General features: G+C 65.4%; 54 protein-coding genes and 1 pseudogene (2 of these 55 cut by a window edge). 27 read left to right on the forward strand and 28 right to left on the reverse strand.

Annotation, left to right across the window (positions count from 1 at the left end; all coding sequences use genetic code 11):
- The 4 genes in view from AC5QAH_RS05505 to AC5QAH_RS05520 are tightly spaced (at most 9 nt apart) and all read left to right on the forward strand, a layout consistent with a single transcriptional unit that may run on beyond the window.
- Positions 1 to 399 carry the 3' end of an FAD binding domain-containing protein gene (locus AC5QAH_RS05505; RefSeq protein WP_143994503.1) on the forward strand. It extends 552 nt beyond the left edge of the window, so only the last 399 of its 951 coding nucleotides appear in the window; its start codon lies beyond the left edge, outside the window; it ends in the stop codon at positions 397 to 399.
- Entirely contained in the window at positions 399 to 2603 is a 2205-nt protein-coding gene (gene paoC / locus AC5QAH_RS05510; protein WP_495232160.1) for an aldehyde oxidoreductase molybdenum-binding subunit PaoC, read from the forward strand. Before AC5QAH_RS05505 ends, paoC begins: the two co-directional genes overlap by 1 nt.
- A gap of 9 nt (positions 2604 to 2612) precedes the next feature.
- Complete coding sequence (locus AC5QAH_RS05515) at positions 2613 to 3674, forward strand: XdhC family protein (RefSeq protein ID WP_495232161.1); 1062 nt, start codon at positions 2613 to 2615, stop codon at positions 3672 to 3674.
- Positions 3650 to 4318 (forward strand): nucleotidyltransferase family protein, encoded by a 669-nt coding sequence (locus tag AC5QAH_RS05520; protein WP_495232162.1) that lies wholly within the window; start codon positions 3650 to 3652, stop codon positions 4316 to 4318. Before AC5QAH_RS05515 ends, AC5QAH_RS05520 begins: the two co-directional genes overlap by 25 nt.
- A gap of 61 nt (positions 4319 to 4379) precedes the next feature.
- Here AC5QAH_RS05520 and AC5QAH_RS05525 read toward each other — a convergent pair whose 3' ends face one another.
- From AC5QAH_RS05525 to AC5QAH_RS05535, 3 genes are all read right to left on the reverse strand, one after another.
- The gene (locus AC5QAH_RS05525; protein WP_495232163.1) at positions 4380 to 4850 is read right to left on the reverse strand and encodes a hypothetical protein; all 471 of its coding nucleotides are present in this window, start codon (positions 4848 to 4850) and stop codon (positions 4380 to 4382) included.
- Complete coding sequence (locus AC5QAH_RS05530; protein WP_053496619.1) at positions 4851 to 5207, reverse strand: hypothetical protein; 357 nt, start codon at positions 5205 to 5207, stop codon at positions 4851 to 4853.
- Between the two features lie 455 nt (positions 5208 to 5662).
- Entirely contained in the window at positions 5663 to 6418 is a 756-nt protein-coding gene (locus tag AC5QAH_RS05535; RefSeq protein WP_495232164.1) for a tetratricopeptide repeat protein, read from the reverse strand.
- 169 nt (positions 6419 to 6587) lie between these two features.
- On the opposite strand from AC5QAH_RS05535, the gene AC5QAH_RS05540 reads away from it, so the two are divergent.
- Both AC5QAH_RS05540 and AC5QAH_RS05545 read left to right on the forward strand, forming a co-directional pair.
- Positions 6588 to 7298, forward strand: a complete 711-nt coding sequence (locus tag AC5QAH_RS05540; RefSeq protein WP_495232165.1) for a hypothetical protein — start codon at positions 6588 to 6590, stop codon at positions 7296 to 7298.
- A gap of 287 nt (positions 7299 to 7585) precedes the next feature.
- Positions 7586 to 8842, forward strand: a complete 1257-nt coding sequence (locus tag AC5QAH_RS05545) for a hypothetical protein (RefSeq protein WP_495232166.1) — start codon at positions 7586 to 7588, stop codon at positions 8840 to 8842.
- Here AC5QAH_RS05545 and AC5QAH_RS05550 read toward each other — a convergent pair.
- A complete protein-coding gene (locus tag AC5QAH_RS05550) occupies positions 8815 to 8973 on the reverse strand; it encodes a hypothetical protein (RefSeq protein WP_495232197.1) in 159 nt (52 codons plus the stop codon). The genes AC5QAH_RS05545 and AC5QAH_RS05550 overlap by 28 nt on opposite strands.
- A 186-nt stretch (positions 8974 to 9159) precedes the next feature.
- On the opposite strand from AC5QAH_RS05550, the gene AC5QAH_RS05555 reads away from it, so the two are divergent.
- Both AC5QAH_RS05555 and AC5QAH_RS05560 read left to right on the forward strand, forming a co-directional pair.
- Positions 9160 to 9465, forward strand: coding sequence for a LysR substrate-binding domain-containing protein (locus AC5QAH_RS05555; protein WP_495232194.1), 306 nt, complete (start codon positions 9160 to 9162; stop codon positions 9463 to 9465).
- Positions 9383 to 9634 (forward strand): LysR substrate-binding domain-containing protein, encoded by a 252-nt coding sequence (locus AC5QAH_RS05560; protein WP_495232167.1) that lies wholly within the window; start codon positions 9383 to 9385, stop codon positions 9632 to 9634. The genes AC5QAH_RS05555 and AC5QAH_RS05560 overlap by 83 nt, the downstream gene beginning before the upstream one ends.
- 236 nt (positions 9635 to 9870) lie before the next feature.
- On the opposite strand, the gene AC5QAH_RS05565 is transcribed toward AC5QAH_RS05560, so the two are convergent.
- From AC5QAH_RS05565 to AC5QAH_RS05590, 6 genes and pseudogenes are all read right to left on the reverse strand, one after another.
- Positions 9871 to 10722, reverse strand: coding sequence for an abortive infection family protein (locus AC5QAH_RS05565; protein ID WP_495232168.1), 852 nt, complete (start codon positions 10720 to 10722; stop codon positions 9871 to 9873).
- Positions 10723 to 10790: 68 nt separating this feature from the next.
- Positions 10791 to 11411: an MAE_28990/MAE_18760 family HEPN-like nuclease gene (locus tag AC5QAH_RS05570; protein WP_495232169.1), complete on the reverse strand. Its 621-nt coding sequence runs from the start codon at positions 11409 to 11411 to the stop codon at positions 10791 to 10793.
- Positions 11412 to 11434: 23 nt separating this feature from the next.
- A complete protein-coding gene (locus AC5QAH_RS05575) occupies positions 11435 to 12553 on the reverse strand; it encodes a GmrSD restriction endonuclease domain-containing protein (protein ID WP_495232170.1) in 1119 nt (372 codons plus the stop codon).
- Positions 12554 to 12634: 81 nt separating this feature from the next.
- Positions 12635 to 12889 (reverse strand): annotated as a pseudogene (locus AC5QAH_RS05580) (tyrosine-type recombinase/integrase); the annotation flags it as partial.
- Positions 12890 to 13563: 674 nt separating this feature from the next.
- Positions 13564 to 13884 (reverse strand): hypothetical protein, encoded by a 321-nt coding sequence (locus tag AC5QAH_RS05585; RefSeq protein ID WP_495232171.1) that lies wholly within the window; start codon positions 13882 to 13884, stop codon positions 13564 to 13566.
- 71 nt (positions 13885 to 13955) lie between these two features.
- Positions 13956 to 14435: a GNAT family N-acetyltransferase gene (locus AC5QAH_RS05590; protein ID WP_495232172.1), complete on the reverse strand. Its 480-nt coding sequence runs from the start codon at positions 14433 to 14435 to the stop codon at positions 13956 to 13958.
- 133 nt (positions 14436 to 14568) lie between these two features.
- Between AC5QAH_RS05590 and AC5QAH_RS05595 the strand changes: the two genes are divergently transcribed.
- Both AC5QAH_RS05595 and AC5QAH_RS05600 read left to right on the forward strand, forming a co-directional pair.
- Positions 14569 to 16764 (forward strand): translocation/assembly module TamB domain-containing protein, encoded by a 2196-nt coding sequence (locus AC5QAH_RS05595; protein WP_495232173.1) that lies wholly within the window; start codon positions 14569 to 14571, stop codon positions 16762 to 16764.
- Positions 16765 to 16836: 72 nt separating this feature from the next.
- Positions 16837 to 17322, forward strand: a complete 486-nt coding sequence (locus AC5QAH_RS05600; protein ID WP_495232174.1) for a TspO/MBR family protein — start codon at positions 16837 to 16839, stop codon at positions 17320 to 17322.
- A 16-nt stretch (positions 17323 to 17338) separates the two neighbouring features.
- On the opposite strand, the gene AC5QAH_RS05605 is transcribed toward AC5QAH_RS05600, so the two are convergent.
- Entirely contained in the window at positions 17339 to 17632 is a 294-nt protein-coding gene (locus AC5QAH_RS05605; protein WP_227199407.1) for a hypothetical protein, read from the reverse strand.
- Between the two features lie 251 nt (positions 17633 to 17883).
- Here AC5QAH_RS05605 and AC5QAH_RS05610 point away from each other — a divergent pair, with 251 nt between their 5' ends.
- The 3 genes from AC5QAH_RS05610 to AC5QAH_RS05620 are packed head-to-tail and all read left to right on the forward strand — an operon-like array spanning position 17884 to position 22977.
- Positions 17884 to 20121, forward strand: coding sequence for an ATP-binding protein (locus AC5QAH_RS05610; RefSeq protein ID WP_312383589.1), 2238 nt, complete (start codon positions 17884 to 17886; stop codon positions 20119 to 20121).
- The gene (locus AC5QAH_RS05615) at positions 20118 to 20585 is read left to right on the forward strand and encodes a response regulator (protein ID WP_010485778.1); all 468 of its coding nucleotides are present in this window, start codon (positions 20118 to 20120) and stop codon (positions 20583 to 20585) included. The genes AC5QAH_RS05610 and AC5QAH_RS05615 overlap by 4 nt, the downstream gene beginning before the upstream one ends.
- Positions 20578 to 22977: a response regulator gene (locus tag AC5QAH_RS05620; protein WP_478413669.1), complete on the forward strand. Its 2400-nt coding sequence runs from the start codon at positions 20578 to 20580 to the stop codon at positions 22975 to 22977. The genes AC5QAH_RS05615 and AC5QAH_RS05620 overlap by 8 nt, the downstream gene beginning before the upstream one ends.
- Positions 22978 to 22979: 2 nt before the next feature.
- On the opposite strand, the gene AC5QAH_RS05625 is transcribed toward AC5QAH_RS05620, so the two are convergent.
- The 3 genes from AC5QAH_RS05625 to AC5QAH_RS05635 are packed head-to-tail and all read right to left on the reverse strand — an operon-like array spanning position 22980 to position 24981.
- Positions 22980 to 23672, reverse strand: a complete 693-nt coding sequence (locus AC5QAH_RS05625) for a Rossmann-fold NAD(P)-binding domain-containing protein (protein ID WP_197638493.1) — start codon at positions 23670 to 23672, stop codon at positions 22980 to 22982.
- Between the two features lie 17 nt (positions 23673 to 23689).
- Complete coding sequence (locus tag AC5QAH_RS05630; RefSeq protein ID WP_049436408.1) at positions 23690 to 24361, reverse strand: ChrR family anti-sigma-E factor; 672 nt, start codon at positions 24359 to 24361, stop codon at positions 23690 to 23692.
- Positions 24358 to 24981, reverse strand: a complete 624-nt coding sequence (locus tag AC5QAH_RS05635) for a sigma-70 family RNA polymerase sigma factor (protein WP_054171738.1) — start codon at positions 24979 to 24981, stop codon at positions 24358 to 24360. The genes AC5QAH_RS05630 and AC5QAH_RS05635 overlap by 4 nt, the downstream gene beginning before the upstream one ends.
- A gap of 132 nt (positions 24982 to 25113) precedes the next feature.
- On the opposite strand from AC5QAH_RS05635, the gene AC5QAH_RS05640 reads away from it, so the two are divergent.
- The 12 genes from AC5QAH_RS05640 (at position 25114) to AC5QAH_RS05695 (ending at position 36932) form a co-directional block, all read left to right on the forward strand.
- Positions 25114 to 25881, forward strand: coding sequence for a hypothetical protein (locus tag AC5QAH_RS05640; protein ID WP_329921251.1), 768 nt, complete (start codon positions 25114 to 25116; stop codon positions 25879 to 25881).
- Positions 25882 to 25962: 81 nt separating this feature from the next.
- On the forward strand, positions 25963 to 26913 hold the full coding sequence (locus AC5QAH_RS05645; RefSeq protein WP_197643348.1) for an acyl-CoA desaturase: 951 nt from the start codon (positions 25963 to 25965) through the stop codon (positions 26911 to 26913).
- Between the two features lies 1 nt (position 26914).
- On the forward strand, positions 26915 to 28192 hold the full coding sequence (locus tag AC5QAH_RS05650; protein WP_478410977.1) for an NAD(P)/FAD-dependent oxidoreductase: 1278 nt from the start codon (positions 26915 to 26917) through the stop codon (positions 28190 to 28192).
- Positions 28189 to 28956: a DUF1365 domain-containing protein gene (locus tag AC5QAH_RS05655; RefSeq protein ID WP_329921246.1), complete on the forward strand. Its 768-nt coding sequence runs from the start codon at positions 28189 to 28191 to the stop codon at positions 28954 to 28956. Before AC5QAH_RS05650 ends, AC5QAH_RS05655 begins: the two co-directional genes overlap by 4 nt.
- The gene (locus tag AC5QAH_RS05660; RefSeq protein WP_197643354.1) at positions 28953 to 30212 is read left to right on the forward strand and encodes a class I SAM-dependent methyltransferase; all 1260 of its coding nucleotides are present in this window, start codon (positions 28953 to 28955) and stop codon (positions 30210 to 30212) included. Before AC5QAH_RS05655 ends, AC5QAH_RS05660 begins: the two co-directional genes overlap by 4 nt.
- 1 nt (position 30213) lies before the next feature.
- Complete coding sequence (locus AC5QAH_RS05665; protein ID WP_495232175.1) at positions 30214 to 30762, forward strand: DUF2878 domain-containing protein; 549 nt, start codon at positions 30214 to 30216, stop codon at positions 30760 to 30762.
- Positions 30759 to 31544: a DUF1295 domain-containing protein gene (locus AC5QAH_RS05670; protein WP_010485798.1), complete on the forward strand. Its 786-nt coding sequence runs from the start codon at positions 30759 to 30761 to the stop codon at positions 31542 to 31544. The genes AC5QAH_RS05665 and AC5QAH_RS05670 overlap by 4 nt, the downstream gene beginning before the upstream one ends.
- Positions 31541 to 32614: an SAM-dependent methyltransferase gene (locus tag AC5QAH_RS05675; protein WP_495232176.1), complete on the forward strand. Its 1074-nt coding sequence runs from the start codon at positions 31541 to 31543 to the stop codon at positions 32612 to 32614. The genes AC5QAH_RS05670 and AC5QAH_RS05675 overlap by 4 nt, the downstream gene beginning before the upstream one ends.
- 8 nt (positions 32615 to 32622) lie before the next feature.
- Complete coding sequence (locus AC5QAH_RS05680) at positions 32623 to 33156, forward strand: lipocalin family protein (protein WP_019337464.1); 534 nt, start codon at positions 32623 to 32625, stop codon at positions 33154 to 33156.
- A gap of 136 nt (positions 33157 to 33292) precedes the next feature.
- Positions 33293 to 33811 carry a GNAT family N-acetyltransferase gene (locus AC5QAH_RS05685; RefSeq protein WP_019337463.1) on the forward strand — a complete coding sequence of 173 codons (519 nt, stop codon included), beginning with the start codon at positions 33293 to 33295 and terminating at the stop codon, positions 33809 to 33811.
- A 53-nt stretch (positions 33812 to 33864) separates the two neighbouring features.
- On the forward strand, positions 33865 to 34611 hold the full coding sequence (locus tag AC5QAH_RS05690) for a LuxR C-terminal-related transcriptional regulator (protein WP_237707010.1): 747 nt from the start codon (positions 33865 to 33867) through the stop codon (positions 34609 to 34611).
- Positions 34608 to 36932, forward strand: a complete 2325-nt coding sequence (locus AC5QAH_RS05695) for an ATP-binding protein (RefSeq protein ID WP_495232177.1) — start codon at positions 34608 to 34610, stop codon at positions 36930 to 36932. Before AC5QAH_RS05690 ends, AC5QAH_RS05695 begins: the two co-directional genes overlap by 4 nt.
- Here the strand turns inward: AC5QAH_RS05695 and AC5QAH_RS05700 are convergent, their stop codons facing one another.
- The 9 genes from AC5QAH_RS05700 to AC5QAH_RS05740 form a co-directional block, all read right to left on the reverse strand.
- Positions 36933 to 37688 (reverse strand): SapC family protein, encoded by a 756-nt coding sequence (locus AC5QAH_RS05700; RefSeq protein WP_010485810.1) that lies wholly within the window; start codon positions 37686 to 37688, stop codon positions 36933 to 36935.
- A gap of 110 nt (positions 37689 to 37798) precedes the next feature.
- Positions 37799 to 38071: a hypothetical protein gene (locus AC5QAH_RS05705; RefSeq protein WP_005409616.1), complete on the reverse strand. Its 273-nt coding sequence runs from the start codon at positions 38069 to 38071 to the stop codon at positions 37799 to 37801.
- 273 nt (positions 38072 to 38344) lie between these two features.
- Positions 38345 to 40381, reverse strand: coding sequence for an elongation factor G (gene fusA / locus AC5QAH_RS05710; protein ID WP_495232178.1), 2037 nt, complete (start codon positions 40379 to 40381; stop codon positions 38345 to 38347).
- Positions 40382 to 40795: 414 nt separating this feature from the next.
- Positions 40796 to 41545 carry a hypothetical protein gene (locus AC5QAH_RS05715; protein ID WP_495232179.1) on the reverse strand — a complete coding sequence of 250 codons (750 nt, stop codon included), beginning with the start codon at positions 41543 to 41545 and terminating at the stop codon, positions 40796 to 40798.
- Positions 41546 to 41609: 64 nt separating this feature from the next.
- Positions 41610 to 42371: a heme ABC transporter ATP-binding protein gene (locus AC5QAH_RS05720; RefSeq protein ID WP_049409838.1), complete on the reverse strand. Its 762-nt coding sequence runs from the start codon at positions 42369 to 42371 to the stop codon at positions 41610 to 41612.
- Positions 42368 to 43411: a FecCD family ABC transporter permease gene (locus AC5QAH_RS05725; protein WP_019337457.1), complete on the reverse strand. Its 1044-nt coding sequence runs from the start codon at positions 43409 to 43411 to the stop codon at positions 42368 to 42370. Before AC5QAH_RS05725 ends, AC5QAH_RS05720 begins: the two co-directional genes overlap by 4 nt.
- On the reverse strand, positions 43408 to 44454 hold the full coding sequence (locus AC5QAH_RS05730) for a heme/hemin ABC transporter substrate-binding protein (protein WP_495232180.1): 1047 nt from the start codon (positions 44452 to 44454) through the stop codon (positions 43408 to 43410). The genes AC5QAH_RS05725 and AC5QAH_RS05730 overlap by 4 nt, the downstream gene beginning before the upstream one ends.
- A 51-nt stretch (positions 44455 to 44505) precedes the next feature.
- On the reverse strand, positions 44506 to 45882 hold the full coding sequence (locus AC5QAH_RS05735; RefSeq protein WP_241888265.1) for a YncE family protein: 1377 nt from the start codon (positions 45880 to 45882) through the stop codon (positions 44506 to 44508).
- 122 nt (positions 45883 to 46004) lie between these two features.
- Positions 46005 to 47033, reverse strand: a complete 1029-nt coding sequence (locus AC5QAH_RS05740; RefSeq protein WP_312659876.1) for an alpha/beta hydrolase — start codon at positions 47031 to 47033, stop codon at positions 46005 to 46007.
- 280 nt (positions 47034 to 47313) lie between these two features.
- Here AC5QAH_RS05740 and AC5QAH_RS05745 point away from each other — a divergent pair, with 280 nt between their 5' ends.
- Positions 47314 to 47688 carry a hypothetical protein gene (locus AC5QAH_RS05745; protein ID WP_049455053.1) on the forward strand — a complete coding sequence of 125 codons (375 nt, stop codon included), beginning with the start codon at positions 47314 to 47316 and terminating at the stop codon, positions 47686 to 47688.
- A 73-nt stretch (positions 47689 to 47761) separates the two neighbouring features.
- Here the strand turns inward: AC5QAH_RS05745 and AC5QAH_RS05750 are convergent, their stop codons facing one another.
- The 5 genes from AC5QAH_RS05750 to AC5QAH_RS05770 form a co-directional block, all read right to left on the reverse strand.
- Entirely contained in the window at positions 47762 to 48151 is a 390-nt protein-coding gene (locus tag AC5QAH_RS05750; protein ID WP_191851319.1) for a DUF805 domain-containing protein, read from the reverse strand.
- 190 nt (positions 48152 to 48341) lie between these two features.
- Positions 48342 to 49640 (reverse strand): replication-associated recombination protein A, encoded by a 1299-nt coding sequence (locus AC5QAH_RS05755; protein ID WP_312717468.1) that lies wholly within the window; start codon positions 49638 to 49640, stop codon positions 48342 to 48344.
- A 219-nt stretch (positions 49641 to 49859) separates the two neighbouring features.
- A complete protein-coding gene (gene lolA / locus AC5QAH_RS05760) occupies positions 49860 to 50498 on the reverse strand; it encodes an outer membrane lipoprotein periplasmic chaperone LolA (protein ID WP_049448152.1) in 639 nt (212 codons plus the stop codon).
- A 111-nt stretch (positions 50499 to 50609) separates the two neighbouring features.
- Positions 50610 to 52553, reverse strand: a complete 1944-nt coding sequence (locus AC5QAH_RS05765) for a DUF3857 domain-containing protein (RefSeq protein ID WP_049409854.1) — start codon at positions 52551 to 52553, stop codon at positions 50610 to 50612.
- A gap of 39 nt (positions 52554 to 52592) precedes the next feature.
- Complete coding sequence (locus AC5QAH_RS05770) at positions 52593 to 54953, reverse strand: DNA translocase FtsK (protein ID WP_010485837.1); 2361 nt, start codon at positions 54951 to 54953, stop codon at positions 52593 to 52595.
- 233 nt (positions 54954 to 55186) lie between these two features.
- On the opposite strand from AC5QAH_RS05770, the gene trxB reads away from it, so the two are divergent.
- Positions 55187 to 56145: the 5' portion of a thioredoxin-disulfide reductase gene (gene trxB, locus AC5QAH_RS05775; protein WP_014037154.1), read on the forward strand. It continues 13 nt past the right edge of the window; only the first 959 of its 972 coding nucleotides appear in the window; its start codon is at positions 55187 to 55189; the stop codon falls past the right edge of the window.

Below are 56145 nucleotides of genomic sequence, written 5' to 3' on the forward strand. Positions count from 1 at the left end.
ACGCGCAGCATCCCGATTGCCGATTTCCATCGTTCCCCCGGCGACAGGCCGCAGCAGGACAACGTGCTGCAGCGCGGTGAGCTGATCACCCACGTCACGCTGCCGAAGCCCCTGGGCGGTCGGCACGTGTACCACAAGGTACGGGACCGCGCGTCCTATGCGTTCGCACTGGTGTCGGTCGCCGCGGTCGTGCAGCGTGACGGCTCGGCGCGGTTCGCCTTCGGTGGGGTCGCGCCGAAGCCGTGGCGCGTCGAGGCAGCCGAACCCCTGCTGCGCGACGGCGTGAAGGCCGCGACCCGGCAGGTGTTCGCCGGTGCCCGTCCGACGCCGGAGAACGCGTTCAAGATCGCGCTCGCCGAGCGCACCCTCGCAGCGGTGCTGGTGGAAGGAGAGCGCTGATGCCCCTTGAATTCAACGCCCCCGCCGGCGACAACCTGTTCGACAAGGCCAAGGTCGTCGGCAAGTCGACGCCGCGCATCGACGGTCCACGCAAGACCACCGGCACCGCCCCCTATGCCTACGAGCGCCATGACGTGGCGCCGAACCAGGCCTACGGCTACATCGTCGGCGCGGGCATCGGCAAAGGGCGCATCATTTCGATGGATGCCTCCCGCGCGCGTGCCGCGCCCGGCGTACTGGCGGTCATCACCGCACCGGAAACCAAGCCGGTTGGCACATCGAACTGGAACAATGCACCGCTGTTCGGCGGACCCGACGTGGCCCACTACCACCAGGCCATCGCCTGCGTGGTGGCAGAGACCTTCGAGCAGGCCCGCGCCGCCGCAGCGCTGATCCGCACCCGCTACGAGCGTAGCAAGGGCCGCTTCGATTTCCCGGCCCTGGCACCGTCCGCGCCGCTGGCAAAGGGGCGTGACGGCAAGCCCGACCGGCAGGCGTTGGGCGATTTCGACACCGCCTACGCGAGCGCCGCGGTCAAGCTCGACGAGACTTATCACACCTCCGACGAAAGTCATTCGATGATGGAGCCGCACGCCACCATCGCCGCCTGGGAGGGTGACACGCTCACGTTGTGGACGGCGAACCAGATGATCGACTGGGCCAGGCAGGGCATGGCGGCGATCCTCGGCATCGATCCTGCCAAGGTGCGCGTGGACTCGCCCTATATCGGCGGCGGCTTCGGCGGCAAGCTGTTCATCCGGGCCGACGCGGTGCTGGCCGCGTTGGCGGCCAAGCAGGTCGGGCGACCGGTGAAGATCGCGCTGCAACGCCCGTTGATGCCCAACAACACCACGCACCGGCACGCCACCCTCCAGCGCGTGCGGATCGGCTGCGGAAAGGATGGCCGGATCTCCGCCATCGCCCACGAGAACTGGTCGGGCAACATCAACGGCGAGGATGGCGAAAACGGCACCCTGCAGACGCCCAAGCTCTATGCGGGCGCCAACCGCCTGGTGGCCAACTACATCGCCACGCTCGACATGCCCGAAGGCAATGCGATGCGCGCACCGGGCGAAGCACCGGGCCACATGGCGCTGGAAGTGGCGATGGATGAAATGGCCGAGAAGCTGGGCCTCGACCCGATCGCGTTCCGCATCCTCAACGAGCCCGAGGTGGTACCCGGCGATCCGTCCAAGAAGTTCTCCGACCGCAACCTGGTGCGCTGCCTGCGCGAAGGCGCGGAGCGCTTCAACTGGAACAAGCGCAACCCCAGGCCGGCGCAGGTCAGGGAAGGACACTGGCTGGTCGGCATGGGCGTGTCTGCGGGCTATCGCGGCGCACCGACGATGAAGTCGGCGGCGCGGGTGCGGCTTGACGGTCAGGGCGGAGTGATTGTCGAGACCGACATGACCGACATCGGCACCGGCTCCTACACGATCATCGCGCAGACGGCGGCCGAGACCATGGGCGTGCCGCTGGAGCGGGTCCAGGTGACCCTCGGCGACTCCCGTCATCCGGCCTCCGCCGGTTCCGGCGGCCAGTGGGGCGCGGCAAGCTCGACCGCAGGCGTGTACGCGGCGTGCGTCAGCCTGCGCCGCAAGGTGGGTGAGAAACTGGGTTTCGACGGCGACACCGCAGACTTCGCCAATGGCCGCATCCAGGCGGGTGGGCGGACCATCAAGCTGGCGGAGGCGGGCACACTGTCGGCGGAGGACGGCATTGCCTTCGGCGACTTCAAGCAAGGCTACGACGTCGGCACCTATGCAGGGCATTTCTGCGAGGTCGCCGTGCATGCCTACACGGGAGAGACGCGCATCCGCCGCATGCTTGCCGTATGCGATGGCGGCCGGATCCTCAATCCGCTGTCTGCACGCAGCCAGGTCATCGGCGGGATGGTGATGGGTGCGGGCGCGACCCTGATGGAGGAGCTGGTGGTCGACAAACGGCTGGGCTTGTTCATCAACCACGACCTGGCCGGCTACGAGGTTCCCGTGCATGCCGACATCCCGTACCAGGAAGTGGTCTTCCTCGACACGCTGGATCCGGTGATCTCGCCGATGAAGGCCAAGGGTGTGGGTGAACTGGGCATCTGTGGGGTCGGCGCCGCGATCGCCAATGCGGTCTACAACGCAACCGGCGTGCGCGTGCGCAACTATCCCATTACCCTGGACAAGCTGCTACACGGCTTGCCCGACGTGGGCTGACCCTTGCGCATGGACCGTCCCGCAGCCTCGACCACTCTGGAGGCCTCCGTCGCGGGCGGAGGGGAGCCCGGCGATCTTGCCGAGGACCTGTCCGCAGCGCCGGGCTTCCTCGCCGAAGGTAGCCCGCGCGGCGTACTCGAGACGGCCTTGACGCGCGTGCGCGCGGGGGAGCACGCCGTGCTCGCGCTGGTGCTGGAAACCGATGGCTCCACCTACGCCGGTGCCGGCGACATGGTGCTGTTCTGCAACGGCAGCCAGGTCGGCTGGCTGAGCGGCGGATGCCTGGAGCCCGAGCTCGCGCGACGCGCGGAGCAGGTGAGCGCGGCAGGGCGGGTCGACTGGATCGAGATCGACACCCGCAGTGACGACGACCTGTTGAGCGGGTCCGCGCTCGGCTGCCGCGGCCGGCTTCGGATTGCGCTCCTGCCATTGCGTGCCATGTCCGGCATCGACGCCGTCATCGAGGCTTGGCTGCGCGAGGGCGTGTCACTCCGGCGCGACCTTCGCACGTCGGGCCAGGTCGTTTTCCGTGCCGGCCATCGCGAGCAGGCGTGGCAGCTGGATCCGATGCATGGTGCGCAGCCCTTTGGCGAGGGCGCATGGCATTTGCCGTTGCCCCGTCTTCCGCGGGCTCTGGTGTTGGGGGGCGGTCCCGAAACGCCCTTCCTGGTTCCGTTGCTGCGGAGCCTGGGGTGGCGGGTCAGCGTGGCCGAACGGAGAGCGCGCTGGGCCTCAGCCGGGCAGTGCGCGGATGCGCATCTTCAGACCAGCCCGGCCGAGGCCCTTCATGGCGACCCGTGCGACGCGGCACTGGTGATGCATCACGATTTCGAACTGGACCGGGAGGCGCTGGTGGCCCTGGCTGATACCAAAGTTGCGTTCATTGGACTGCTGGGTCCGCGGCGAAGGCGCGAGGACCTGTTCAAGCTGCTGACACCGGATCAGCGCCACCGCCTGTCCCCGAGACTTCGATCACCGGTCGGCCTGAACATCGGCGGGCGAGGGCCAGAGGCGATTTCGCTCAGCATCGCCGCGCAGCTGCAGCAATGGCGAAGCGCGCACGGCACGTGACTGACGCGCATGCGGTCGTCGTGCTGGCTGCCGGCGGGAGCACCCGGCTTGGCCAGCCCAAGCAGCTTCTCACCCGGCAGGGCGAGACCCTGGTACATCGCGTGGTGCGGTTGGCGCGCGAGCTCGCGCCAGCGCAGGTGCTGGTCGTGGTGGGCGCAAACGCACAGGCCGTGACATCCAGCATTGCCGGGCTGGACGCCACTCCGGTAACCAACCACCACTGGGAACGCGGCCTGGCGAGCAGTCTGCAGGTTGCCGGCGCACACCTGCTGCCCACGGTGACCGCGGTGATGGTCGTGGCATGCGACCAGCCCGCGATCGAGCACTCCCATCTGCAGGCGTTGCTTTCGGGTGCCCGCGCCTCGGCGTCAGGGTGCGCTGGCACCCGTCATGGACACGCGCTTGGCATTCCTGCAGTAGTGCCGCGCGCCTGGTTCGCCCACGTCGGTGCAACCGGTGACCGCGGCTTCGGAGCGCGCTTGAAGCAGCTTCCCAGCGATACCGTGCATGCCCTTCAAGCGCCGGAGCTGGGCCTGGATATCGATACCCCAGAAGATCTTGCGCTTGCGCGCGATGCGGGCTGGATCGATGCCGAGGTTGAGTCGCACGATCACGGTGCCAACGCCCGTCGCGCAGGTGACTAGCGGTAGAGCCGGAGCCCGAACCCTCGCTGCCCGCAGCCCTGTAGAGTCGAGCCATGCTCGACTACGGCACGCCACATCGCGCCCCGTCAGGCACATCACTGGCAATAATCTTCAGCACCCGATCGAACAGAACAGGCTCCGGCACGCCAGCCAGTACCTGCTCCAGGTAATCCAACGGCTCCACCTGCCATTGGAGGAGCGCCCGCAACCGCACAACGGCGGGCGCCCGCTGCCTCGCGTCCAGCGAGGTCCACAACAGCAGATGTTGCGGGCGCCTCTCCAGCAAGAGCACCGGAACGCCGTTGCAGCGAATCTGGAAAGCGACATCCCGTTGCCGTTCAACGAACTGGAAGCCCTGTCGTGGCCGAGCCTCCACGAACTGCACGGCTTGGCGGCGCAGTTGTGAGAATCGATCATCGTTGATGCTTTGGAACGCGACAGGCGAGGGCACCGGCGGCGCCGGCCACAGCGCCTGTGCCGCAACCACCACCACAAGACAGAGCGCGTTGGCCGCCCAGCGGCACCACCCCACTCAGCCCTCCGGATGCAGTCGGGTACTGGCGTGTGCGGTAAGGCCGATTCCGGCCATGATCAGCCCCTCCATCACGCGCGGGCCAACGTACTGCTCCAACTCGCCATTTTCGCGGGCGCGCTGCGCGGCCAGCAGAATCTCCAGGACCACGCGAAGCCCGGCCAGCGAGCAGTCGGTGTCCGCCAAGGCGATGCGCCGGCCCGGCATCTGATGGCGTTCAGGCCACGGCTGGCCATCGGAGGCGGCGCCGGCGCCGATGCTGTGCAGCAGGGCGATGAGGGTGTTCGGGTCCAACGCGGGGCCGTTGGCGGGCGCGTCGTGGATCGGGTGCGGGGCAGGGGAGTGGGGCTGGGTCATGGCGGGGCTCCTTGCGTGCATGCAGAAGCCGCCACCGATAAAGGTGGCGGACGATGCGTGGTTCGAAACCCGGTGTTCGCTGAACCGGCAGGCACAAGGCCTCCACGCACCGCCCGCCATAGCCGGCCGACGGATTGCCAGCCGGCACCACACAGGGTGATGCCGGCTGGCAAGCGTTTACTTCAGCGAACTACCGGGGTTTCGAATCCCGGCCACCTGTTTTCGGTGGCGAGGAAAGGAATACGCCCCGCTGTGCGCGATGCCAATGCAGTAAGGCTGATGCCGTCACCACATTCAACATTTTCAGAATCGTTGTATACGGCTCAATGGGGCCGGAGCCTTGCACTGCAATGCTATCGGCGATGTCGGCGGGGCAAGCCTGGCGAGTGTCGGCATCCGACCGGCGAGGCTGTAAGCGAGGCGAATACGACAGGATCGCCAAAGCCTGCCAGACGTCAGTAGCCCTTCAACGCGGATCTGGTCCGCTCCAACCATGCGGCATTGTGGCTGCGCGCGTGGCGCGACCAGTGCTGCGCATCGTCGATGATGCTGGCGAACAGGCTGCGGGCTTGCTCACGATCGTCGGGCTGCGGCTGTGCCATCAGCCATTCGGCGTACAGGCAGCGGGCGGCCGCATCGTTTCCGCATTCGACGGCGCGCTCGAATGCAGCGCGGGCTCCGGGCGCGTGGGCGGCAGCCAATGCCTGCGCGTAAAGCAGAGTCTGTTCCGGCTTGCGTCGCATATCCGGATGACAGGCGAACAGGCCGTCCAGCGTCTCGACCGCAAGCGCGGGCTGCCCGGACTCGAGGCGGGCACGGGCAAGGCCGGTGAGGATGTAGGGATCGTCGCCCAGTGGTGAACTGGCCGCCTGCTCGAGCAGGGTCCTGGCTTCGTCTGCCTGGCCGGCATCCAGCAGCGCCATGCCGAGGCGAACGCGGTTCTGCACGGTGGGCGTTCGCGCCAGTTCGGCACGGGCGTTGCGAAGGTCCTGGCCCGGGTCCATGAGCTGCTTGGCGGAACGGACGACCTGTCGGGCGCCGCGCGAATGGCGGACTTCCGGAAAGTAGATCGCCAGGAAGTAGACGACGCTGCCGAGTAGCGGGAACGAGAAGAGCAGGATGAGCCAGTAGAGGCTCTGGCCCGAGCGGATGGCGTGCACCGCGAAGTAGATGGCCGCCAGTACGTGGAGTCCGATTCCGATATAGGGCATGTGTGCCGCCTCGTCCTTGTGAGGGGTGGAACTATAGTAGGGGAGGTGTGGGGCGCCAATGGGCGGGGTGATTTGGCGTGACGCGTCACGTTAATGAGGGGGAGGGATTCTGCAGGACTGGGCGCTGCATGCCACTATGTGGCGGGGCTGCATCGATGGAAGGGGATACATGGAACGTACGCAGAAGACGCTAACGATGGCTGATGTTGCTGGATGGGGTTCGGCGCTCGTCACGTTCGGATTGATTCAAGGGGCCTTCTATCTGAAGGCGTATTGGGGGCACTTCGGCCTGGATCCCTTTCAGTTTGTTGCGGTGAGTGAGCTTGCGCTGGCAGGGCTTGCTGGGATCGGCATGGTGTTATTTCTCATGCTGCTGGCCTCGCTGTTTGGCGGCTGGGTGGAGATGAAGGTCAAGAGCGGCAGCTCCAAAAGCAAGCTGTTCGCATGGCTGTTTCCAGTGCTTTTCTTCACTGTCCTGGGGCTGCTGCTTTGGTGGTCAAACACGTGGCCTCTTCTGATAGGGGTTCTTCTAACGGTCATCTGTGCGTTGATCGTGCATCTTTCGCCGGTGGTGCCCACCGCAGTGAAAGATTCCCCTTGGCTGATCTACGCCTTGGTGATGCTGGTCTACGTCTCGATAGCGTCAAGCATGCTTGGCTCCCAGCGTGCCGAGAAGATTTCCTCTGGTGGCGGCAAGCACGTGACGGCTGTGACTGTTGATGGAAAGGTGCAGGGCGACCTAAACCTGATTGGTCGTCTTGGTGACAGCTATGCACTGTGGGACCCGGCGCGGAAGGCCACAGTGCTTGTGCCTGTTCGCGATGTTGGGAGGTTGGAGATCCTGCGAAAGGGTGTGATTCCTGTTCCGGCAGCCCAATAGGGCTGGATCTCGGCAAACGCCAAGCTGGGAGTGGCAGTGCACTTCAGTACGGGGAGTAGCGATAAGGGATGTTTATCGGGGGTAGGACGGATTGCTACTCCCGACCCAAAGGGGACATCCAGGTCAAAGCCAACACACTCGAATCAACCTAAGTCAGCCGATCTCCGCCTCTGGCTAGGGTGCAATAGTGCTTCGCCACGACCAAGATGACCGCCAAGTAGCTTCTGACGTGAGGCGCAAAGGAGGATATCGCTTACAATTACCCCTAAAACCAAGGACAAAAATGTATGAAGGTATTTTGGTCGTGGCAAAGTGACCTTCCGATGGCTGTCACGAAGGCGTTTATCCAAGAAGCCCTGGAGGAAGCGCTGCATAAGATCGCCGATGACCTAGCGCTGTCGCCAGCCGAGCGCCCCGAGCTCGATCACGACACCAAAGGCGAGGCCGGTCTTGTCGAGATCGTAAAAACCATTTTCGAGAAGATCGAACGATCGGATGCCTTTGTCGCAGACGTGACACCAATTGCTACAACGGGGCAAGGAAAGAAGGTTCCGAACCCGAACGTCATGATCGAGCTGGGCCACGCAATGAAAGTCTTAGGTCATGAACCCATCGTTCTGATCGCCAATGCCGCCTACGGTGGAAAGCCGCAAGACTTGCCGTTTGATCTGCGACATCGGCGCGGTGCAATTACCTATCATCTTCGGAGCACTGATGACGAAGATAAGATACGCGAGGCGAAAGACAAACTCGTGGAAGAGCTTACGTCCGCGCTACAGGTAAATTTAAAGAGTGCGCTCTCGCGGCACGACGTGAAAATCGAATTCGCGCAGTACCCGTCTCGAGATGGAGATCCCTCGACGTGGCTGCGACCGGATGAACGCATTGAACACGGTGACTTTTTTGGGGGATCTGGAGAGCACACACTTGAAGTGAAAGGCACGACCCGTAGCTACTTCCGGATGGTTCCCGCGGGATGGACGACCAAGAAGCCAAACCGGCAGCAGGTCCGTGATGCGCGCGGCCAAGGCAGCTTGTCGCCGCTGGCACGCCGAGGCAGCGGCGATGGCGGAGCCAACGCTCTTGGCGCTGTCGCTGTTGGGCTGTGGCGGGGCACTGCGGGCGCGACCCATACTGTCACGCAGTGGTTTGACAAGACGGGCGAGCTCTGGGCATTCGATGGCAACGTTGTTACATCTGAGAACGGGCTTACCTACCTTGGCTATGCACGCCTTCTTAAGGACTGGTCCACCATGCTGGAACGCAGCCTGGCGTTCTATGACCACTTTGGCGCAACACCGCCCTACCGCGTGGAAGTGGGGGTGAGTGGCTTAGAGAACGTGTACTGGTTGGATCAGCTTCAGTCAGATCAGACGCGCGCCCTGGATCCATATGTACGTCATTCGCGTGAGTCACGCGAGTGGGATCCGGCTGCACGCCTGGCCTTCCTCACGACCGCGTTCAACGAACTGACCAATGCCTTTGGGCGGCCTGCAGTGACCGAACAAGACGTTGCTCAGATCTTGGCCCAAGTACCCGGATAGACCTCGGCACGATTCAACCCGAATGCGCGGACCCTGACGAGTATCTCATCGTTGTTGCTCTCGGGTGCGCCAATGTCGCGCAGCTGCAGAACCTCGGGGCCACCGGCCTGTTCAATCGCATATGCCTTCATGACAGATTCCCCTGGAGCGCGACTGATTGGTGGCGAACAAGTAGCGATGGATCTTCCACTTACCGTCCTCCAGACGGAACACGAACAACTCGTTGTTGCCCTCAGTCACCTCTACGCCGGCGGCCAGGATTCGGGTGCGGCCGGCCGAGCGAGGCGCAGCAATCCGTCGTCAGTGACCAGGCGCGCCTGAGGGGGCGCCTGAGGTTGTCACTTCCACCGGCGTTCGAGCCTTGGTGGGAGCAGCTGTCTCGGTTCCAGCTGCAATACCCGGACATTCAATTGCAGGTGTGCACCACCGAAAGGTGCATCGATCTGATTGAAGACGGAATCGATGTTGCGCTCCGTGTCGGTACCATTACACATGAAGCCATGGTGGTGAGACGGGCTCTGGAAGATCGCCATTTGCTGGTTGCGTCAGCGCAGCCGCGCTCTCGCCGGAGACGTCGTGACAGCGCCCCCCTTCCTGGCGGCAGATGCAATTCGCGCGGGTGACCTCGTGGAACTGTTGCCTCAGTTTCCATTGCCCCAGCAGCAGATTCACCTACTGTATCCCTCGCATCGGCATCCTTCGCCAATCATCAGAACCTATCTGGCCTTCTGCCTGGCCGAGATCTTATTGATCAGCAAGGACTGGCTGCAGCAAGGAGAGGTACGTGCCTGATCTCTCCCATGTGAGTAGGGGTTGCAGCAACTACCTGTCTAACGGCCAAAGGTGGGTGGGCACACTAGTAGCTCTGAGGATGCACGACTTGAGGCCGATCCGTTCGTCGGGTCTGCTTTTGGCCAGAAGCGGACATCAGCGGGGTAGGGGGTTAGGGATATTTATCGAGGGTACGAAGAGGATCTACGCAGAAAAAAGGCGCGATCACAAGCGGTTTCATGATCGCCACCCGATCGTCAGAGCACTGCAGGGCGACGCTCGCGCCTTTGTAGTCTCGCAAGCAAATAGGCTGAAACCGTCCCCATAACTTCAACCGCTGCCTTAGCCTGCTCGTCAGAGAGCGCAGGCACCCATGGTCGACCATGCCCAGTTCCCTCCTTGTTCCGGACCCGATTTGCTCCCATGGCAGCCTGAAAGAGACCACGTTCCATCAGTCTAATTGCTGGCTCGCCAGGCTGCTCAGGCAGTTCGGGCACTGCAAGCTCAAGCGCGACAAAAGCCATGCCAAGCAACGCTTGGAAATTCGCGCCACTTGGATATCCCCCTTGGAGCGTTGTAAGAACATGCGCCGCTGTAGCCTCAGTCAAGTCTTTGCCGGTGCCAGTGACAAGGGCTGCATCTTCCGCGCCTTTCTGGGCACGCCTAGCGTAGGCGGCTAACGCATCGGTTAGTTGCAAGCCGGTCAGTGAGGAAAGGAGTTTGGGTTCGAGTGAACCTTGATCGGTCAGCACAAATCCTTCCGCATCGAACGCAGCCTTGGCATTCTCGACCGCCTCGCGACCCACGTAGTTCGTGGATTCGGTTCGGAAGCCGCCACATGCGCGGACCTTTGCAAGCAAGCCGGAAGCAAATCGACTTGCAGCTTGTGGGTTAGTGTCCATAGCGGCATAAAGCACGGCGCGAACTCTTTTGGCCTTGCCTATAAGCTGCCCCTGCTGTTTCGGGTCAAACTCTCCCAATCCGGCTTGATTTACGTGAAATTCGATGTCGGCGTGAGAAGGCTCTCTATATGCGCCACCATTGTTTGAATCATCCACAAGTTGCATCAGGGCGTGGGCGATCGTATCGGTGACTGGCAGGCTAGACATCCTGTTCTCCTGATGCAAGGGAAGTCGAAGCGAGCACCATGGGTCGCGAGATACTGGTGCTACCGCAACTATGCTGCCAAGAATGATTGATTGACCACTGCGTTCTCAATGTCAGTTTTGAACCAGCGGAGCATCTCCAGCACCTCGTCGATCAAATTCTGGAACGACAGAGGTGTAATGGTTAGATACTGACCATGCGCGATACTATTTCTGCTTTTCAGAAGAACATTGTCGATCAATGGAAATCGAGTTGAGTACTGAGCATGATCAATACCAATCCAACCAGAAATATTCACAAAAACTTTAGAGCTTAGGTTGCTTTCCGCGCTGATGACATCTTCACGAGGAAGTCGCACAGGGCGGTCTAGCTCGCCCAGTAGATAGGAAACGGCCTCGACCGCGACGTCGGCCTTGGCTGATTCGCCTACGGACGCAAGCCGAGCCTTCATTGCCAGTGCAATGAAGCAGGGCTTTAGGGATCGATTGTGGTCTGAGCGGTATGACAGATAGTTGACGTATGCATTGGCAGATCCCTTAATGAAGCCTTCCCAGTGCGCATATAGCATGGAAACGCCGGCGCGAATGTGCGCTTCGACATTGCGTCCTCTTGCTTGGTCCACCGCAGATTTGAACTGATGAATTTCCTTGATCCTCCAGGCCATGTCTTGGTCAAGATGGTCAAGCAGCATGGCAACGGTCCGAAGTCCCAAAGTCATGGCTGAAAATACTGAGCCGCATACGGGAGGAGATTTGTCATGCGCGTGGTCCCTCGCACGCCAGAACCAGAATTTGCCTGGAAGGTCTGGTCGCTCCAAAGGCCGCGAACACGGTTAACAAACCAGTCGCGGCGATCTTTGGCAGGAATTGCTTCAATTGCGTCACGATTAACCGCCACGCCGTACGCGATGGCATCGAACGCAGATATCGAGAACCCTCCCAAGTGACGCTGACCATCCCAGCGCTTGAATACTTCAGTGCCGCACAACTCCAGGAGACTATTGAACGTCCACTCGAACATATTGAGCTCCTCGTTCAAAGCGCGGTCATCGAGCTTCGCCAGCTGACGAGCGGCGACGTCCAAGTACTCGTTCACATCCAGCCCCCTCTTATAAGGGTGGCGGCGATATGCCAAAAAGCGCAGAGCGATCTCAACTGCCTGCTGCTCCTCGTGCTGCTTCGGAGTGAGCTGGACAGTTTGCGAAAAGGCATGCAGCGTTGTACGTTGGACCAGCCAATCGTAGAATTGCGAATTGAGCATGACGAGTACGCTGTTTCTTACTTCCTGCTCGCTCAAATGTGAGCCTCCCGTATTTAGCCTCTGGAAGAGCTCATACTTGGCATCTTCATCACTCTCCTTCCGGAGAATTTCGACTCGCATGCGAGCGCGTTTCAACTCGAGCTGCATAGGGATGTCGAACGCTAGGTCCGCCGCAGCGACGTTCTCCTGGCTCCACTTCATTCCCGCCAAGCCGGGGAGCAAGTTCGTCCCTTCGAGGGTCAGAGGCGGGTAGAGCCCTTCGTCGGGATGACGCAATTCTCCCATCAGCTGCAACACTGTAGAAAGGCGCTGCAGTCCGTCAATAAGCTCCCACACGCCTGACTCGCGTTGGAAGACGAAGATTGGTGGAACAGGGATTCCGAGAAGCAGGGATTCGATAAAACGAGTGCGTTGTGATGGATGCCATCGAAAGAGCCGCTGATAGTTTGGGTCAATTACTAATTCTCGCGCCCTATACATTGAGGCAAGCTCACCCAAAGACATATCGTAGCCATCAGTGACTACCTGCCTGCGCGCATCCTTCAGCTCTGTGGCCAATTCTTGCACTGTCATAAATTTCTCTTAGGAACTAATGTTCATCATTCCGCCTGCAATTTGAACACACAAAGGCGGCGTCTAGATCGGGCGATGCGCCTACCTCTGCAGCCGCGCTGCGGGATTGTCTTCCGCTGCTCCGGCTTGGAAGTACCCGATCACGCTCGCCACCGACCGGTGTTCGGTCATCGCCATTACAGCCGGCAGAGGCACACCTTGCCTGCCTGCCTCGGTCACGAAGCCGGAACGCAGGCTGTGTGCCCCAAAGTCCCCCTCTAGACCTGCCAAACTAGCCCTCCGCTTAACTATCGAAGCTATGGAACCTGGGAGCAGGGGAGGGCCGACCCGTCCCTTTACCATGGCAACCAGCATGATCTCTCGATCAGTGTCGTTCATTGAGGGAGTCTCGGAAGTTGAGCCTTAGCGTCTATGCCATGGTACCTGACGCTTCGGAGTGCAAGTGCGGGCGCGATGGCTGCATTTGAAGTTCTTTCGAAAGAATCCTTAGCTTGAGCCCGCCCAAGCGCGGGCAGCATGGCTGCATCTTGGCTTGAAGCACTCGGCATGCCAGGCCGGAATAGGATCGTAGGATGATGAGCAAAGGCTCATGTTCTAAAGGCGCTGTGTTCGAACACGTAACACTTTTACCTGGCGCTTGGTAACAGATTTACCTGCTTCGTCACTCGGCATGCGGAGCCCACGAACCGGATCAGGCCAGATACAGCATTTCGCATAATGTATATTATGTTCATTACGCCATTGCCCGATCCAGGCTTCACCAGTCACGCCCCTGATCCACTCCAGGCGCCGGCCTGATTGTCAGTGATTCGATCACTGCCAACCGCCCTTTGGGCTTCCCTCAACCTCTGCAGGAATGGCAAAGGATCTTGCGGATCTGACAGTTTCGCCGATTCGGCACCAACGACCGAGGCCTCAGGAGCGCGTTCTGGCACCCCAGCCGTAGCCACTCACTGGTCGTGACGCGTCACGCTATTCGGCTCGTTCCATGCCGGCGAGCTCCATGCCATCTAGGCGCGGGCCCGCGTCGATGCGCTGAGGATGAGCGTCACATACGCAATCAACGTGCCGGCCGCCAAACCCCAAACCTCCATCTCCCAGTTCCTCCGGTACGGGGATGGGCCTGTCACCGCCCAGACCAACAGCAAGGCGGCCGTCACCAGCACCGTCCTGTTGGCGATGGAAATGAGCTTGTCTGCAGATTCATGGCCCAGATTGGGATCCCATCCGAAGAGCCAACGCAGGCGCTTCCAGTAGTCGTGCCCCACAGCCAACAGAAAGAGGAACGCGCCCGCCAGCAGACTCAGCAAAAACTGTACCGATGGATTCAAGGGACATCCTCAGGAATTGTGCAGCCAGCCTCGGCTGGATATCGCCGACCACGTGCGACCAACGCATCGCATCACAGGAACGTGTGCATCACAAAGACATCCACCAAGCCCAGCGTCCCATGCCGGAACGCCTTCGGTAGCGTTCCCACCACATCGAACCCCAGCTTCCGGTACAGCGCCACGGCCGGGGCATTGGTACTGACCACGTAATTGAACTGCATGGCCAGGAATCCTTCCGCCCTCGCCCGCTCCAGGCTGTGTTCCACCAGGGCCCGGCCCACACCTTGCCCTTGTGCCGGCGCATCCACCACATACGTGGCGCTGGCCACATGCGCCCCAAGGTCAGGGAAATTCGGGCCCATCTTGTACATGCCCACAACCCGGCCCTCCAGCACAGCTACATGAGGTGCCTGGGCCTGGAACCAATTCGTGCGAAACGTCTCGACAGCGAAAGAGCCAGCAAAGGGCAGCGCATCCTGCGCCGCAATGGCCGTCTTGAACATGCCCCACATCGCGTCGAAATCGCCTGCACGGGCGGGCCGGATCTCCATGCGTCTCCTGCAGATCTGTGGTCGTGACCAGGCCGGACACTACCAGAATCCAGCGCCTGCCCCGTAGCTGCTTCACGCGCCACCGCCATCGGCTCCGCAATAGTTGTGGAAATTCCGGCCCTCAGAGCAGTAGATGTCTCCTGTTTCCGTGCACATCCCGCACCGGCTTCGACGGTGGCGCGTTCCCGCCTGCGTCCTGCTGGGCATCTACCTGCTGTACCTGCTGGCCGGCAACATCTTCCTCAATACGCCACTGTTCGATCAGGTCACCAACCGCAAGCCGCACAAGTTCGTGATGACCACCGGCCCGGCCATCACGCTGCTGCCCGGCCATGTCATCGCCTGGAACGTGCACATGCGCGGCCACGTGAACCACACGGTCTACGTGCTGCATGCCGAGCGCGCCAGCGCCCAGTTGGCGGTGCTGCCCCTGTTCCAGCGCGAGGTGCGGGTTCCGCGCTTGCAGGCGACGGGGGTTTCCGCCGAGATCAGCCGCGTCGAAGAAGCCATCCCGCCACCACCGCGCAGCGACCGCGGCTGGACGCTCCGTTTCGACGCCATCCACAGCGACAGCATCCGCAGCGCACGCTTTGGCAAGTTGCTCATCATTGGCAAGGGCCGGGGTACGGTGGGCTTCCTCAAGCAGCTGCGCGGCGGGCCGTCGGAGCTCTTCGAATCCGAGGTGGCGTTCAGCGATGCGGACACCAGTTTTGACGGCGTGCAGCTGTTGGGCGACATGGATCTCACCGCGCGCTTCAGCTATCCGCGCCACTATCGGGACCAGGCGCCCGGTCTGGCCAAGTTGAAGTTGCTGCATGCCCAGCTCGATGTCGACGCCCGCAGCCAGGGCCTGCGCATGGACACGGATGCCATAACGCCGAAGATCTCCAGCGCGCCCGTGCCCGGACGCCTGCAGCTGGCGCTGCACCTGATTGACGGCCAGCTGCAGCCCGGGGACCGCGCCATCTGGCAGGTGCCGCTCTACCTGGGTGATGGTGCCCCCAATCGCGGCGTGCTGGCCCTGCAGCTCAATGTGTCCAACGACCTGCGCCTGCAGGCCCGCCTGCCGCCCAAGCCCGGCTCAGGCAGTGAAGTGGATGCGGATCTGCGCGTCCGTGGCCGGGACGTCCCCTTCCAGCAGCCCGCCCAGCTGCTGGAACGCAGCTCTGGTACCGTGCGCGGCGAATGGACGTTCACTTCGCTCAACTGGATCCCTGCCCTGTTCGTCCGCAAGCCGTGGCTGCAGCTGGACGGCGGCGGCACGCTGAAGGCGGACCTGCGCGTGCGCAACGGCGAACTGATCGAAGGCAGCACCGTGGACATTCCGGCCGCCGAAGCCGTGGCCGAAGTCGCCGGCGTACGCCTGGCCGGCACGGCCAGCGCCCATGGCGAACTGAAGGCCGGCAGCCCCAGCCAGGCACAGCTGTCCGTCCGGCTGCCGCGATTCACTGCGCGGCCGACCGATGCCAAGGACGTTCGGCTGTTCGATGGTCGTGATCTGGCGCTGGATCTGACCGGCGACGGTCGCCTGCAGGAGCTGCGCAAGGGCGTGCGCGCGCACCTGAGCTTCAGCGAAGCCACCATTCCAGATCTGTCGGCCTACAACCGTTATCTCGGTTCAAAACAGGTGCGCCTGCTGCGCGGCACCGGCTCACTCAGCGGTGATGCCACCCTCGATACCGATGGCCGCGTTGGCCATGGCACCGCCCGCCTGCTGGGGCGCAACGCGAGTGCCAAGTTGGCAGGGCTGGACATGGGTGGCGATATCGACGTGAATGCAACACTGCGCCGCGGTGACTTCAACCAGCGTCATTTCGACCTGTCCGGCACCACGGTCGAGCTACGCAACGTGCAGGTGGCGGGTACGGAGCGCGCAACCGCCTGGAAAGGCCGCGCGGCCTTCAAACGCGGCCGTATCGATGCGCAGTCGCCATTCCAGGTGGATGCCACCACGGATCTGGATCTCAGCGATGCCCGTCCGTTGCTCGCGCTGTTCGCAGAGCGCACCGACTACCCACGCTGGACGCTGTCCCTCCTCGATTCCGGTCAGGTGCAGGCACAGGCGACGCTGCGCTGGCGCCCTGGCCATCTGGTCATCGATGGATTGCAGGCCGAGAATGATCGCCTGTCGGTACGCGCGCGGCTGAATCTTCTGGAACAGCGCAAACGCGGTGATCTCTATCTCCGGTGGGGGCTGCTGGGTGCGGGCATCGAGCTGGACGGCGATCAGCGCCAATGGCATCTGGCCAAGGCGCGCGAGTGGTTTGATCAACGGCCTTCCCTGCTGCCAGCAAGCCAGGGATCGGCTGCCGCCGGATCTTCAGACTGAAGGCCCGCGACCTGCATCCATTCGCGGCCTCTGCGCGTATACGCGATCATGCGCATCAGGGAGCTGGACGATATGAAGCGGAGTTCGCAGGTTTTCGGGCTGCTGGGATGGGTGGCGATCACCTTCGTCGCGGCCGCCCTGGGCGCGTGGGCGTCCACATCGGCGGCCAGCTTCTACGCCACCCTCGATCTTCCCCCGTGGGCACCACCAGCCAGTGTCTTTGGTCCGGTGTGGACCTTGCTCTACGCCATGATGGCGATTGCCGCGTGGCTGGTGTGGCGCGAACGCGGCTGGCGCGGGGCACGACCGGCGCTGATGCTCTACCTGGTGCAGCTTGCCGTCAATGCGCTGTGGAGCTGGCTGTTCTTCGGCTGGAAGCTGGGCGTCCTGGCCTTCGTTGACATTCTTGTATTGATTGCGCTGGTTTGCGCGACGATCGTCACGTTCGCGCGCACCCGCCCGATTGCGGGGGTGCTGCTGCTTCCTTACCTGGCCTGGATTTCGTTCGCCTCGGCGCTCAACTTTGCGGTATGGCGAGCCAATCCCGGACTGCTGTGACAAGGTCGCCCGCCGCTCACGCCTGGGCAATGGCCTGCGGGCGCCAGGTCCGCAGCAGGGCCGGCTTGAACGCCTGCTGGCCGCAGCCGGTGGGGCACCGCACCACCCGTGCCGAAGTATGGCTGACCAGGCCCTGCCCTTCTTCGGCCTTGAAGATCGTCTCGCAGGACAGGCAGCGGGCAACCAGCGAATACAGGTGCAGCAGCCGGCCACTGGCCGGGTCCTGCAGCGCATCCACATCCAGCAGTTCAAACTGGCAGCTGTCAGCCAGCATGCGGTACGGGGACAGGGGCGCGGGCTGCAGGTTCACGGGGCGGTCGCTCAGGGAAGTGGATCCACTCTAGGCAATGACCTGTCGAGCTGATGTGCAGCGGAGATGTATTCTTCGCGAAAACTGCAAGTGCTCGACCTCGTCCCCACATGAAGAATTCAGCTTGGACAGAAGCACGCTTCACACGCATACACTGGTAGGCGAATGCATGATTTTGCTTCACCATTGAGGGGTACCGGATGTACCACTGGGCCTTTCCAGCCATCCACGAATGATGAGTCCCGCCCTTGATGCCTTCTGCTGAGTCCGCGCACGCCCCTGCCCTGTCCAGTTGCGCGCGCGAACCGATCCACACCCCCGGCGCGATCCAGCCCTATGGTGTGCTCCTGGTCGTTGAACCGCAGTCCCTGCAGGTGCGCGAGCGCGCCATCAGCCATCCCGGCCTGCTGCAGCAGTTCGGCGAACCGTTGACGCAGCATGTCAGCGAGGTGTTTGGCGGCGTGCTGGCGCCGTTCCAGGGCCTGTTCCAGCAGGCCGTGATCGGCAGCAGTGCCCATGTCGGTGCCGTGCATCTGGATGGCCACGGCCGGCATCAGTTGCTGGTGCACCGTTCCGCCAACGATCTGCTGGTCGAACTGGAAGCACCGGTTCCCGGCCAACCGGGCTCGCTGGAGGAACTGTATCCGGCCATCCGCGAGCTGATGACCGGCATTGAATCGGCGGCGACCGTGGAAGACCTGTGCAGGCTTGCGGCCGCGCACATGCGGCGGCTTACCGGCTTTGACCGCACCCTGGTCTATCAGTTCGATGCCGGCTGGAACGGCATCGTGGTAGCTGAGGATGGCAACGGCCTGTTGCCGTCCTACCTGGACCTGCGCTTCCCTGAGTCGGACATTCCCGCGCAGGCCCGCGAACTGTATCGGCGCAACCGGGTCCGCCTGATTGCGGACAACAACTACACCCCTGCCCCGCTGATGCGGGCCGAGGACCATCGCGACGCGCCGCCCACCGACCTGAGCCTGGCCGTGCTGCGCAGCGTCTCGCCGGTACACCTGCACTACATGCGCAACATGGGAACCGGTGCGTCGATGTCGGTATCGTTGGTGCATGAAGGCCGGCTGTGGGGCCTGGTGTCCTGTCACACCGTGCAGCCGCGCCGCCTGCCGTACCACGTGCGTACTGCCTGCGAGTTCATGGGCCAGATCCTGTCGCTGCAGATTGCGTTGAAGGAGCGTGCGCGTGCGATCGAAGAGCGCGTGGCCCGGCGTTCTGTGCTGGTCAAGCTGCTGGCACGCATGGCCGGTGATGAGGACTTCATGGCCGCACTGCGCGACGACGAGGCCAGCCTGCTGTCGCTGACTGGCGCGGCCGGCGCGGTGATCGTGCACAAGGGCGATTGCCTGCGTGTCGGCCAGTGCCCTTCTGCCAGCGACGTGCTGGCCCTGGCGAATTGGCTGGCCACGCAGCAGGCCGGCCAGGAAACCTACTGCACCGATCACCTGGCAGCCGACTGGTCACCTGCCGCGCACCTGGCCGACGTAGCCAGCGGCGTGCTGGCGGTGTCCATTTCGCAGTTGCATGACAGTTACCTGATGTGGTTCCGGCCGGAAGTGGTGCGCACCGTGCGCTGGGGTGGCGATCCCCGCAAGGAAGCAGCGCCGGGCGTGGCGCTGTCTCCGCGCAACTCGTTCGAGGCCTGGAAGGAGACCGTGCAGCAGCGCAGCCTGCCGTGGAGCGATGCTGACTGCGACGCGGCACACGAGATGCGCACGGCCATCGTCGATATCGTGTTGCGCAAGGCCGAGGAAATGGCCGAACTGAACGAGCAGCTGCTCCGCAGCAACAAGGAACTGGAAGCCTTCTCCTACTCGGTCAGCCACGACCTGCGCGCTCCGTTCCGTCACATTGTCGGCTATTCCGAACTGCTGGGCAGCTCGGCGGGCGAGCGCCTGAACGATACCGAGCGCCGCTTCCTGGACACGATCGTGGAATCGGCCAAGTCCGCCGGAACACTGGTGGATGACCTGCTCAGCTTCTCGCAGATGGGGCGCTCCACCCTGGGGCGTGTGCGGATGGACATGACCGCGCTGGCCGAGGATGTGCGCCGGAGCCTGGCCCTGGACTACGCCGGCCGCGACGTGCAGTGGACGCTCGCACCGCTGCCGGAGGTCGAAGCCGATCCGACGATGCTGCGCCTGGTCTGGCAGAACCTGCTGGCCAACGCGATCAAGTTCACCCGCGAGCGCGACCAGGCTGTTATCGAGGTTGGCCACGAGCGCAGTGACGACGAAGATCACTTCTTCGTGCGCGACAACGGCTGCGGCTTCGACATGCGCTATGTGGACAAACTGTTCGGCGTGTTCCAGCGCCTGCATCACGTCGAGGAATTCGAAGGCACCGGCATCGGCCTGGCCAACGTACGCCGCATCATCAGCCGCCATGGCGGCCGTACCTGGGCCGAGGGCGAGCCCGGCAAGGGCGCCACCATTCACTTCACCCTACCCCGTTCCACAGGAGATCACCCATGAGGGACCTGCGGCCGATCCTCCTGGTTGAGGACAGCCCCAAGGATGCAGAGCTGACTCTGGCCGCATTGTCGCGCTGCCAGTTGCTGAACGATGTCATCCATGTACGCGACGGCGCCGAAGCGCTGGACTACCTGCGCTGCGAAGGCAAGTTTGCCGGCGCCATGCACGGCGGCCCGGTGGTGGTGCTGCTGGACCTGAAGCTGCCCAAGGTCAACGGCCTGGAGGTGCTGGAACAGGTGCGTAGCGACCCGGATCTGAGCAGCACGCCGGTGGTGATGCTGACCTCTTCGCGTGAAGAGCAGGACCTGGTTCGCAGTTACGAACTGGGCGTCAACGCATTCGTGGTCAAGCCGGTCGACTTCAAGGAGTTCTTCGACGCCATCCAGGGGCTGGGCATGTTCTGGGGCATCACCAACCAGCCGCCGCCGCATCGGCCCAACGGCTCGGGGCAGCACAATGCGTGATGGATCGCGCCGCAGCGAGCGCCTGCGCATCCTCATGCTGGAGGACAGCGCGCTTGATGCGGAGCTGATCAGCGCACAGTTGCAGCGCGCCGGCCTCGACTTCGAGGCCGAGCGCCTGTGGACCCGCAATGCGTTCATCGAGGCCATCGACAACCGTGCGTTTGACGTGATCCTCGCCGATCATGTCCTGCCAGGCTTCGATGGTGACGCAGCACTTGCCCTGGCACGCGAACGCGTGCCACAGACGCCTTTCATCTTTGTTTCCGGCACGCTGACCGAGGAACTGGCGGTACAGGCACTCACGCGCGGCGCGCGCGACTACGTGGTGAAGCAACGCCTGCAACGCTTGCCCGATGCGATCCGCCGCGCCCGCCAGGAGGCGCACGAGCGCACCCAGCTGGCCAATGCGCAGGCCGCACTGAACGACAGCCAGGCCCAGTTGCAGCAGGTGACCGACGCCGTTCCTGCGTTGATCGCCCAGCTGGACAAGGACCATCGCTACCGGTTTGCCAACAAGGCGTTTCTGGACTGGCATGGCTTCAGCCTTGCAGAACTGCTGGGCCGCACGGCACGGGAAGTCAGTGGGATTTCTGCGTTTGAACACGCATTACCTGCCCTGGAGCGCGTGCTGCAGGGCGAGCGCACCAGCTTCCAGGTGGAAATGACCCATCGCAGTGGGCAGTCACGATTCGTGCAGATGGACTGCGTGCCGCAGCGTGGCGGCGACGGCGCGGTGGTCGGCTATATCTGCCTGGGCAGCGATGTTTCCGGGCTGAAGCAGGCCGAGCTGGCGCTGCGCGAGGACAACCAGGCCCTGGAGCGCCAGGTCCAGGCGCGCACGGCCGAGTTGAGGGCCAGCAAGCGCCGCCTGCAGGCCATTTTCGAATCCAGCTTCCAGCACCAGGTGCTGCTCGATCTTTCCGGCGGCGTGGTCGATGCCAACGTCGCCTCGCTGGCCGCCGTGCTGGCCGACAAGAAGGATGTAGTGGGCCAACGTTATGCGCGGTCTCCGTGGTTCGCCATGACTGAGGAGGTCGCCGCGACCGTTGATAGGGCCGTCGCCGATGCCGTGCACGGCCGAAGCTCGTTGCATGCGCTGGATATCGAGCTGCCTACCGGACGGCGCAGCTTCGACTTCTCGTTCCGTCCACTGGTGGATGCCGAAGGTGTAGTCACGGCCGTGGTCTCCGAAGCGGTGGAAACCACCGCCCGGCTGCAGGCCGAGCACGCGCTGCGCCAGTCGCAGAAGATCGAGGCCGTGGGCCAGCTGACCGGTGGCATCGCCCACGACTTCAACAACATCCTGACGGTCATCTCCGGCAACGTCGAGCACGCCATGCTGCTCAGCGAGCGCGCCGGTGAGCCGGCCGCGCTGGTCGGCCGCGCCCTGGACAATGCCCTGAAAGGCGTGGGTCGTGCCGCCAGCCTCACCCAGCGGTTGCTGGCATTTGCCCGCCGCCAACCGTTGCACAGCCAGGCGGCCAACCTCAACGACCGGCTGCTGGACATGCACGACATGCTGCAGCGTGCGCTGGGCGAGCTGGTACAGCTGGAGATCCGCAGCGCCCAGGACATCTGGTGCGTGGAGATCGACGTCAGCCAGCTGGAGGCCTCGGTGCTCAACCTGGCGGTCAATGCCCGTGATGCAATGCCCCACGGTGGCCGGCTGGTGATCGAGGTCGACAACAGCCATCTGGACCTCGACTACGCCGCGCTGTTCCCCGACGCCGAACCCGGCGAGTACGTGATGCTGCGGGTACGCGACAATGGGCACGGCATGGATGCGCCCACGCTGGCACGCGTGTTCGAGCCGTTCTTCACCACCAAGCAGGTCGGCCGCGGCACCGGGCTAGGCCTGTCAATGGTGCACGGCTTCGTCAAGCAATCCGGCGGCCACGTCCTGATCGATTCGGTGGAGGGTGCCGGCACCAGCATCACCATGATGTTCCCGCGTTCGGCGCTGGCCCTGCCCTGCGAAGCGCGTGCGCAGCAGTCTGGCCTGGCCGGTTACGCGCCGCGCGAGGAAACCATCCTTGTGGCCGAGGACAACGACGATGTGCGCGCGCACACGGTTGATTCACTGCGCCTGCTGGGCTACCGCGTACTGGAAGCGCACGACGGACCGTCGGCGCTGCGCCTGCTGGAGCGACCGGACACCAAGGTCGACCTGCTGTTCTCCGACGTGGTGATGCCCGGCATGTCGGGCTGGGAACTGGTCCGCGAGGTTCGCGAGCGCTGGCCCGACGTGGCCATCCTGTTCACGTCAGGCTATCCGCGCGACCACGATGCGGTGGGCAGCCAAGGGCGGGCTGCTGCTCTCTTGCCGAAGCCATTTACCCGAAGTGACCTGGCACAGGCGGTGCGAACCGTGCTGGACGCCGCAGCGCACTAAGCTCAACGCGCCGGATCAGGTGTTCCCGCTGCGATCCGGTTGATGTCCGCGCACTCCACCGTCGCAGGTGGATGCTCCCGTCCGGCCAGTGCGATCATCGCCTGGCCCACCGCCAGATTGCTGGTGACCAGTGAAGGGACGAGTGCGCCAGCCAGTTTCATCAGCGGTGCGCCACCCCAGTACAAGGGCTTGAGCACCACGTGGCGCGTGCCGGTTCCCGATACCGGCCGCACGCCGCCCGGGCGCAGCATCACGGTACGCACCGGCATCGTGCGGAGCGCCAGTTCGATTTCGCCCTTGATCCGCAGCGGCATCACCCGGCTCTGCGGGTCCGCGCCGGCGCCGGACACATACAGGAAGCATCCGTCGGGATTCACTGCGGCCCACGCGCGGGCCACGGCCAGTGTGGTGTCCAGCGTCACCCGCCGGTACTCGGCTTCGGCGGTGCCCACCGGAGGTGCGCCCGCGCAATAGAAGCACGCGTTGAAGCCAGCCAGATCGTCACGCTGCTCATCGATGCGCAGGAAATCCGGCACGACCCGCTCGCTGCCCGCACCGTTGAGGCTGCCCGGACGCCGTACCAGCGCGGTCAGATGGCCGACATGCGGTGAGCGCTGGCAGGCCAGCGCCACGCCCTGCCCCACCAGCCCGGCGGCGCCGGTCAACAGAACACGCAATGCTTCTACCCTGGCCATCACCGTCTCCTGCCCCGCTAGAGCTTCACGAAGCGCTGGATCTTCCGCGCCAACCAGCCACTGAATACCAGCGGCGCATCCAGCGCCGAAACGCAGATGCACGGCACCCCCGGCGCGGTCACCGGCTGGTGCTCCACGTCCTCATCCAGGTCCGCCACGTCGCCGGGCGCGAACAACCCCAGCGCATCGTTGTACGAGCCCCGCAGGATCTGGGTCAGCTCGCTGCGGCCGTGGCTGTGCATCGGCAGGCACTTGCCCGGGGCGATCTTCAGCATGATCAGCGAAGGCATCTGCTCTGCACGGATGCAGTGCACGCCCGGCGCCATCCAGCGCCAGCGCAGGCCGCTGAGCGACGCGCCGAAATACGGGTGAAGCGAAGCAGGAAGATGGTCCGGATCGGCTTCGGGCCGCTCTCTCGAAGCGGGCCGCGACGCCACTGCCACGGCAGGCGCGTCCGTCGCCAGCCGCATCAACATCGCGTCGCGCAACTGCTCGCGGCGTAGATCGCCCGTGGATGGCTGGGTCTGTTCCAGCAAGACCGATCCGATCGCCTCGGCCTCGCGGAGGCGCTGGCGACAGTGCGGGCACTGCTCCAGATGCGCGCCCGCCACGATGCTCAACGGCGCCGGAAGCGCGCCCGCGGCGTAGCTCATCAGCGTGGATTCGTGTAGATGGTGGTGCGGATTCACAGCGCACCTCCCACTTTCGACTGCAATTGCAGGAACGCACGCCGCAGGTGCGATTTCACCGTGCCCAGCGGCATGCCCAGCGCCTCGGCGATCTCGCTGTGGCTCTTGGCCTCGAAGTAGGACATGCGCACAAGCCGCGCCTGCACCGCAGGCAGCTCGTTGATGCGCTGGCGCAACCGGGCCTGGTCGGCGAACTGTTCGGCGCTGCTGCGCTCGACCACGTCCATCATCGCGGCGTGCTCCACCGCCACCTGCACCTGCATCCAGCTGCGCTCGCGGCGCACGCGGTCGATATGCAGGTTGCGGGCGATACGGTACAGCCAGGTGCTCAGCGCACCCTGCGCGGCATCATAGTCGGCCGCCCGCAGCCACAGGCGCAGCAGGCATTCCTGCGCCAACTCCTCGGCCACCGCGTCGGGTGCGCCCAGCCCGCGCAGATAGACGCACAGGCGCGGCATGAAATGGTCATAGATCCGCATGAAACAGTCGCGGTCGCGCAGCCGCGCGACACCGTCCATGTCACCGGCCCAGTTTTTCGGCTCGCTGCTGGGCTGCTGGGAGCTGGACACGGTGCGTGCGCTGTTGAAGTTGGCGAGGGTGCTGGCGGCGTCAGGGTACATCTGCGTTCGCGGCGGGCGGGTGAAGGTCTGTTCCCTGTACGGGCGGGAATGGCAATTGGATGCAGCCCGCATTGCGCATCCAACCCGCCCCGCCTGCCGTACGACCTCGACCCGCCCTTACGGATGAAGTCCATGCGCATCGCCTGGCTGTTGTTGTGCCTGCCCCATGCCGCGCTGGCGGCCCCCTGGCTGCGAAGCGAGGGCGTGGCAACGTCCTCGCAGGGCCGGATCCTCTACCGGGAAGTGCACTGGCGCCGCGATGCAAGCGAGGGTGCCGAGCGCTGGGTGCTGTACCAGTGCCCGGGTGGCCAGCCGTTCGCCCGCAAGCACCTGCCGGCCAGCCCCTTTGCGCAGGCTCGCGGCTATTCGCTGCAGGACCGACGCAGCGGCCAGACGGCCGAGATCGAGACCGCCAGCGGTGCCGTGTCGGTCGCCTGGAAGGAGGATGCCGCCAGCCCGCCCCGGCAGCGCAGGCTCGATCTGCCGCCGGACGCAGTGATCGATGCGGGATTCGACGCGGCGGTCCGCCTGCACTGGACAGCGCTGATGCAGGGCGAACGCATTTCGCTGCCCTTCCTGGTGCCCGGGCGGCAGCGCTACTTCCCGGTGCAGGTCCGGCATACCGGCACCCTGCGCTGGCAAGGCATCGACGCCCAGTCGATCGAGGTCAGCCTCGACACCTGGTATGGCGGCATCGCGCCCCGCCTGTCGCTGGTCTATGCCAGCGCCGACCGGCGCCTGCTGGAATTCAACGGCACCAGCAACCTGCGCGATGCGCGCGGCACCTATCCGCAGGTGACGGTGCGCTTTGGCTCGCCACCTGCGCAACGCCCCACGTCGGAGTGGCAGCAGGCATGGGCGCAGCCACTGGTCGACCGCTGCACCGTCACGAACACGTGAAGCCGACATTCACTGCAACACGTCGCATCCATTACGCATTCTGCTGCGTACAGGAAGACACGACACCCGCCGAGATCCGCCATGGCCTCTGTATCGCCCCTCCCCCGTCGACGCTGGCGCCTGGTGCACACCCTGCAGCGTTGGGTTGATACCAGCAACGCTGCGGATGCCAACTCGGAACAGCCCGGCCGCATCGACTGGCTGCGAGCGGTGCCGTTCGCGCTCATGCACCTAGCGTGCATCGCGGTGATCTGGGTGGGCGTGTCGTGGACGGCGGTGGTCGTGGCCGCGGCGCTTTACGCGGTGCGCATGTTCGCCATCACCGCGTTCTATCACCGCTACTTTTCGCACCGCACCTTCCAGGCACCGCGCGCCGTGCAGTTCGTGTTCGCGGTGATCGGCGCGTCCAGCGTACAGCGCGGGCCGTTGTGGTGGGCTGCCCACCATCGCCACCACCATCGGCACGCTGACCAGCCACTGGACCCGCATTCCCCGCGCGAAGGCGGCTTCTGGCGCAGCCACATGGGATGGTTCCTGACCCGCGAAGCCTTCGCCACCGACCTGTCGCGGGTGCCGGACCTGGCGCGCTTCCCGGAACTGCGCTGGCTGGACCGTTTCGACACCGCCATTCCCGTGCTGCTGGCCATCGGCCTGTATGCATTGGGTGCAGCACTGGAACACTGGGCGCCGGGCCTGCAAACCTCCGGCCCCCAGTTGCTGGTGTGGGGATTCTTCATTTCCACCATCGTGCTGTTCCATGCCACGGTCACCATCAACTCGCTGGCTCATCGCTTCGGTCGTCGCCGCTTTGAGACCCGAGACGACAGCCGCAACAATCTCTGGCTGGCTCTGCTGACGTTCGGTGAAGGCTGGCACAACAACCACCACTTCTTCCCGGGCACCGTGCGCCAGGGCTTCCGTTGGTGGGAGATCGACCTGACCTGGTATGGGCTGCGTGCAATGGCGGCGTTCGGCCTGGTCAAAGGCCTCAAGCCCATCCCCGAATGGGTGCTGGCCAAGGCGAGGTACTGACATGCGCATCGCCATCATCGGTTCAGGCATCTCAGGGCTGGCCAGCGCCTGGTGGCTGCAGGAACGGCACGACGTGACGCTGTTCGAGGCGAGCGATTACCTGGGCGGCCACACCCATACCCACGACGTGCAGATAGACGGCACGCGCATGGCCGTGGACACCGGCTTCATTGTCTTCAATCCCCAGCACTACCCGCTGCTGACGGCGCTGTTCGAAGAGCTGGGAGTGGCGTCGCAGCCGACCACGATGAGCTTTTCGATGCACAGCGAACGCAGCGGCGTGGAGTACAACGCCACCTCGCTGGATGGCCTGTTCTGCCAGCGACGCAACCTGGTATCGCCGCGCTTCTGGGGCATGCTGGCCGATCTGCGCCGGTTCTACCGGGATGCCCCGCTGTTGCTGGCCGAGGAGGAAGGTCCAACGCTGGGCGAGTACCTGCGAGATCAGCGCTACGGCGAGGCCTTCATTGAAGAGCACCTGCTGCCGATGGCCTCGGCGCTGTGGTCGTCGCCCACCGCCACGGTGCAGGACTTCCCCGCGCGCTATCTGGCCCAGTTCATGGCCAACCACCAGATGCTGCAGATGACCGGGCGGTCGTCCTGGCGGGTCGTTACCGGCGGCTCGGCCCGCTACGTGGATGCATTGCGCCGCCGCTGGCGGGTGCATGAGCGCCTGCAGTGCCCGGTGCAGCGGGTGGAACGCACGCCTGGGGGCGCACGCGTGCACAGCGCCGCAGGCGTCGAGGCCTTCGACGAAGTCATCCTGGCCTGCCATAGCAACCAGGCGCTGGCCCTGCTGGGTGATGCCGACCCCGCTGAGCGCGAGGTACTGGGTGCCATCCGCTACCAATCCAACGAGGCGGTACTGCACACGGATGCATCCTTGCTGCCGCGCAACCGCAAGGCCTGGGCGGCCTGGAACGCGCATGTCCCGCAGGATCCAGCGGCGCCCTGCACGGTAAGCTACTGCATGAACCTGCTGCAGGGCCTGCCCGGCAGCACGCCGCTGGTAGTCACCCTCAACCGCAGCGAGGCCATCGATCCGGCCAGGGTGCTGCGCACGCTGCACTATGCCCATCCAGTGCACGATCATGCTGCGGTTCGCGCGCAGCAGCGCTGGGCAGAGCTGCAGGGCCATCGCCACACCTGGTTCGCAGGGGCCTACTGGGGCTGGGGCTTCCATGAAGATGGCATCCGCAGCGCCCGCCGCGTGGTGGATGCGCTGGAGTCCTGCGCACCGCATCGCAGGGTGTCCGCACCGGGCGAGGTGGCGGCATGAGCGCCAGCGCACTCTATTTCGGGCAGGTCATGCACCGCCGGCATCACCCGCACCCGCATGCGTTCCGTTACCCCGTTGCGCAGCTTCTGCTCGACCTGGATGAGCTGGAGACCGTGTTTGCGGGACGCTGGCTGTGGTCGGTCAATCGGCGCAACCTTGCCGAGTTCCGGCGCAGCGACTATTTCGGCGATCCGGCACAGCCTCTGGCCGATGCCGTGCGCGACCACGCCGCGCAGACGCTCGGTCATCGACCTTCGGGGCCGGTGCGCCTGCTCACCCACCTTCGCTTTGCCGGGCATGTATTCAACCCGGTCAGCTTCTACTACTGCTACCACGCCGACGGCAGCACGCTGGACTGCATCGTTGCCGAGATCACCAACACGCCCTGGAAGGAACGGCACGCCTACGTGCTGCCGGTCGCTACGGCCGTCCACGAAGGTGCGTCACTGCGTTGGCAGTTCGACAAGCGCTTCCACGTTTCGCCGTTCATGCCGATGGACTGCCGCTACGACTGGCGCTTCAGCAGCCCCGATGAGGACCTGCGCGTGCACATGCAGGTCTGGCGCGACGGCATCCGGCAGTTCGATGCCACCCAGACGATGCACCGCCGCCGCCTGGATGGCCGCGGGCTGGCGCGGCTCCTCGCCTGCTACCCACTGATGACCACCCAGGTGGTGGCCGCCATCCACTGGCACGCGCTGCGGCTGTGGCTGAAGCGCAACCCCGTACACGACCACCCCACCCTTGCCGGGAAACCACGATGAACTCGATGACGCCTTCGGTGACCCTGCCGCGCCCCGGCGCGCTGGACGCCTTCCTGCGCCGCCGCCTGCTGGCGCAGCTTGCCCCCTTGCGCGATGGCCACCTGTGCGTGCGCGATGCCCTTGGCGAGGTCCGGCTGGGCAACGCCCACGCAGGGCTGCAGGTAACGGTGACCATCGATGACCCCGCGTTCTACCGGAAGGTCGCTGCGCAGGGCAGCGTCGGCGCCGGCGAGAGCTACATCCAGGGCGACTGGCACTGTGATGACCTTGTCGCGCTGATACAGCTGCTGGTGCGCAACCGCGACCTGCTTGATGGCATGGAGCAGGGCCCAGCCCGTGTGGCTGGCTGGTTGCTGCGCGGCTGGAACCGGCTGCATCGCAACAGCCGTGAGGGCAGCCGGCGCAACATCGCCGCCCACTACGACCTGGGCAACGACTTCTTTGCCCTGTTCCTGTCGCCGGATCTCATGTATTCGTCGGCGCTGTTCGCCAGCGAATCCGAATCACTGGAGTCCGCCTCGCGCCGCAAGCTGGACCGAATCTGCCGCCAGCTGCAACTCAAGCCGGGCGACCGGGTGGTGGAAATCGGCACCGGTTGGGGCGGTTTCGCGGTACACGCCGCCCGGCACTATGGCTGCCATGTCACCACCACCACCATCTCTGCCGAGCAGCATGCGCTGGCCACCGAGCGCGTGCGGGACGCAGGACTGCAGGACCAGGTCACGTTGTTGATGCAGGACTACCGCGACCTGCAGGGCCAGTTCGACAAGCTGGTATCGATCGAGATGATCGAAGCGATCGGCGCCGAATACCTGGACACCTACATGGCCACGCTGCAGCGACTGCTGAAGCCCGATGGTGTTGCCCTGCTGCAGGCCATCACCATCGAGGACCATCGCTACGAGCAGGCCCGGCGCAGCGTCGACTACATCAAGCGCTACGTGTTCCCGGGCAGCTTCATCCCATCGATCAATGCGATCATGGCCGCCAAGAGCCGATCCAGCGACCTGCAGCTGATCGCCCAGCAGGATTTCGGCCATTCCTACGCGCTGACCCTGCGCGCCTGGCGCCAGCGCTTCCTCGCACAGCTGCCCGCCGTGCAGGCACAGGGGTTCGATGCGCGCTTCTGCCGCCTGTGGGACTTCTACCTGGCCTACTGCGAAGGCGGCTTCCTGGAGCGTTCGATCGGCGTCTCGCATCTGCTGCTGGCACGCCCGGGCCATCGACCTGCGGTCCCGGCTGGCGAAGGTGACTGACATGTGCCGGTTCTGGGCCAACCTGCTTGGCAACCAGCTGGTCTGGCTGTGCGCGGTGGCCGGCGCCGGACGCGGCTGGCAGTGGCCCGCGTTGCTGGCTGCGTCGCTGTATATCGGCAGCCAGCTGCTGACGTCGGCGCAACCACGGCTGGACCTGCGGCTGCTGCTGCTTGCGTTGGCCTGCGCCTGGCTGGTCGACGCCAGCGCTGCCGCCAGCGGCACCGTGCGCTACGCCGCTGCCCCGCTGGGATGGGCGCCGCCGCCCTGGATCATGGCCTTGTGGGCGGCATTCGCCATGACCCTGACCACCTCGATGCGCTTCCTTCAGCGACACCCTGCCCTGCCGCCTCTGTTCGGCCTGCTGCTGGCGCCACTGGCCTACCTGTCGGCCGCGCGTGGATTCGATGCGGTGCAGTTCAACAGCCCGATGTGGCATGGCGTCCTGGTGCTGGGCGCAGGCTGGGCCATTGCGCTTTCCCTCCTGTGCCGCGCCGCCCGTGGCGGTCCGCGTACCACGCCACAACCACCTCTGGTCGGAGCGTCATCATGATCAACCTGCTCTGGGTGCTGCTCTACGCGGTACTGGTGATGAGCTGGGGCTGGGCCTGGCAGCGCCGCCACCACAACATCGGCGTTGTGGACGTACTTTGGGCCAAGGGCGTGGGCGCCGCCGCGCTGCTGCTGGCGTTGCTGGGCGAGGGTGCGGTCACGCCACGGGTTGCGCTGGCTGTGCTCGGTGGCCTGTGGGGCGGTCGCCTGGCCCTTCATCTCTGGCACCGGGTCCGGCACGAAGAAGAGGACGGGCGCTATCGCTACCTTCGTGAGCACTGGCAAGGACACCAGGGAAAGATCTTCGGGTTCTTCATGGCACAGGCACTGCTGGTGGTGCTGTTTGCCCTGCCCTTCGTCGCGGTCGCCGCCAATCAAACCGCAGGCACGGCACCCTGGGTGATGGCGGCTGCGCTCGTCTGGCTGCTGAGCGTGGGCGGAGAATCGCTGGCCGACCAGCAGCTGGCCCGGTTCCGCGCCAACCCGGCGAACAAGGGCCGCACCTGCCGTGATGGACTCTGGCGGTATTCCCGCCACCCCAACTACTTCTTCGAGTGGCTGCACTGGTTCACCTACGTGCTGCTGGCCGTCGGCTCCCCGCTGTGGTGGCTGGCCTGGCTCGGCCCCGTGCTGATGTATGTGTTCCTGCGCTATCTCAGCGGCATCCCGTTCACCGAGAAGCAGGCCCTGCGCAGCCGCGGCGACGACTACCAGGCCTATCAGCGCAGCACGCCGATGTTCTTTCCCTGGTTCCCCCGCCCTTCCAAGGAGCATTCCGCATGAACGCGATCCCCTCACTGAATCCTGCCGAAGACGCGGAAACCGGGCTGATCGCCTGGGCCGAACGCGGGCTGGTCCCCGATGCGGCGCTGCGTGCGGGCATCCGCCGCTTGTGCGCGCGACGCCTGCATGAGGAAAGCGAGGGTGGCATCGAAGGCCAGTCGGCGCGCTTCAGCCGGCGCATCGCCGAGCTGGCCGACAGCCCACTCGCATTACACACCGATGCAGCCAACCGACAGCACTATGAAGTGCCAGCAGCCTTTTTCCAGGCCTGCCTGGGCAAGCGACTGAAGTACAGCAGCTGCTACTACCCCACCGGGCGCGAAACGCTGGACCAGGCGGAGGACGCGATGCTGGAACTGTACGGCCAGCGCGCAGGCCTGGCCGATGGCCAGCAGATTCTCGAACTGGGATGCGGCTGGGGCTCACTGACCCTGTGGATGGCAGAACGCTACCCGCAGGCCAGCATCACCGCCGTTTCGAATTCGCACAGCCAACGCCAGCACATCGTGGCGCAGTGTGAAGCCAGGGGGCTGCGCAACGTCGAGGTGATCACCCGCGATGTCAACCAGCTTGAGCTGCCCACGGCACGCTTCGACCGCTGCGTGTCGGTCGAGATGTTCGAACACGTGCGCAACTACGAGCGCCTGCTGGCGCGCATCGCGCAGTGGCTGAAGCCAGACGGTGCGTTGTTCGTGCATATCTTTGCCCATCGCACGCTGATGTACCCGTTCGAAACCGAGGGTGGCGACAACTGGATGGGCCGCCATTTCTTCACCGGCGGACTGATGCCGGCCGCCGATACCCTTCTGCATTTCCAGCGCGACCTGCGGCTGGATCAGCGCTGGTTGCTGGACGGCACCCACTACCAACGCACCGCCGAGCACTGGCTGGCCAATCAGGATGCGGCACGCGACCGGGTGATGCCGATACTGGCGGCGACCTATGGGCCGGCGGCTGCGCGCATCTGGTGGCAACGCTGGCGGATGTTCTGGATGGCATGCGCCGAGCTGTTCGGCTACGACGACGGCCAGCAGTGGCTGGTGGCCCACTACCTGTTCCGGCCCCGCTGAGGTGTGACATGCGAAAGTTTCCACTGCTTCCCCTGATCGCGATCGGCCTGTTCGGTTCCGGCTGCAGCTCCAGCGACACGCGCCCACTGCCGCGTCCGTCATCGGTGGATGTGCCGCGTTTCATGGGTGACTGGTACGTGATCGCGCATATCCCATCGCGCCCTGAACGCGAGGCCTTCGACGCCGTGGAGAGCTATGCCCTGCGCTCCGATGGGCGCATCCAGACCACCTTCACCTATCGCAAGGGCAGTTTTGATGCGCCACAGAAGTCGATGCACCCCATCGGCCGTGTCGAGAAGGAAGGCAATGGCGCGATCTGGGGCATGCAGTTCATCTGGCCGATCCAGGCTGAGTACGTGATCGCCTGGCTCGACGAAGGCTACCGCCAGACCATCGTGGCGCGAAGCAAGCGTGATTACGTCTGGTATATGGCCCGCACCCCGCAGGTGTCGGACAGAGACTACCAGCAGGCAGTCGAGCGGATTGCGGCGATGGGTTACGACACCCGCACGCTGAGGCGGGTGCCGCAGTCGGTGCGATGACACCGCACCCCTCGTCCCCGGTGGATCGTCCTGGAGCAACAATCGATCATCAATCATTGCAACGTGGTGCTTTCACCATGCGCCCTTCAGATACGATGCTGGGCAAGCCAGCAGGGTCTGAACGGATACACGATCGATGGACAGCACTCCGGACAATACCATCACAGCCTCCTGGAATGGCTTCGTCGTCCGGCAGATCCTTCCGTGCGATCTCGACCTCATCTGTGCCCACCGTGAAGCGATGTTCCGTGAAAGCGGCCGGAGCGAAGAGGTCCTGCAGCAGATGGCCGCCCCGTTCCGTAGATGGCTGGAGCCGCGCCTGATGTCGGGCGACTACTTCGGCCATGTCCTTTCCGACAATGGACAACCCATCGCAGGCATCGGCCTGATGCTGATCGACTGGCCGCCCCACCCCGCCCATCCAGAGCAGGACTCGCGCGGCTACGTACTCAATGTCTACGTGGAGCCCGGCTACCGGCGTCGCGGCATCGCCCGCCAGCTGATGAAGCTGGCCGACCACGCGTTCGCCGGGCGAGGGGTGGCCTACGCGGTGCTGCACGCTACCGCCCAAGGGAAGCCTCTGTATGCCGATCTCGGATGGGCTGCGACCAGCGAAATGGCCCGCGACCTGCGCAGCGGGGGCGACGTGCCCTGAAGGGCCTGACTGTGGCCTGACGATCCACTGCATCAATCGGCAACACTGGATTGATGGATCTTGCACATCGACCCTTAGGAATAATCGCAAAAATCCAACAAATTCGATGCTCGACGCGACAACAGCGCCAGAATGATCGCCACGCCCTTCGGGCGCCGATCACCTCCCAGCGCATGAATGGATACCCTGCACCGCGCCGACTGCGGCTGGCACTCCTCGACGATCACGAAGTCGTCCGCCGCGGCACCGTCCTGCACCTGTCCCGCGACATCCGCTTCGACATCGTCGCCAGCCACACCCGCAGCGATGAGCTCGTTGGCAGCCTGCGCCGGCTGGCAGTGGATGTCGCCATCATCGATCTCACCCTGGCGCCCGGCGACCGCAGCAGTGATGAACTGGTTTCTCTCCTGCGTGAGTGCTTTCCTCATGTTCCCCTGCTCGCCTTCGCCACGCTGACGCCAACCACCCGCATCGATCACCTGCTGACGGCCGGCATCAGCGGCGTGGTCAGCAAGTCCGAGCCCCTGGAGATGCTGTCTGAAGCCATCGTGCGCATATCGCAGGGACTGTGCCGCCTGCCCGCCGATTGCCTGTTCCCGGCCAACCGCGAGGAACTCAGTCGCAACGAACGCGAAGTGCTGGACCTGCTTCTGGCAGGCCTGACCGTCTCCGAGATCGCGCTGCACCGCCACCGCAGCGTCAAGACGGTCAGCACCCAGAAGGTCGCCGCCCTGCGCAAGCTCGGGTTGCGCAATGACGTGGAGATCTATGCACTGCGGCGGCAGCTGGGGGTGCGATGAGGCGCCGCGCTCGTCTCCGTCTGCGCACTTCGTGCACCTTGCTGCTGGCCCTGATCCTGCTGCCCGCAGCCTCCGCCGAGGATGCGCAACTGCAGGAATGGTCCGCCGGCCGCGAAGTGCGGGTTGCCACCGCGCCATCACTGCGCCCGCTACCTGCAGCGCTGGAGGATTCACGCACGCCCCCTACCCTCGCCCATGGTTATGCCGACCTTGTCGCTCAGCATTCCGGCCTGCGCTTCCGCGATCTCACCTACACCAGCACGAGCGCGGCGGTCGCTGCCGTCTGCCGGCACGAGGCTGACCTGGTGCTGGTCATGGGCAATCCTTCGCATCGCCCGCTTCCTTGTCCCGACCTGATGGCATCGGGCGCTTTCCATGGCGGCAGGACGGTGCTGGCCTCGCGTAAAGGCGAGCGCCCACCCCGTGACGTCACCGGGGTGAGGGCGCAGGTGCTGGCCGTCGTTGACGGTGGCCCCTATGCCGACTGGCTGGCGACCCACCATCCTCAGATCCACCTGCTGCACCTTCACGACCGCCATGCGGCGCTGGCCGCCGTGGAGAGCGGTATCGCCGATGCGGCCATCGGCCTGGAAGCAACGCTGCAGTCGATGATCCGGAAGCACTTCGCAGGCAACCTGCAACTGCACCCGTTCGACAGCGATTTTTCCACCGATCTGCACCTGTTTGTCCGCCGCGAGGACCAGCAGCTGCTGGCGCGCATCGATCAGGCGCTGCGCGCCATCACGCTCGAAGAGCACGCAGGCCTGCTGGAGTTGTGGGCACAGCCGATGCTGCCCGCATCCATCGAGAGCACACTTGACCAGATGCGCCTCCCGCTCCTGCGATGGCTGCTGTGTCTGGCCACGGCACTCATCGGCCTGCCCTTGCTCTGGCAGGCGCTACGTTGGCGAATCGGCCGCACGGAACGCCGCCTGGGGCGCGCGGCGGGGATGATCAGCCATGAGGTGCGCAATTCCGCGCAGACGATTCTGGCTTCGATCGACCTGCTGAGCCAGTCACACCTGCCCAAGGGGCAGCGCGAACTGATCGCGGCAGCGCTTGCTGCCGGCCAGTCGCTGCGCAGGCTGCTCGATCGCTCACTGGCGTTCTCGCGCCTTGCCAGCGGTAGCTTCAGGCCGCATCCCGTGCCCTGTGACGTCGGTCAACTCTGTGCCCGTGCACTGGAAGCCATCCGGCCGGAGGCACTACGGAGAGGCCTGTCACTCCAGCTCGATCGCACGCCTGATCCAGCGCCGGTGGTCGCGCTGGATGCTGATGGACTGCGCCAGATTGTCGACAACCTGCTGGGCAATGCATTGAAATTCACGGACGTCGGTGGTATCGAAATGCGCCTGCAACTATCGCCCGCCCTGTCTCCCCGGGAGCTGTTGCTGGATGTGATCGACAGCGGCATCGGCATTGCGCCCGCTCAACTGGCGCTTCTGTTCCGGCCATTCCAGCAGAGCGAGGATGGCCAGAGACGTGGCGGCACCGGGCTGGGCCTGACGATCGCGCGCGAACTGGCCGTTGCCATGGGCGGCAACCTGACCGTACACAGCGTGCATGGGCGCGGCAGCCGCTTCACCCTGCGATTGCCGGTCCGCGCCGTCCACGGCGATCCGCCACCCATCGAGCCGCTGCAGCAGACACCACTGGCCGGCATCGACCTGCTCCTGGTCGAAGATCATGCACTCAGCCGGCACATCGTCGCAGAGCAGCTGCGCCGGCTGGGTGCGGATGTACGCGCGGTTGCCGATGCCGACACCGCATTGGCCGAGCACGCGCTACGACCGCGCGCCACGGTCATGCTGGACATCGGGCTTCGCGACTCGGATGGCTACGCTCTGGCGCAGCAGCTGCGCGCGCAGGCAGAGTCCCCCCTGCGAGTGATTGCCCTGTCCGCCCGCATGGGGCGCCGCCATGCGGCGCGCTGCCGAAGAGCCGGATTCGACGCCATCCTGGTCAAGCCATTGCAGGTTGCGAGCTTGCTGCAGGCGCTGGGCCTTCCGCCCCCGGCGCACCGTACTGCGCCCGATGACGCCCCTGGCGTCGAGCCGGATTACGCTGCGGACATTGCCTATGAGCTGGCCAGGATCGAACAGGCCGTGCACGACGTCGATGCTGCGACACTACGCCACCATGCGCACCGCCTGCAGGGCACGCTGCAGATGTGCCGGGCAATGGATCAGGCCGGCATGGCGGCCGCTCTGTGGGAGATGGGGCATGAGGCCGCGCCCGACTGGGTCCAGGCGCGGCGGCTGCTGCAGGGATTGCAGCAGTGGCACGGCTCCCGCAGAGCGGAAGCCGCACCATCGGCCTGATCAGGCCGCCAGGCGCTCGACCTGGCGACGGGTCAGGTCGTTGAAGCGACCCAGCGACATCAGGTGCTGATGGATCAGCGCCAACCAGCCGCTGCGGTGCCACTCGACCACGGTCGCTTCCGGCAGCGCCACGAACTTCTCCACGTCCACCACCAGGAAGCCGTTGAGATTGAACTCGCGGCCATCCGGGGTACGCACGGTGGCATTGCGCTCGACCAGCAGGCCGTTGTCGATCAGGGCCTTGGAGAAGGCCTGGGTCTGTTCATGCTCGCGGGTGTACTGGCCGCAGAACTCCAGCGCCTGCTGCACCATGTCGGTGGCCTTGCCGTCCACGAACAGCGGCTGGCCTTCGTCACCGCCCTTGACCACGCGCGAGCTCTCTTCGTCGATGCCCAGCAGGAAGTCGTTGTCCGCACCGGTGTCGATGAAGATGAAGGGGTGGCGACGCAGATAGGCCGGAATATAGGCCTCGTCTTCCCACAGGCCGTCCTTGATGAACAGGTTCTGGTCAGAAACACCAACGGCGGCCATCGGCACGGCGGTCGGGCCAGCGAACAGGATCGGGAAGTGGTGCAGGGCCAGCGAGAACTCGCCCAGCACCAGCGGAATGGCGTTGTTGCCGGCGGCAAACTCGAGCTTGCCCGGCAGGATGCGCAGATCGGCATGCACATCGGCCTGCAGCGGCACCGGACGGGTGTAGAACAGGGGGGCGCTGCTCGGCGCCGCTTCGGTGGTGGTGTCGCTGGTGGTCGTCATCTTGGGAACCGTTCGATCATGCGCGCCTGCCATCCCGGGCGCGCCAGCGGGAACAACCTGAATCCCGCATTATCAACAAGCTCGATGACAACGGCCACCCCACCGGCGGCCTATTTCAGTTGCAGGGGGTAGCGCTGCCAGAGCACGTGGACCAGGAAACCGGCCAGCTCGGTGTCGCGCGCGCTGACTGCGGCGCGGATCTTGTCCAGCAGCACCATGTCCGAGCAGGAGCGCACATCGGCGTGGTTGGCCTGCCCTGCCCGGCGCGCGCGATAGCGTGCGGCCCGCTGCGCATCACTCATGGCGTACCCGAACTTGGGCGGACGACCGCGCTTTCGCGGCAGGGTCAGCTCCAGGGTTCCGGGGTCTTTGTCATCACGCATGAGAGGGGTGCGGGCGGCGGCGAGCAACGGGGGGTGCGCAATTTATCGTGAGGCATCACTTTAATCCAGCCTTTTCTGCAGTTTTGTTGCGATGCAATGCAAAAAATCGCATGCCGAGGGCTCCATCCACGCATGGCGTGGATCTACTGCGGAATCGCCGCGCCTTGTGTGGATACGGAAACCCGTCAACTCCCAGTAGATCCGCGCCATGCGTGGATGCGCGTTCCCGACTAAAAAAAAAGGGAGCCCGCGAACGGGCTCCCCTCACCTTCCTCATGCAGCGCGTACCGGCTCATAGCCGTGCAGGTGCGCCTCGCTGCTCGCCCGCCCCTGGCTGAGCGAACGCAGCGACGTGGTGTAACCCACCAGCTGCGCCAGCGGCGCAAAGCCACTGACCTCGGCGCGACCGTCCTGGTCGTCGATGCGGGCAATGCGACCATGGCGACGGTTGAGGTCGCCCACCACATCACCCACCGACGCTGATGGCGAATGCACCGTCACCGCCATCACCGGCTCCAGCAGCTGCGTGCCACCCTCGGCCAGCGCCGTCTTGATCGCCTCGGCACCCGCACGATGGAACGCCATCTCCGACGAGTCCTTGGCATGGGTCTGGCCATCGACAAGACTGACCTCGATACCGACCACCGGATGACCCTGCGGCCCTTCCGACAGTGCGGCACGCACGCCCTTTTCCACCGCCGCGATGAAGCTGCGCGGCACCACGCCACCGACGATGCGATCGTTGAACACGATCTGATCGTCCTCACGCGGCGCCACGTCCAGCACCACGTGCGCGAACTGGCCCTGGCCGCCGGTCTGCTTGACCAGCCGCCCGACGACGCCCGTCATCGCACGCATCGGCGTCTCCTGGTAGGCAACGCGCGGCGAGCCCACGCCCACGTCCACCTTCCATTCGCTGCGCAGGCGTTCGACCATCACCTCCAGGTGCAGCTCGCCCATGCCCCAGACCAGGGTTTCCGCCGTATCGCGATCGGTTTCGACGCGGAACGACGGATCTTCCTGGGCCAGGCTGGCCAGTCCCTGCGCCATCCGGATCAGGTCGGCCGCACGCGCCGGCTCCAGCCGCCAGGCCAGCACCGGCGCCTGTGCCTGGATGTTCTCCAGGCGCAGCGGCTGCGCACGGCCGCTCAGCGTCTCGCCACTGACCGCATCCTTCCAGCCCAGTACCGCGACGATGTCACCGGCCACGGCCTGTTCGATGTCGTGGGTCTGGTCGGCCTGCACGCGAACCAGGCGGCTGACGCGCCGCCCTTGCGGATGCTGCGAACTGGCCACGGCGTCGCCCACCTTCAAGGTGCCCGAGTACAGCCGCACGAAGCTCAGCGCGCCGTGCTGCTGGTGGGTGATCTTGAACAGCAGGCCCGCCAGCGGACCGTCCGGATCCGGCGGCAGCACCACCTCGCCACCTTCGCTCTCGGCGCTCACCGCAGGGCGATCCAGCGGCGACGGCAGGTAATCGACCACGGCGTCCAGCAGCGTTTCGATGCCCTTGTCCTTGAACGCAGCGCCGGCCAGCACAGGCACGCCCGCACCTGCCAGCGTCGCCCGACGGATCGCCGCACGCAGCGTCCCGGCATCGATCACGCCGCCTTCCAGCCAGGCATCGGCCAGTTGCTCGTCGTGATCAGCCACGGCTTCGACCAGCGCATCGCGCTGTGCCTGCCACTGGGCGCGCACCGCGTCGTCCCACGGGGTCACCGTGGTTGCGGCGCCATCCTGCCACTGCAGCACGCGCTCATCGACCAGATCGACCCAGCCGTTGAAGCCGCTTTCGCTGCCCAATGGCACGCCCAGTGCCCACGGCCGCGCCCGCAGCTTGTCCTGCAGTTGCTCCAGCACTCGCTCGAACGAAGCGCCAACGCGGTCCATCTTGTTGACGAAAGCGATCAGCGGCACGCGATGGCGGCGCGCCTGGCGCCACACCGTCTCGGACTGCGGCTGCACGCCGTCCACGGCCGAAAACACGGCCACGGCACCGTCGAGCACGCGCAGCGAACGCTCGACTTCGATCGCGAAGTCGATGTGGCCGGGGGTGTCGATCAGGGTCAGCCGATGTGGCGGCAGGTCACGCGGCGCCCACTGCGCCTGCACCGCAGCAGCGCCGATGGTGATGCCGCGTTCGCGTTCGATCGCCGAGAAGTCGGTGGTCGCGTTGCCGTCGTGCACTTCACCGACGCGATGGATCTCGCCGCTCTTCCACAGCAGGCGTTCGGTCAGCGTGGTTTTGCCGGCGTCGATGTGGGCAATGATGCCAAGGTTGCGACGGCGGGAAAGGACTTGGGTGTTCATAAAGAGATTCCTGCAAAGCCAACTTCAGGGGCCGCACACCCCGGTTGGCGACAGGGTGCGCGGCTAGCGTTCGGTCTCGGCGATCTGGTGCATGGCACGTTCTCCTTGCGGTACATCGGGTTACGGGAAATGGAACTGCGGAAACGAAAAGAGCGCCCCGGAGGGCGCTCTGTCGAAGGTCCAGCGATGGCCGCTTCAACGGCCTCGTGGGGCTCCAGGCAGACACGCCCGTTCCGCGCTTGCGCGGGTCAGGGTGAAAAACTTCAGGAGCGGCATCCGGTTCATGGGGCGCATTCTAGACCTGCCAATCTGGCGCGCAAGTGAATATTGCGCACATAAATGGAACGATGAGGCCGGCGGGCATCGGGGTCGGATCCCTTTGCGACGGCAAAGGGCTCTGCCCCCTACCCTGCCTTAGTTGCAGTCGTGCAGCTTGCGCGCCTCACCCACGGTCGCCGCCTGGTCGTCCCCCATCGAGATCCATCCCTTCAACGACATCGCCAGATCCACCTGCGCCTGGCGCGGGCCACCATGGATCACCACCTCGGTCCAGCTGCCGACCGGCGCCAGCTCCGACAACCGTGCAGCCTGGTCGTCTTCGGTGCTGAACATATCGCCTGGCTCCGCAGGCTTGGCCTTGTTCACGGTCTCGGTCTTGCGCGCCCGGATCCGCAGCGCGCCATCGGCCATGCGTTGGGTGGTGACTTCATGGCGCTCCACCCCGTAGGCCCAGCTGTTCTCCCCCGCGCGACGGGTCTCGCTACCGTCGTCTGCCACCACCACGGAATCACCCGCCGCTTCTGCCACGGCCGCAACCGAACCCATTCCAGACATCAGCGCCTGGTAGGCAATCATCTGCCGCTGTTCGGTGGCCAGCGCAACGTCACCTGCCTTGCCGGCAGGAATCTGAAGGTACACCGCCTCCCTGCACAACATCAGTACCTGCTGGTCGTCCCAGCTGATGAGCACTTCATCACTGGCGAAATAGCGGGTCGCCACCGGAACCACAGGAGCGCTCCCGCCAGCGGAATACCGGCTCTCGATCAGCGAGGCCTGCTCGGCGGCCTTGATCAGGGAAACCGAGGATGCCGACGCAGTGCTGGCGGCGCATACGGAGGCGACCATTGCCGAGAGCAGCACGCCATGTGAAACAGTACGGATCATTGCATCAGTCCATTGAAGAGAACGAACCGCACATGATACGTCGCCTGGCAGAGCGCGTTGATGCTCAGGTCACCACCACCAGCGGCACCCCACGCCGTGGATGCTCCAGCACCACCACATCCTGCTGGTACACGCGCTGAAGATTGTCTTCGGTCAGCACCTGCAATGGCGTGCCATCGGCCGCCACCCTGCCCTGTTCCAGCAGCACGATGCGATCGGCATAGCCCGCGGCCAGATTGAGGTCGTGCAGCACCACGATCACGCACGCACCGGCCTCGGCACAGGCACGCACACTGCGCAGCGTGCGCTCCTGGTGGCGCAGATCCAGCGCGGCCGTCGGCTCATCAAGCAACAACAGCGGCGTGTCCTGCGCCAGCACGCGCGCGAACGTGGTGCGAGCCGATTCGCCACCGGACAGCTGCTGCACCTCGCGCAGGCGCAGCGCCTGCAGTTCGGCTGCATCGATGGCCGCTTCCACCCGGGCATCGTCCGTGACCGGGTCCGGCGGATGCGGCAAACGCCCCATCGCCACCACTTCTTCCACGCTGAAGGCAAAGCGCACGCCGTGCTCCTGTGGCATCACCGCGCGCTCGCGCGCCAGTGGTCCGGCCTTGTAGCTGGCCAGCGGATTGCCCAACAGGCTCACCTCGCCCGCATCGGCGCGCAGGTCACCGGCAGCCACCGCCAACAGCGTGGATTTGCCCGCGCCATTCGGTCCAACCAGGGCGGTCACCGTACCCGGCTCGAACGCCAGCGAGATGCCATGCAGGATCTCGCGCTGCTGGCGGCGCACCACCACCTCGTGCAGTTTCAGCAGCACGCTCATGGGGCCGCCTTGCGGCGCTGCTGCAGCACCAGCCAGAGGAAGAACGGTGCGCCCAGCGCGGCCGAGAACAAGCCCAGCGGAATCTCCGCGGGCGGATCGAGCGTGCGTGCGGCGGTGTCGGCCACCACGATCAGCAGCGCACCGAGCAGGCCGGACAACGGCAGCAGCCAGCGATGCCCGGGGCCGACCAACAGGCGCGCCACGTGCGGCACCACCAGGCCAACGAAGCTGATCGAGCCGGCAAAGGCCACCGCCGCGCCCACCAGCAGCGCACTGAACGCCACCAGGCGACGACGCGTGCGGGTGACATCCAGCCCGAGGTGCTGTGCCTGGCGCTCCCCCAGCGCCAGCATGTCCAGCGGCGTGGCCAGTCGCTGCAATGCGAACACGCCAATCGCAAACAACGGCACCACCGCAGCCACGTCGGCCCAGTTGGCGCGCGCGAGCGAGCCCATCTGCCAGAACACCAGCGACTGCAGTTCGCTTTCGCTGGCGATGTACGTGAGGAAACCAATCAGCGCCGAGCAGAACGCGGCCATCGCGATACCGACCAGCAGCAGCGTGGCGTTACCCGTGCCCTTGCCAGGCCGGGCCAACGCATACGTCAGGCCGATCGCCAGCGCACCGCCGACGAACGCGGCCACAGGCACCAGCCAGCCCGCCGCACCGGCGGCGCCCAGCACGATGGCGGCCACCGCACCCAGTGCAGCACCCTGGCTGACACCGACGATGCCGGGGTCGGCCAGCGGGTTACCGAACAGGCCCTGCAGGCTGGCACCGGCCATCGCCAACGACGCGCCGACCATCGCGCCCAGCAGGGCACGCGGAATGCGCAGTTGCCAGACCACGGCCAGATCGCGGCTGCTGACTGCCTGCGGATCCAGCAGGCCCAGCTTCACCGCCAGCGCCTGCATCACCTCCAGCGGCGGCAGCCGCAGCGGGCCCACGGCGAACGACGCCAGCACTGCCCCCAGCAGTGCCAGCAACGCCACCAGCAACATCGTCCGCCCGCGACGGCGGCGCCGATCCGCCGGACTCATGCCTTCGGCAACGCCGCCAGGGCCTTGGCCAGCGCCAGCGCGCCAGCACCGGAACCGACACTGGTGTACTTCAGCTGCACATCCGGCATCACCCAGACCCGGTTGGCCTGCCCGGCCGGGGTCTGCCTCAGCGTCGGGTACGCCTTCCACAGGCCTTCGGCACCACCGAACAACTGCAGGTCATGCTCGGTCACCAGGATCACCTCCGGTGCCGCGGCAACCACGCCTTCATTGCTCAGCTGCGAGTAGTTCTTCACCCCGGCCTCGGTGCCGATGTTGACGCCGCCAGCCAGTGCGATCAGCTGCGCCGATGCGCTGTCGGCACCGGCAACAGTCGGCGAGCCACCGGCACCAGTTGCCGACACGTGGATCACTCGTGGCGCATGGCCCAGGCCCTTGCCAATCGCTGCAGCCTCGTCGAGCTGGCGCTGCACCTGCGTGGCAAGCGCCTGCCCTGCCTCGGCCAGCCCTAGTGCGGCGGCGACCTTGCGCACCTTATCCGGGGCCGGCTGCAGGTCATCGATGACCATGGCCGGCTCGCCCACTTCGCGCAGCTTCCTGGCCAGCTCGGTGTGGCGGCGCAGGCTGTTGCCGAGGAACAGCGAGCCCTGCAGGCTCAGCACGCCCTCCACGCCGGTAGTGCGGTTGAACAGGAACTGATGCGGGGCGGCCAGGCCGGCCTGGGTGGTGGTGTTGGTCGGTGCCGCGAACACCTGCGTGCCCAGGCCCAGTGCCTCGATCACCGCGATGACGTCGTCGCCACCGGCAATGACGCGGCTGGTATCGGCCACCTCGATATCGGCGCCGTCATCGGAATGCACCTTGGCCGGCAGCACCGCCTTCTGGTCATGCACCGTCGGCATCTCGGCGCCGGCCACGCGCTGCCAGCCTGCCGGCAACGCGGTTGCCGCAGCGGCCGTTGCAGTGGGCGGCTCGGCGGCCTTCTGGCCATCAGGCGGCGTCGACGCACCGCCACAGGCGGCCAGCGCCAGCGAAACAGCCAACGGAAGCGCACACAGGCGCAGACGGGACGCGATGTTCATGGACGTTCTCCTTGCTGGCAGGGCGACGCGCACGCCGCCCTGCCCTGTGACTTACTGCTTCGGGGTGATACGGGTGATGCGGTCACCCTTCGGGTCTTCAGCGCCACGCGACTTGTTCACCGCGAACACGTTGCCCTTGCCATCGGCGCGGACGTGGTTCGGCAGCGTGCCGCCATCGAGGTTGGCGACCACCTTGCCGTCACCGTTCACCACGGTGACCGTGCCAGCGCCACGGTTGCTGACGTAGGCCAGGCCGGAGGCATCATCGAAGGCGACGTTCAGCGCGCCGGCGCCGACCGGCACATCGTGCAGCACCTTGCCGGCGGCCACATCAACGATCAGCAGGTTGTCGGTGCCCTGCGAGGCCACGTACAGGCGGTTGCGCGCGGCGTCGAAGGCCACGCCCGAGGCACTGATCGAGTTGCCCAGGTCGATGACCTTCTCGACCTTGCCGCTGGCCACATCGATCACCGCCGCTTCCGGGGTGCCGATGCTGACGGTGAACAGCTTGCCAGCCTTTTCGTCCAGCACCAGGCTCATCGGGGTGAACTTGCCGTCATCCACGCCGGATTCCAGCGTCACCTGCGCCAGTTCCTTGAAGGTCCTGGCATCGAACACCGACAGGTGGTCCTCACCGGTGGCCGAAGCGAACACCTTGCCGCGGGTGCCGTCGACCACTACGTCGCGCGCGTGCGGCACGGTGTCGACCGGGAACTGGTGGACCAGCGACAGGTCCTTCTGGCGGTAGACCGCGATCGAGTTCTGGCGGGTATTGGTCACCCACACATTGCCGTTGGTGTCATCCACGCCCACACCGTAGACCGCATAGACCGCGCCATTGGTGCTGCCCGGCACCTGCGCCGGGGTGATCGCCTTGGTCACCTTCAGGGTCTTCGGGTCCAGCTTCAGCAGCTGCGACTGGGTCACCGGCGGACGGCCCACGGCCGAGGTGACGAACACCGCGTTGCTGGCGGCGCTGTAGGCGGACTGGTACAGGCCCGGCACCAGCTTGTTGGACTGGGTGGCGAACTGCGCCTGGCCGGACAGCGGCAGCTGCGGCGACACGCGCAGCTTCAGTACCGTGGCCGCAGCCGGCTGGCTGGCGCGCACCACCACCGGGTGGGTGCCCGGCACCGCATCGGCCGGAATGCTCAGCTGGGTCTTGAAGTTGCCATCGGCGTCGACCACCACCGGCTGCGTGTTGAGCACGCTGTCGCCACGCAGCAGGCTGACTTTCTGGCCCGGCACGAAGCCGCGACCGACCACGTCGGCAGTGCTGCCGGGAACCACGTTCTCACCGCGCGAGACGACCTCACCCTTGAAGGTGGCGTTGGCCGGCTGATCGAACACCGGCTGCGCGGTGGCGGTCACCGCGAGCAACAGGCCGGCGGCGAGAGAGGTGAGACGGAAAGACGGACGGAACGACATGGAAGGCTCCTTGCACACGTAGGCCGCGCCACGTGACGCGGGATTCATCGGTTGCCTGGGCCGCTGCACGTCGGCAGCCTCGCCTGGGTAGTGGGGTCGCACGGCAGCGCGTGCGAAGGGATTCATTCGGCGGCGTTGTCACCGCCGTTGGGCGCACCATCGCCGGCGCTGCGGTCGGTCACGCCGTACAACTCATGCAGCGCGGCATGGAACGACGCGGGCAGCATCGGGCCATGGCCGAGGCCGTCGAACTCGCGGTACTGCACGCTCAGGCCCGGCACCTTGGCCAACCGTTCGGACAACTGCATTGCCGCATCCGGGGTGGCGCCACCGATGCGGCGCAGGTGCGCGACCACGCGCGGATTGTTCATGTCGCGCTTGCCACGATTACCGACTCGCTCGGCGCCGCCCAGCATCAGCCAGAGCTTTGCCGGCTGGCCATGCACGTTCTGCACGAACTGCTGTTCCGGATCACCCAGCGCCGCGCCCTGGCTCCACCACAGCGACGGGCTGGCGGCCAGATAGGACTGGAAGGCGGCGGGACGGGTGTACAGCGCATTGAGCACGAACAGCCCGCCCAGCGAGTGCCCCCACAGTGCTTGCTGCTGCGTATCGATGCGTGCGCGGCGCTCGACTTCCGGCTTGATGCGGCGCTCGATCACATCCAGGAAGGCCGCGGCACCACCACCGACCGCCTGGGTTGTACCGCTCTCGTCGTCGGCACGGTCGATCCACGCGGTGTAGTCGCGGGTGCGCGCCTTGGAATCGATCCGAAGGTCGTTGTCGTAGCCGATCAGCACCAGCACCGGTGGTGCTTTGCGCGTGGCCAGTTCGGCCAGCAGCGGCTGGTCCAGGACCATGGCGACGGCGTTCCCGTCCAGCGCGTACAACACTGGGGATGGTGTCTTGCCGGCCTTGGCCGGGATCGCCAGGTTCACCCGCCAACGGCGCTGCCGGTCCGGGCTGTCCACCACGAAATGCTCGAAGCGATAGCTGGCCGCCGGCTCGTCGAGCACGGTGTGGCCGATCTTCTGCAGCGGATTGCGCTGCTGTGCATAGGCATACGGGGTGGCCAGGAGCAGACCCATCATCAAGGCGGCCAGGCCGCGGGCCAGCGGACCACGGCGCGAAGGCGGGACGAAATGCTTCATCAGCGGCGGCAGAAGCGGCCCAGGGCCGCCGGTTCACAAGGGACCGCAGTCTACCTTAAACGCGAATGATTATCACATCGATCAAACGTCACACTGTGTATCACGCGCGCGCATGCCCGGGTTGCACGAGGGGCAGCAGTTCCCCTATTTTGCCGCCCACCGGGGCATTGGATCGCCCCGCTTCCAGCGCAGCCATGGATGGCGGGCACTTGCCGCCATCCGGGTCGCGTTCATCTGCACACAACCGCCATGGGATTGGATCCCATGATTGTGAGAACCCTTGAAGCACACCGCACTGATCGCCCTGTCCCTCGGCCTGCTCGCCCCTCTGGCCGCCCACGCCGCGCAGGATCTGCCGTCGCTCTACCAGGCCTTTGAAGAGGCCGGCAATTCGACGTTGAGCATGGACCAACTCAACCAGACGGTGACGTTCACCGCCGTGGCGCTGGGCGTTTCCAGCAACCTGGCGGGCGAACCCCTGATCGAGGCCGGCGACGACCAGGGCAATGTCCTGGCCCGGCTGACCACCGACGACGAGCAGCAGGCGGCCAAGCTGGGCGCCCTGGAAGAAGGCGCAACGTTCACCGCCAGCTGCACGCTGCAGTTCAGCTCCGGCACGGACTACCTGTCCTTCGGCGATTGCAGCATCAAGTAAAGACGAAGCCGGCGAAACGCCGGCTTCTCTTCTTTACCCCTGTAGAGTCGAGCCATGCTCGACTCCAACAGCGTCACGGGCCCGAAGGCACCGGACCATACACATTCTCCTGCGGCGTGCCCGGCAGCAGCGAGAAGATCATGATCACGATCCCGCCGCCCGGCACCAGCGCCAGCAGGAACAGCCAGCCCGACTGGTTGCAGTCATGCAGGCGGCGCACCGTCACGGCAACCAGCGGAATGATCGTCGCCAGCCACATCACACCCAGCAGCAGCACCATGCCGATCAGGATGCCGGCCAGCGCATCGGGACTGTTGCGCAGGAGGATCGCCAGCACACCGGCCAGCAGCATCACTGCCGTTGCGACCAGGAACAGGAACAACTGGTACATCCAGTACTCGCGGCGATTGGCGCGGCCCTCGAACTGGGCGTAGCGCTTCAACGGCAGAATCATTTCCTGCACGGCATCGATCCTTGAAAAAAGTAGCCGCGCAGTGTGCCAAATGCACGCGCGCAGGACAATGTGGCGACGAACCATGCTCGACTGCCATTACCCCTGTAGAGCCGAGCCATGCTCGGCTGCTGTTCCAAGAGGTACCTGTAAGCCCATGCGAGAGCGAAGTCGAGCATGGCTCGACGCTACAGAAGCCGGGTCAGCGGCCCTTCGCGGCCCGCGCGGCCTCGCGCTCGGCGCGCAGCCGGTCCAGCTTTTCCTTCAGCTTGATTTCCAGGCCACGCGGCACCGGGTTGTAGTACACGCGCTCGCCCATCGCATCCGGGAAACCGGTCTGGTCCAGCGCGATGCCGCCTTCGGTGTCGTGGTCGTACTGGTACTCGGCGCCGTAGCCGAGCTCCTTCATCAGCTTGGTCGGCGCATTGCGCAGGTGCAGCGGCACTTCTTCGGTGCCGCTTTCGCGCACGTCGGCCTTGGCCTGGTTGAACGCGGCGTAGCCCGCATTCGACTTGGCGGTACTGGCCAGGTACAGCACCAGCTGGGCAAAGGCGAGCTCACCTTCCGGGCTGCCCAAGCGTTCGTAGATGTCCCAGGCCTCCAGCGCCATGCTCTGTGCGCGCGGATCGGCCAGGCCGATGTCCTCGATGGCCATGCGGGTCAGCCGACGCGCCAGGTATGACGGATCGCAACCGCCATCGAGCATGCGGGTCAGCCAGTACAGCGCGGCATCAGGATTGGAGCTGCGTACCGACTTGTGCAGCGCCGAGATCTGGTCGTAGAACTGCTCGCCGCCCTTGTCGAAGCGGCGGGTACGATCGGCCAGCACCTGGGTCAGGGTCTGCGGCGTGATGCGGCCACCCTCCCCGCCCGCCAGCTCGGCGGCAATTTCCAGCAACGTCAGCGCACGGCGCACATCACCATCGGCAGCGGTAGCGATTTCCAGCAGCAGCTCAGGCGCGACCTCGATGCCCTCTTCGCCCAGGCCCCGCTCGCGGTCACCCAGTGCACGTTCCAGCGCCTCGACGATATCGGTTGGCGAGACCGCTTCCAGCACATGCACGCGGCAACGCGACAGCAGCGCCGAGTTCAGTTCGAACGACGGATTCTCGGTGGTGGCGCCGACGAACAGGATGGTGCCGCGTTCAATGTGCGGCAGGAACGCATCCTGCTGCGCCTTGTTGAAGCGATGCACCTCGTCCACGAACAGCACGGTGCGACGGCCTTCGGCGAAGCGCTGGGCGGCCTCGGCCAGCACCTGGCGCACTTCCGGCAGACCGGACAGCACCGCAGAGATGGCACGGAATTCAGCGTCGGAGTACTCGGCCAGCAGCAGCGCCAGCGTGGTCTTGCCGCAGCCCGGCGGCCCCCACAGGATCATCGAATGCACGCGCCCGGATTCGACGGCGCGACGCAGCGCACTGTCCGGGGCCAGCAGGCGTTTCTGCCCGACCATTTCGTCGAGGGTGCGCGGGCGCATGCGCTCGGCCAGCGGGCGCATGTGTTCCCGATCGACGCTCAGTAGATCGGGGCCAGGGAAGGAAGTGGAGCGATGTCTTGGCACGCGGCTATTGTACCGCGCCGGGTGACCACGATTCCGGTAGTGCCGGCCGCTGGCCGGCAGTTCAAGAGCGTGTCAACCAAGGTTGACACCCACCAAGGCGGTACCGGTTGATACCCACCAGAGCAGGTAGCGCCGGGCCATGCCCGGCGACCGCCATCAATTACCGATGACGTCGGTGCCCTTCGGCGGGGTGAAGCTGAAGGTGCCGGCGGCAAAGCCCGGGTTGCGCTTCCAGCCACTGAAGCTGATCACGGTGCGCTGGCCGACCGCGTCGGTGATTTCCATCCTGGCCAGGCCCTGGGCGTTGAAGCCCAGCGCGGCGTACTGGAAGCTGGCTTCGGTTTCGCGCTTCGGCGACAGTGACAGCCACTGCAGGCCGTCACGCTGCGCGGCCTCTTCGCTGACGTCGTACTGCTGCTCCAGCAGCGCCGGGTTGATCAGCGCGGTCAGCGGGCTGTTCTGCTCTTCCTTGCCCTGCTCGCGCACGGTGGCCTGCTCCAGGTCCGGCTCGTACATCCAGACCTTCTTGCCGTCGGCCACGATCAGCTGCTCGTGCGGACGCACGTACTCCCAGCGGAACAGGCGCGGCGCCGACAGCGCCACGCGGCCGCTGGTCGATTCCTTCACCTTGCCACGACTGTCGAACACCTGCTGGCTGAACTGGCCATCCAGTCCCTTCAGGCCACTGGTGAACGTCTTCAGGTCATCGCGGGCGCCAGCCCAGGCACTGCCGGCGGCGGCGCAGGCCACGGCCAGGGTGGTGGTGGCAAGGAAACGGCGGAAGCGGAAGTTCATGCGGGAATCCTGTGGGCGCGCGCGCCAGGAAAGGTGGTTGCCAGTGTGCCCGGGGAAAGATGAATGGGCGATCAGGGCGACATTATGCCGCCCTGAACGTCCATCGGCGATTCAGCCGCCGGATGCCGGCAGCTTGCCGTACAGCACCTGGCCACGGAAGCCGCGCCGCACTTCGCGATACAGCGCGCGGAACGCCGGATAATCCCGCGGCTGGCACAATGCCTCCGGGCCGCGCACCGCATTCTGCTGCAACCGGTGGTGCACGATCACCTCCTGCCCTTCGCGGCTCCAGTCCACGCGGTACTCGCCGGCGGCGTTGGCGAATCGCTGGCTGGCCGGGATGGCGATGATCGGCGCGTTGGCCGGGAACTGCAGGCGGTAGGTCTCCTCGCGCAGGCTGGCATTGCAGTAGAACGGCGTCTCGTTGGCCGGCGCCGAGGCGGTGGCGTACAAGCCACGCACCGACTCGCCACCCGGCGGGTCCGGCACGGCCATGCCGCCGGCCACGCTGAAGTCGGCGTAATCCTCGGCCTGGAACGCCATGCGGTAGCCGAACGGCCGGGTCAGGTCGACCGGCACACCCTGGATCTGCAGCTGCCCTCGCCCGTCGAAACCGGAGGCGGCCATGATCTGCTCTTCAGCGCGCGCACGGTTCTGCGCGTTGAGCTGGGAGAACTGGGCGCGCATGCCGATCTCGGCGTTCTCGCCCAGCTTCGGGATCGTCTCGCCGCGCAGGTTGCCGTTGGCGTCGAAGGTGAAGCGCACTTCCATCGAGGTGGCGTTGCGCTCCGGCGTGTTGGCCGGGGTGCGTGCCAGCGTGGCGTCGCGTGTGCGCATCACCGGCGCACCCAGGTCACCCTCCGGCAGCTGGCCGAAGCGCGCCCACGCGGTGGTCGAATCGAGGTACAGATCGAATTCGGGGATGTAGGTGATGGCGTGGTTGAAGCGGCCCAGCACCGGAATCTTCGGCAGCGTCGGGCCGCCGCCCGCACCGATCAGCACCGGCGAGCTGGCGATGCCCTTGGCCGCCAGCAGCGCCTCGAGGATCGTCACGTGATCCTTGCAGTCGCCGTAGTGGTTGTCGAGGATGCTCTGCGCGCTGTTCGGTTCCAGGCCACCATTGCCCAGGTACACCGCCACATAGCGGATGTTCTGCGCCACCCAGCGGTACAGCGCATCAGCCTGCTCGCGACGGTCGCTGATGCCCGTCGTGATTTCGTCTGCCAGCGCCTGCAGTTCCGGCGTGACCTGCGCCGCCGGGCCAGCCTTGAGCTGGTAGGCGCGCCCCATCTGCGACCAGTCACGATACGTGCTGGCCATGATGTTCGGACCGAACTCCCAGCCCGCCGCCGACCAGTTCTGTGCCGGCATGGCTTCGCGACGCTGGTAGCGCCAGCGCCATTGCGCCTGGCCATTCTTCACTGTCGGGCGATCGCTGCCCTGCACGCCACGGCTGTCGACGAACATCGGCAGGTTGGCCGGCGCACTCAGGGTGACCTCAGCGTCCTCGTACTCGGTAAAGACGTTGAAGGTTTCCCACAGGCCAAAGTAGCCCGGGAAGTACGGCGTGACCTGGGTGCGGCGCACCTGGTAGTACAGGCGCGTGCCCGGGGCCAGGTTCGGGAATACGATCACCCGCACCTTGCGGTCGGCATACATTGCCGCCGAGGCGCTGGAGTAGCTCTCCTGGGTGTAGATGCGGTCGGCCGGCACGTCGCGGCGCTGGCCGTCGGCGGTGATGGTGTAGGCGCCGAGTACTTCCAGCGTCTCCATCTTCTCGCTGTAGCTCAGCCGCACCTGGCTGAACTGCTCGACCGAGGCCTTGGTCTTGAGCAGGACTTCGTAGGTTTCGGTCTGCACATTGCCCGCATCCGGCCGCACCTGGTAGTCGGCGCGGTAACGGACAATGCTGAAATTATTGCTGGCTTCGGTATCGCCGCTGGTGGAAGGCGGCGCCGTGGCGGGCGCGGAGGTGGCGGTGTCTGCCAGTGCCGGGCCGGCAGCCAGGAAGGCTGCCAGCGCCAGTGCCAGCGCGCTTGGTACGGGGTGAAGCATGCGTCGGTTCCTTGGACGTCGTGGGGGATACGTCGGGTCTTACTTCGGCGGCGGCGGAGCCAGCACCGTGCGGTCGCCGTTGTGCTCGGGCGAACTGACCACGCCGGCCGCTTCCATGGCCTCGATCAGTCGCGCTGCACGGTTGTAGCCGATCTTCAGCCGGCGCTGCACGCCGGAGATCGAGGCGCGGCGGGTCTCGGTCACCACCCGCAGTGCTTCGTCATACAACGGGTCGGACTCGTCGCCGGACGAACTGTTCTCCGGCAGTCCGGTGGCGCCGACGACCACGCCGTCGCCCATTGTCTGCACTTCGTCCAGCACGCCGTCGACATAGTCGGCCGGGCCCATCGCCTTGAGGTGCTCGACCACGCGATGCACTTCATCGTCGGACACGAACGCACCATGCACGCGCTCAGGCAGCGCGGTGCCCGGCGGCAGGTACAGCATGTCGCCGTGGCCGAGCAGGGTTTCGGCGCCGGACTGGTCGAGGATGGTGCGCGAGTCGATCTTGGAGCTGACCTGGAAGGCGATGCGCGTCGGAATGTTGGCCTTGATCAGGCCGGTGATCACGTCCACCGACGGGCGCTGCGTGGCCAGGATCAGGTGGATGCCGGCCGCACGCGCCTTCTGTGCCAGGCGCGCGATCAGCTCTTCCACCTTCTTGCCGACGATCATCATCATGTCGGCGAATTCGTCGATGAAGATGACGATGAACGGCAGCGTCTCCAGCGGGCGCGGCGCCTCGCCCAGCTCGGGGTTCGGCTTGAACAGCGGGTCCATCAGCGGCTGGCCGGCGTCCTGGGCTTCCTTCACCTTCTTGTTGAAGCCGGCCAGGTTGCGCACGCCGACCGCGCTCATCAGCTTGTAGCGGCGCTCCATCTCGGCCACGCACCAGCGCAGGCCGTTGGCGGCCTCCTTCATGTCGGTGACCACCGGCGCCAGCAGGTGCGGAATGCCCTGGTAGACGCTCAGTTCGAGCATCTTCGGGTCGATCATCAGCATCCGCAGGTCTTTCGGCGAGGCCTTGAACAGCAGGCTCAGCACCATCGCGTTGACCGCCACCGACTTGCCCGAACCGGTGGTACCGGCCACCAGCAGGTGCGGCATGCGCGCCAGGTCTGCCACAGTCGAGCGGCCAGCGATGTCCTTGCCCAGCGCCAAGGTCAGCACGCTGGCCGACTTGTCGTATTCCTTGGAACGCAGCAGCTCGGAGAGGTAGATCATCTCGCGGGTGACGTTGGGAATTTCCAGGCCGATCACCGACTTGCCCGGAATCACGTCCACCACGCGCACCGACTTCACCGACAGGCCACGCGCGATGTCCTTGTCGAGCGAACTGATCTGGCTGACCTTGATGCCCGGCGCGGGCTCGATCTCGAAGCGGGTAATGACCGGGCCAGGGTTGGCGCCGACCACCTGAGCGTCGATGCGGAAGTCCTTCAGCTTGAACTCGATCTGCCGCGACAGCGCGTCCAGGGTTTCCTTGTCGTAGCCCACCGGCTGCGGCTTGGGATCGTCCAGCAGGGCCAACGGCGGCAGGTCCGAGCCGTCGCCGTTGACGCCACGGAACATCGGGATCTGCGTGTCGCGCTTGGCCCGATCACTCTTCTCGATCACCGGTTCCGGGCGCGGCTCGATCTTCACCGGCTCGCGCTTGGCACGCACCTCGGCGTCGGCCTTGCGCACTTCCTGTCGCTCCTCGCGCATCACCCGCGTCTGCTGCCACTCGGTGACTTCTTCCTTCTTGCGCGCCAGCAGCGGCGCCAGCGACATCACCCCGCGGCCGATCTTCTCCATCACCGTGAACCAGGACAGCCCGGTGGCCAGCGTGATCGAAGCCAACAGCAGTACCAGCACGAACAGATTCGCGCCCAGCGCCCCGAAGCCCACCGTAAGCGAGTTGCCCACCAGTTTGCCGAGGATGCCGCCGGCACTGGAGACATCGCCACTGAACAGGCGCACGTGCAGGAAGCCGGTCCCGGCGATCAGGAAGCCGACCAGGCCGACCAGGCGCAGCGCCGGGTCCAGGTCGTTCTCGCCCTTGCTCTCGCGCTTGAGGCCGAACATGGCGATCCACGCCAGCGCGCCCAGCACCACCGGCAGCAGGAAGGCGATGTAGCCGAACAGCTGCAGCAGCACGTCGGCGATCCAGGCCCCGGCGCGACCGCCGAGGTTGTGCACCGGCGCGACCACGCTGCCGGTATGCGACCAGCCCGGGTCCGTCGCCGAATACGTGAACAGACTGGCCGCCAGGTACAACAGCGCCGGCGCGATGGCGATCAGGCCAAGATCGCGCCAGAGGCGCTGGCGGCGTGGATTGTCGGTCGTCGCCGCCGCGGCCGTGCGACGTGACGCCTTGCTGTCGTCGGACTTGGAGCGTTCGGGGACCTGCTTCGCCACCTTAGACCATACCTTTGGAATGCGCTGTTAGTGATTGATAATAAATGAGACGACGTCAGTTTTCAGTTATGCGACATCTGACAGGGCATTCAGAGCGCCGGAACCATCGCCGGATGACGGCGTTCTGTTCATCGGCTTGAATCGCCCTGCCCCAGCCGCCACTCTATGACCTGCCACGGATGCTGCGCAAATATCGCCAGCGCCTTGTCCCATCTACCTTTTCGCGAGTTTACATGAGCACCAGCCTGCCCTCCCGCCACCAGCGCCTCGTCATCCTCGGTTCCGGCCCGGCCGGTTGGACCGCCGCCGTCTACGCCGCCCGCGCCAACCTGAAGCCGGTCGTCATCACCGGCCTGCAGCAGGGTGGCCAGCTGATGACCACCACCGAGGTGGACAACTGGCCGGGTGACGCCCACGGCCTGATGGGCCCGGACCTGATGGCGCGCATGCAGGCCCATGCCGAGCGCTTCGAGACCGAGGTCATCTTCGACCACATCCACACCGCCGACGTGTCGCAGCGCCCGTTCAAGCTGATCGGCGACAGCCACGAGTACACCTGCGATGCGCTGATCATCGCCACCGGCGCCACCGCCAAGTACCTGGGCATCCCGACCGAGGACGAGTTCAAGGGCCGCGGCGTCTCCGCCTGCGCCACCTGTGACGGCTTCTTCTACCGCGACCAGGACGTGGTCGTGGTGGGTGGCGGCAACACCGCCGTGGAAGAGGCCCTGTACCTGTCCAACATCGCCCGCAAGGTCTACCTGGTCCACCGCCGCGACACCCTGAAGGCGGAAAAGATCATGCAGGACAAGCTGTTCAAGAAGGTGGCCGAGGGCAAGATCGAGACCGTCTGGCACCACCAGGTGGAAGAAGTGCTGGGCAACGACGCCGGCGTGACCGGTGTGCGCGTGAAGTCCACCCTGGACGGCAGCACCCGCGACATCGATGCCCACGGCTTCTTCGTGGCCATCGGCCACCACCCGAACACCACCCTGTTCGACGGCCAGCTGGCGATGAACAACGGCTATCTGGAGATCCGCTCGGGCTTGGGCGGCAATGCCACCCAGACCTCGGTGGAAGGCGTGTTCGCCGCCGGCGACGTGGCCGACCAGCACTACCGCCAGGCGATCACCTCGGCCGGCTTCGGCTGCATGGCCGCACTGGATGCCGAGCGCTACCTGGACGCCCAGGG

Source organism: Stenotrophomonas sp. YJH_SMC_43, assembly GCF_059372535.1.

What these genes read in the sequence shown, in the direction of transcription:
- paoC (WP_495232160.1), top strand. Translation starts at nt 399, where the DNA reads ATGCCCCTTGAATTCAACGCCCCCGCCGGCGACAACCTGTTCGACAAG.
- AC5QAH_RS05515 (WP_495232161.1), top strand. Translation starts at nt 2,613, where the DNA reads ATGGACCGTCCCGCAGCCTCGACCACTCTGGAGGCCTCCGTCGCGGGC.
- AC5QAH_RS05520 (WP_495232162.1), top strand. Translation starts at nt 3,650, where the DNA reads ATGGCGAAGCGCGCACGGCACGTGACTGACGCGCATGCGGTCGTCGTG.
- AC5QAH_RS05530 (WP_053496619.1), bottom strand. Translation starts at nt 5,207, where the DNA reads ATGACCCAGCCCCACTCCCCTGCCCCGCACCCGATCCACGACGCGCCC.
- AC5QAH_RS05535 (WP_495232164.1), bottom strand. Translation starts at nt 6,418, where the DNA reads ATGCCCTATATCGGAATCGGACTCCACGTACTGGCGGCCATCTACTTC.
- AC5QAH_RS05540 (WP_495232165.1), top strand. Translation starts at nt 6,588, where the DNA reads ATGGAACGTACGCAGAAGACGCTAACGATGGCTGATGTTGCTGGATGG.
- AC5QAH_RS05545 (WP_495232166.1), top strand. Translation starts at nt 7,586, where the DNA reads ATGAAGGTATTTTGGTCGTGGCAAAGTGACCTTCCGATGGCTGTCACG.
- AC5QAH_RS05550 (WP_495232197.1), bottom strand. Translation starts at nt 8,973, where the DNA reads ATGAAGGCATATGCGATTGAACAGGCCGGTGGCCCCGAGGTTCTGCAG.
- AC5QAH_RS05565 (WP_495232168.1), bottom strand. Translation starts at nt 10,722, where the DNA reads ATGTCTAGCCTGCCAGTCACCGATACGATCGCCCACGCCCTGATGCAA.
- AC5QAH_RS05570 (WP_495232169.1), bottom strand. Translation starts at nt 11,411, where the DNA reads ATGCTGCTTGACCATCTTGACCAAGACATGGCCTGGAGGATCAAGGAA.
- AC5QAH_RS05575 (WP_495232170.1), bottom strand. Translation starts at nt 12,553, where the DNA reads ATGACAGTGCAAGAATTGGCCACAGAGCTGAAGGATGCGCGCAGGCAG.
- AC5QAH_RS05590 (WP_495232172.1), bottom strand. Translation starts at nt 14,435, where the DNA reads ATGGAGATCCGGCCCGCCCGTGCAGGCGATTTCGACGCGATGTGGGGC.
- AC5QAH_RS05595 (WP_495232173.1), top strand. Translation starts at nt 14,569, where the DNA reads ATGTCTCCTGTTTCCGTGCACATCCCGCACCGGCTTCGACGGTGGCGC.
- AC5QAH_RS05600 (WP_495232174.1), top strand. Translation starts at nt 16,837, where the DNA reads ATGAAGCGGAGTTCGCAGGTTTTCGGGCTGCTGGGATGGGTGGCGATC.
- AC5QAH_RS05610 (WP_312383589.1), top strand. Translation starts at nt 17,884, where the DNA reads ATGCCTTCTGCTGAGTCCGCGCACGCCCCTGCCCTGTCCAGTTGCGCG.
- AC5QAH_RS05615 (WP_010485778.1), top strand. Translation starts at nt 20,118, where the DNA reads ATGAGGGACCTGCGGCCGATCCTCCTGGTTGAGGACAGCCCCAAGGAT.
- AC5QAH_RS05620 (WP_478413669.1), top strand. Translation starts at nt 20,578, where the DNA reads ATGCGTGATGGATCGCGCCGCAGCGAGCGCCTGCGCATCCTCATGCTG.
- AC5QAH_RS05625 (WP_197638493.1), bottom strand. Translation starts at nt 23,672, where the DNA reads ATGGCCAGGGTAGAAGCATTGCGTGTTCTGTTGACCGGCGCCGCCGGG.
- AC5QAH_RS05635 (WP_054171738.1), bottom strand. Translation starts at nt 24,981, where the DNA reads ATGTACCCTGACGCCGCCAGCACCCTCGCCAACTTCAACAGCGCACGC.
- AC5QAH_RS05640 (WP_329921251.1), top strand. Translation starts at nt 25,114, where the DNA reads ATGCGCATCGCCTGGCTGTTGTTGTGCCTGCCCCATGCCGCGCTGGCG.
- AC5QAH_RS05645 (WP_197643348.1), top strand. Translation starts at nt 25,963, where the DNA reads ATGGCCTCTGTATCGCCCCTCCCCCGTCGACGCTGGCGCCTGGTGCAC.
- AC5QAH_RS05650 (WP_478410977.1), top strand. Translation starts at nt 26,915, where the DNA reads ATGCGCATCGCCATCATCGGTTCAGGCATCTCAGGGCTGGCCAGCGCC.
- AC5QAH_RS05655 (WP_329921246.1), top strand. Translation starts at nt 28,189, where the DNA reads ATGAGCGCCAGCGCACTCTATTTCGGGCAGGTCATGCACCGCCGGCAT.
- AC5QAH_RS05660 (WP_197643354.1), top strand. Translation starts at nt 28,953, where the DNA reads ATGAACTCGATGACGCCTTCGGTGACCCTGCCGCGCCCCGGCGCGCTG.
- AC5QAH_RS05665 (WP_495232175.1), top strand. Translation starts at nt 30,214, where the DNA reads ATGTGCCGGTTCTGGGCCAACCTGCTTGGCAACCAGCTGGTCTGGCTG.
- AC5QAH_RS05670 (WP_010485798.1), top strand. Translation starts at nt 30,759, where the DNA reads ATGATCAACCTGCTCTGGGTGCTGCTCTACGCGGTACTGGTGATGAGC.
- AC5QAH_RS05675 (WP_495232176.1), top strand. Translation starts at nt 31,541, where the DNA reads ATGAACGCGATCCCCTCACTGAATCCTGCCGAAGACGCGGAAACCGGG.
- AC5QAH_RS05680 (WP_019337464.1), top strand. Translation starts at nt 32,623, where the DNA reads ATGCGAAAGTTTCCACTGCTTCCCCTGATCGCGATCGGCCTGTTCGGT.
- AC5QAH_RS05685 (WP_019337463.1), top strand. Translation starts at nt 33,293, where the DNA reads ATGGACAGCACTCCGGACAATACCATCACAGCCTCCTGGAATGGCTTC.
- AC5QAH_RS05690 (WP_237707010.1), top strand. Translation starts at nt 33,865, where the DNA reads ATGGATCTTGCACATCGACCCTTAGGAATAATCGCAAAAATCCAACAA.
- AC5QAH_RS05695 (WP_495232177.1), top strand. Translation starts at nt 34,608, where the DNA reads ATGAGGCGCCGCGCTCGTCTCCGTCTGCGCACTTCGTGCACCTTGCTG.
- AC5QAH_RS05700 (WP_010485810.1), bottom strand. Translation starts at nt 37,688, where the DNA reads ATGACGACCACCAGCGACACCACCACCGAAGCGGCGCCGAGCAGCGCC.
- AC5QAH_RS05705 (WP_005409616.1), bottom strand. Translation starts at nt 38,071, where the DNA reads ATGCGTGATGACAAAGACCCCGGAACCCTGGAGCTGACCCTGCCGCGA.
- fusA (WP_495232178.1), bottom strand. Translation starts at nt 40,381, where the DNA reads ATGAACACCCAAGTCCTTTCCCGCCGTCGCAACCTTGGCATCATTGCC.
- AC5QAH_RS05715 (WP_495232179.1), bottom strand. Translation starts at nt 41,545, where the DNA reads ATGATCCGTACTGTTTCACATGGCGTGCTGCTCTCGGCAATGGTCGCC.
- AC5QAH_RS05720 (WP_049409838.1), bottom strand. Translation starts at nt 42,371, where the DNA reads ATGAGCGTGCTGCTGAAACTGCACGAGGTGGTGGTGCGCCGCCAGCAG.
- AC5QAH_RS05725 (WP_019337457.1), bottom strand. Translation starts at nt 43,411, where the DNA reads ATGAGTCCGGCGGATCGGCGCCGCCGTCGCGGGCGGACGATGTTGCTG.
- AC5QAH_RS05730 (WP_495232180.1), bottom strand. Translation starts at nt 44,454, where the DNA reads ATGAACATCGCGTCCCGTCTGCGCCTGTGTGCGCTTCCGTTGGCTGTT.
- AC5QAH_RS05735 (WP_241888265.1), bottom strand. Translation starts at nt 45,882, where the DNA reads ATGTCGTTCCGTCCGTCTTTCCGTCTCACCTCTCTCGCCGCCGGCCTG.
- AC5QAH_RS05740 (WP_312659876.1), bottom strand. Translation starts at nt 47,033, where the DNA reads ATGAAGCATTTCGTCCCGCCTTCGCGCCGTGGTCCGCTGGCCCGCGGC.
- AC5QAH_RS05755 (WP_312717468.1), bottom strand. Translation starts at nt 49,640, where the DNA reads ATGCGCCCGCTGGCCGAGCGCATGCGCCCGCGCACCCTCGACGAAATG.
- lolA (WP_049448152.1), bottom strand. Translation starts at nt 50,498, where the DNA reads ATGAACTTCCGCTTCCGCCGTTTCCTTGCCACCACCACCCTGGCCGTG.
- AC5QAH_RS05765 (WP_049409854.1), bottom strand. Translation starts at nt 52,553, where the DNA reads ATGCTTCACCCCGTACCAAGCGCGCTGGCACTGGCGCTGGCAGCCTTC.